Below are 57,671 nucleotides of genomic sequence, written 5' to 3' on the forward strand. Positions count from 1 at the left end.
ACTAGTCTAGCAGGCTCTTCCAACTCTATTGGTTTGCCATTCACATAGACAGTTCGTTGCTCAAGCGTCAGCTTAACGATTGTACTCCCTTTGGTTGCTGTAACAGATCTTGTTGCCGCATCATAATCAACCTTGGCGCCCATCGCTTCAAAAATAGCACGGAGCGGCGTGAATGTAGATCCATTCACAATGGCAGGAGCTTGCTCAAATGATTGGACTTTCCCATTGATATTGACAGAAACCTGCGATGAAATACCATACGTTCGAAACGCAACTTGCTTTCCGGATTTATTCCAGACACGAAGTTGTAATACCGAGCCCTCAGGTACTTCTCCCGCTTTTAGATCTAACCCGTAAGGCAAGCTCGTTTGAGCTGCGATTACCCGTCCATTCAAGAGGTACTCCACTTTTCCGATGTATACCTCAGGTATTTTAATAAAAGGAATAACTCTTGTTTGCTTCGTAAATGATTGGTGATCTGCATCAATTGGCACATAACCAACATGATCTGCGGGCTTAGCAGCTTCCTTTACCTCGGAGAGAAGATAAGGATTCTCTATTAATTGGCTGTAATAACTCTGAATCTCGGATGAAGTCGATAGTGAATAATCATTTTTTGCATTATCCATTTGTTGATCCACATTGAAATAGGTAATTGCTTTTAGTCTCGGATACTTGTATGGCATGATCTCGTACAAACGCTGCAAATTGAGCTTTGCCCATTCCGTATAATCTTCACCGGCAGAATGGGAATAGTGAGGAACGCCTGTCTCACTTAACATCAATGGTTTCCGATCCGCATAGGTGTTGTATAATCTTGTCAATCTCTCTACATTGCTAGTCGCTAGCATCGATGGCTGCGTGGGATCTCCATTGGAGTAAGGCTCGATATACAAGCTTACGCCGACCCAATCTACATAGGCATCACCTGGATAGTAAGGATCAATATCATTTGCAGGCACATCGCCTGGGCTCCACACCATCGCTACGTTCGGCGCTTCCGTTGCAAACACATCATGCAGCATTCTAAATTTCGCAATATACTGTGACGGATTCCCATTCCATTCTACCCAGGCACCATTCATTTCCCCAGCAAAACGCAAGAAAATTGGTATTCCTGAAGCTTTCGCTTCTTTAGCCCAACTGCGCAAATAAGCGCCGTCTGTGACTGGATCTAACCCTGAATGAGGCTCCCAAGCAATTTGCAAAGCGCCTCCTGCTTCTTTGGCACGTTTGGCATATGCGGACGGAAAGCTTTTTCCCCAAGGGGAATAGGCAAGGTAAATCGCATGCTTTTTGCCATACACAGTTTGCATTTTCGTGAAAATATTGCCGACCTTCGGGTCTAGTTCCGAATAAACACCTAGATACGCTCCATAGGCTGGTTCAAATTTAGCAAGCTTAATCCCCTGCGACTGTGTCCGTTGCTGGACAATTTGCTCGTTACTTTCCTCCCTGTACAACTCAACCGTCGTACGAATTTGGTCTGCACGTTGTAATTTTTCCGCTCCCCAATCTTTCCCAGCATTCACCCAGTATTGATTTTCTTGCTCATAGTAATGAATCGCTTGGTCATAATCACCGATAGCGTCATAATACGCATCTAATTTCCCACTAAATAACGCTGCATTCTCCCATTCCCCTGCTCCCGCATAGTAATCCGTTAGATATTTCCAATGAGGCACAGCGGCACCTGTATTTCCCGACGCGACAAGTGACTCCGCTTGCTTCCAATGATCCCAAACGACATCTGCACGCACGGGTGCAGGTGATTGCGCAATACCCGCAGTAAGAATGCCTACAGCGAGCGATAATATCCCAATTCGTTTATTCATCCTCAAGAGTAACAGACTCCCTTTCATGCTGTTCTAGTTAATCGCTTGTACTAGATACGTACGGGATATCAAAAAGTAGCACAATAATCAAAAAAATTACAAATCACCCTGTTTTATTGACAGTTTTAACCGAAATTAATTGCATTTCAACACGACCATTCGATGCCATCCGCAACCATTAATTGTTAAAATATAGAAAAAGTTGCACGAAAGGGTCTGTGACTCATGAAAATATACGGAGCAAGTCTTCTACTCGTGGCTTGTTTGAGCATGCTGATTGTTGGTTGTGAGACTGCGCTCCATTCTTTGTCATTGGAGAATGTGTCAGAGAATGTGACAACAATAAGTTCAGTAACTGAGTCACCGGTACCGACGCAAGCGCAAAGTTCAAGTTTGAGTTCAAGTTCAAGTTCAAGTTCAAGTTCAAATTCAAGTTCAACATCAACATCAAATTCATATTCAACACCAACACCAACACCAAAAATGGCAGATAACATTCGAGAATCTTTGTCGACCGATCTTATTGGGGTAAATAAGAATGACACTACCCTTGGTGTCGTATATGTACAACCAACTCCATCCAAACAAGAAGATCAAGAACCCCTGCATATTATTTTTGCTGGAGATGCCATGTTCGATTGGTCGGTAAAAGACGCGATCAGCCGAAACGGACCTGATTATCCATTTCGACATATTCAATCCGATATCGCGCAGGCCGATTTCTCTTTCGTCAATCTCGAAACAGCTGTTACGCTTGAAGATGCGAAGGATACCAATCAGATTTATAATTTCAAATCGAATCCAGAATCGCTTGCAGGACTTAAAGATGCCGGTTTCGATATGGTTTCCGTAGCAAATAATCATTCAATGGATTTCTTACAGAAAGGGTTTCTTGATACACTGACCCATCTAGATAATGCTGGTTTGCTCTATGTCGGGGGTGGTCTGAATGCCCGAGAAGCTTACCAAGCAAAGAGTGTTATCCTGAAAGGAAAAAAAGTGAAATTCCTTGCATTTTCTCGCTTTATCCCGACTGGTGATTGGTTCGCAGGACCGAACAAGCCTGGAATAGCTCAAGCTTATGATCGTAAACCTGTACTCGATGCCATTGCGCGCGAGCGTGCAGATTCGGACTATGTCCTGGTTTACCTTCATTGGGGCGTCGAGATGAATAATCGTCCCGAGCCTTGGCAGCGTGAGTTCGCTAAACAAATCATTGATGCTGGCGCAGATGCGATCATCGGCAGTCATGTACATGTCTTGCAAGGTTTTGAGTATTACAAAGGCAAACCCATTGCCTATTCGATTGGTAATTTTCTCTTTCCTGACTACGTAACTGGTCCCAAAGCAGATACTGGTTTACTTCATTTGAAACTAGCAGAGGATCAAATTCAAATGTCTTTTCAACCTTTTTATATCGAAAAAAATCAGATTATCTCCAAAGGCACACCCTATGTTGATAAGCAATTAGCTTATCTGCAATCTATTTCTTACGGCGTGGAACTCGAAGGTCAAAATATTCGACCAAATGTAGAGATTGCCAGTCGATAATGGACTACCATAGGAATAAACTTGGCGGATGTTACTATGTACAGGAATTACAATGTAATTCGCGCTCTTTTCAGAACGCAAAGCATGTAATTCCCTCAGATCATCGAGCTGTTGAACATTCCGCGTGGGATTATCGCATTCTTTTACTTACTTATGCGACCTTACCAAGACAGCTCTCGTACGCTTCCGTTGCTGCTCTGTTAAAGGCTGCACATAGGATGCATCGCCAAGCGGCGCTGCGCCTTTCACACGACCAGCTTTAAAAGTTCCACCTGCTGCAGGAATGGCCGTACGCACATTATAAGTGGACATCACGACACCAATCGGATTACAAATGGAACGTAAGCCATCTGCTGGACCAGCGAAGTTAAGTGCTACCGCATAGCGATCGCTAGCGCGAAGCCAGACGGAACCCGAATCACCAGGAAGTGAAACTGGTCCTGAAGTACCAACGATGACAGACTGATTTCTAAATAACAATGTACCTAAACTTCCCCCGTAGGATACACGCACATCTACATTATTAGACTCTACGGTACCGCGGACAGCCCCCGTGGTTCGTCCAGATTTAAATACCCGAAGTCCGACAGGATAACTTAATAGATGACCAGGTACTGTGATTAATTGACCTGATGAACTACGTAAATACCGTGGATTCAATAAACTGTTTGAAGTCGGAAGCGAGATGCATGAGTCCTGAAAGTTAACTTCGCTTGGGCGTAGCGGCACGAACTGGAAGGCTCTGCCTACGCGATCAGTTCCAGATACGCCTCCATCTGCTGGTCCTGGTTGTACGGTTTCTGAAAATGTGGAGGAATTATCTCTAATCAATACATGGTTATTACTGAGGATATAGAGCTGATTATTCTTAATAACAATTAATCCAGCAGTTCCTGTCGAGGAGGGACTTGTTTTCCCAATGCTCACACCGCCCGGTACCGGACGATTGCGATTTTGAAAGCTCACTGCTTTGTAGGCCTTCGGTTTTGCAGCCTTGTACACATGCGATTTAAACGAGTTGGAGGAGAGAAAGCGAACCGGCACGGATGAACCTAATTTGGAGGCAACGCTTTTGAGGTTATTCAGTCCAGATGGCACTATTTTTTGATGGGTATATACGATAACACCTGCACCTGCGGATGGCTTTTTGGGATCGGCATACCCAACCCCAACTCCGATAACCTCTGCCCTTTTCAATAGCATAGGCGATAGTCGATTCTTATGTTTCAGCGCTTCATGAAATGTTGCCATGCCCATTCCCCTTTTCGTCATGTTGGTGCAGTGTATGCCAACTTGTACGTTTCGGCTTGATACCTTTACCTAGTGCTTTCGTTAGAAATTAAAAAAGGCTAATGACACTTTACGTCATTAGCCTTTTGGTTATTAGGTAGATTATTTCTGTATATCCGTGCTTCAACTTCGGCACACAGAGACAAGTATTCTCAAAGCTCTTCGAGTGAAATACGACTTCCACGACCTGAAGGTTCTGCCGGATGAACGATTAGTTTGCGAACGAGTCTCGCTCGCAGTTCTGGCACGTGCGAGATAACACCTACGGCTAGTCGGTCTGTATGCAGCTTTTCTAGTGCACCAATCACCATATCTAGCAACTCTTGGTCAAGCGTACCAAAGCCTTCATCAAGGAAGAAAAACTCCAACGGATATTCGCCTTTTAGTTGAATCTGTGCGGACAAGGCTAAGGCCAATGCTAAAGAGGTAAGGAATGTTTCTCCGCCGGATAATGTACCCACCGGACGTTTCACCCCGCCATTCGCATCATCACGAATGACGAAGCCACCGCCAGAGTCGACTTCAATGCCATATCGTCTACGCGTCAATTCCCCAAGTCGCTCCGATGCGGCACGACTTACTTGCATCAACTGCTCTTCGGCGAGATACTCGACGAAGGCGTTGGCCTTGAGCACGGCTTGCAGCTTCCCAAGCCGCTCCAGCTGCGTCGCTTGCTCCATCCGCTGCGCCTCGAGCTCGCACCAGCGCAAGTGCCGCGCAGCGAGCTCGCTTGCGCCCTGCGCCGCCTTGGCCCGCGCCTCCAGCGCGGCCTCGGCGCCAGCCTTCGCGTCGCTCAGCTGCGCCTGCGACTGCGCCCACTCGGCCGCGCTCAGCACGCGGCCCTGCAGCTTCGCTGCCAGCTGCGCCAGCTGGGCGCGCAGCGCCTGCTCACGCTCGCGGTGCTCCGCCGCGAGCTGCGCCCAATCGCGGCGCTGCTCAGGCGCCAGCGCCGCGGCCTCTGCGGCTTCGCGCGACGCGAAGCCGCTCTTCTCGAGCGCGCCGGCAAGCGCGCGCTCGGTTTGCACCTGCTGCCGCGCGGCGGCGGCAGCGGCTTCGGCGGCGGCGCTGTAGCGCTGCGCCGCCAGGGACTGCTCGCGCTGCGCAGCAGCGTGCGCGAGCTTGGTCTGCTGCGCGAGCTGCCGCAGCTGGGCAAGCGCGGAGGTCGCCTCCGCGATGAGCTGCGGCACCGCCGCGCCAGGCGCGCGCAGAGCGAGCTGCCGCGACTTGTCGGCGGCGAGCTGCGCGAGCCCTTGCAGCCGCTCATGGAGCTGCAAGGCTGTACGGTCACGCTCCTGTGCAGCAAGGTGAAGTCGCTCGATGTTGGCGATGAGCTCCTCCAGAAAAGGAATGCTCTTCTCGAGGCGTCCACGCAATTCGTCGGCTAGTCGCTCGTTATCAAGGAGTTGATGAAGTTGATCATCAACTTTATCCCATAATAAACCTGCATAATGTGAATCCCATTGATCTCTTTGCTCACGAATACCTTCCTTTAACCCGTTGAGCCTACTTTCTGCTTCGACCAACAAACTAGACGCGGCATGCTCCTGCGTACTGAGAACGAGTTCCTGTTTGGCAAGATGGGAATGCTCCATCTGTAAAGCTTGATACATGTTCTCACATTCTTCTATCTGCGAAGCAGTTGCTCGGAAGAATGATTCCATACTATCCCATTCATTGAGCCAATCTGTCACACTCAGGTCTGCATATGAACTACGCACATCCAGAAGTTCATGCGCTTCTTTGCCTGCTGCAGCTTCTTGTAAAGCAAGGGGCTTGATCGCATCGTCTTCCTGCTTCTCTACTACTTCGCTTGGGAAAGACAGCGTTGTAGCCTGCTGTTTCACATTAGCCATTTTCCGAAATACTTGAGCACTTTCAAATTGTCTTTCTTTCGCCAGACGTAGCAGTTGCTCTACTTGATCCAACAAACCTTCAGAACGGGCGGTTTCACTTGTAGTTACGGAGGTTCCTATGCTCAAACGAAGAGCCGGATGATCCAATCCTCCACAGACCGGACAGGGTTCACCCGCTTCCAGTTCAGCAGCTAGCAAAGCGGCCAAATTGTGTCGTTCAAGATCTTTCTGCAGTTTACGTTGTGTTTCCAGCCAATCTTGTAATCTTTCAACAAACGTTGTATAAAAGCCGTCTTGTCTCTGTATTTGCTCCTCCCAATCAGCATAGGAAGAAAACCATCCGATTAGCTTCGCATAAAGATCCGTTTGCTTGTCCACAACCGCGCCTCTGGCATGTTTCACTGCCAAACTCGCAGACTTTTTATCTTCTGTATTTCGCTTCGCTTCCAACTCTTGTGTCTGAAGCTGTAATATTGCTTTTTTCTGAACAACAGCACTTTGCAGCAGTTGCCTCTTGGTAGCATCCGTCTCTACTAGCTTCAATTGTGCTTTCAGTTCGTTTTGTTTCGCCACTGCTTTTTGTTTCGTCTCATTGGATTTAGTAATCTCTACTTGTAAACTAGAAAGCGCCGACTTGACTTCAGCCTCTTGTGTTTGTGTAAGTTGAATGTGCTGTTGAACCTGTTCAAGCTCCTTTTGAATAACTAGCGCTTGTTCCAATTGATCCAAACGGAGTACGAGTGGTCCTTCCTGCACCTCTAAATCATGTTGTGCTTTGTCAAAAGCTATCGTCGCCTGTTTAAAAACCGTTTCGGCAATCACCTGTGAAGATGTTGCTGTTTCTAGCAGCCCTTCGTTTGACAGCACTTCTTTTACTGCCAACTTATGCTGATCTAAGTAAGGAACTACCCGCTCCGCTTGTTCTGCGAGCTTCAACAGATGTTCCTTTTCGGCAATAAACCCATCATGTTCTTGATGCTTCTGTTGCTCAACGGCTAGAAATTCCGATTCCTGAATCCACTGGTAGACTTGCTTATTTTCCTCATAAGCCTTCTCCTGCTGTTCCAAATGGAGTCGACTGCGAACCGCTTCTTGTTCTGTCTCAAGCAATTTGTTATTTGCTTCCTCCAACGCGGAAGTGGTCGCATCACCTAAACCTTGCTGTTCCGCAGCAAGTTGTTTAACTGCGCTGTCCGTTTCTTTTACTTTAGAGCTAACCTTAGCACTTAAATGGTCACCATAGGTTTCAAGATGGAAAAGTCGTTGCAGCATTTGTCTACGATCTTTCCCTGTCAAGGTCAGAAACTCAGCAAACTTCCCTTGTGGGAGTACAACAGCTCTTGTAAAGTCTTGCATCGACAGCCCTAGAATACTCTGGATCTGTTGATTGACCTCACCTGCCTTATCTGCGAGCACGATCGTTTCACTATCGCGTATATGTAAAAGACGTGAGATGGTTCCATTAATGGACATCTCTGCCCCACGCTTGAATTGCCGCTCAACTCGGTAACGCTCTGTACTCGTCGCATTCGTCAGTTCAAATGTAAAAGAAACGAACAGCGTTTGCTCCGCATGATTCATTATCGCTTGCGTGCCTCCGCTTGCTCTTTCTACTTTGCCATATAACGAAAGAGTGATCGCATCAAGAATCGAGGATTTCCCACTTCCCGTTGGCCCAAATATACCAAAAACACCCGCATCTACGAGTTGGCTAAAATCAATCGTCTGCAGCTCCCGATAGCTTTGCAAACCAGACATCTGTAGCTGTATTGGACGCATCGTGCTATCCTCCTTTCATCATTCCCCCAAGTTATCCACAAGCACTAATTGGGGAAAAGATCAATTTTCTTATCTCTCTTGCCTCGCAGTTTACTCAACCTGACGCATCCCCTAAATCTTTCTCTTCCAACAGCTCCAAAAACAATTGAATTAGCGCAGGCTCTGGCTGTGCGCCTCCCGTTTGGCGAGCATAAAAGCGTGTAAAATGCTCTTCCATCGAAAAAGCCGCCTTCGGCATAGTTGATCGCACTGCTTCCATTTCTGGATAGATGGGACGAATATGGACGAATCCATCATAAGCTTTGCGTAATGCTTGTATTTGTTCAATGGACATGGCAGATGTCATTGTGATCTCCAAGTCAATCCATGCTGTGCTATCTTTTTGTTCATCCAGCCATTGATGCACCTGTCCAATTCCTTCCTTGGCCTTCCAACTCACCAGTGGACGACCCGAGGTCAAGAAAATCTCCTGCGGCTCCGCCACCTGCCCTGGCGCAAGATCAAGAATCGTCACAGATTTGGCTTGACCTGCTTCTGAGAAGCTATAGGCGATTGGCGATCCACTATATCGAATAAGAGACTCAGCCTTTACATTTTGCGGGCGATGCAAATGACCTAGTGCGACATATTGTGCCCCTGCTGTCAAAGCGGTTGTATCAACCGTATAAGCACCGCCAACTTGAATAGGACGTTCCGATTCCGTTTCATGACCGCCTAGTACGTAGAGATGACTCATGATCAAATTCACAGTACCGCTCTCGAAAGATGCTGCTTGCTTACGAATTAGAACACCAACCCGCTCTGAATATTTGCTGCGCAGTACTTCTTCCTCCGCAATATCAGATAGCAATTCCTTTAAACGAGATTCCGAAGGATACGGTAAAGCGATTAGGCGAGCAAGCTCACCCGTTCGCGCTATGCCAATGGATTGAATATCTGGAATCGGTAAACCAATCAACGTGATCCCTTGTGCTGCAGCTAATGGACCCGAAGCCGCAAGTCGATCCGGATGATCGTGATTGCCAGAAATAATCGCGACTTGCCTTTTACCACCATTCGCAAGTCTCGCAATGCCTTCATAAAATAACTGTTCCGCTGCCGCAGGAGGGTTCACGCTGTCATAAATATCACCAGCAATTAATACCAAATCAATTGCTTGATCTTCTACAATAGAGACGAGCTCATCCATGAAAGCGACCTGCTCTTCCATGCGGCTGCGCCCTTCCAAGGCTCGTCCAAAATGCCAATCCGCCGTGTGTAAAATTCGCATGTCTCATCTCCTTTCTGAATGTTCCACGATATCTATTTCAATCTACTATTTCCCTACATTTCTACTAGTTTAGCTCCGTCAAAGAAATAGAGAAACTTCCCCTGAACAGGACGTTTCCAAATATGTTCCACTGCTCGTGCATATAACGTAATTTGCTTCTCATAGCGAGTTTGAAGTTCTGATTCGGTGCTGCCCCTTACGGCATCTGTCTTATAATCCACGAGAACTAAACCCAGCTCATCTTCAAATAGACAATCAATAACCCCTTGAATAAGCACAGTCTCGCCTAATGTGGATGGATCTGTCTCAGAATACACCTCATCTGCTGGCAATCCATAACTAAATGGAACCTCTCGCTGCACATTGCGCGACTGAATCATTCGTTTGCCCACCGATGTCTCAAAAAATTTCAATATAACAGGAATATCTACCACATCACGCTGATCCTGCGTCATCGTTTGTTTATTCAACATCTCTTGGAGCGTTGTTTGAATGCTTGCCTCGGTAGGCGTATCGACCAAAGACATGTTTTGCATAACGGCATGAACAACGGTCCCTTTCTCTGCTGCCGTTAACTTCTTCTCTTCCATAAATCTCGGTCTACGCCATATCGAAGCCGCTGGTTGACTGACCATTGGCACGGTACCTTGGTTGAATAAAGTATCAGCATGGACAGGCGACTCAAATTCATCTGCAATACGATTCAATTCAGATAACCGTTTCATTTCCGAAACCGTCGTTTTGGCAAAGTGCTTCGGCGCATCCGGAAAGTCATATTCCCATGATAGCCGCGCTTCTAATGCCTCTTTCCACTTCCCAGAGGTATCAACTGCTTCTCGTTGTTGAATCGCCATGAAACGATCATGATCTGGCACAACTACCTCATCATTAAGTACATCCAGCGTCTGTAGACTATCTGGTGTTATCACAGTCAACTTCCACTGAGATGGATCACGCAGCAATCGAACATCTGATGAATCTTCACTGATTCCAAGCCGCTCACGCCACAAAGTCGCATCGGGATGACGCAGCAGAGCAGGTCCAACCCAATCCAAATAACTCTTCGCTTTAGCCAACTCAAAATCAGGCAAATACCAAGTATCTCGTGATAAGTGGCGCCCCCAACCCTTTAAGAGCTTATCGAGAGATTTTACCGTGCCTAGCAAATACAATTTCTCCCGCGCTCTTGTGAGTGCGACATATAGGACGCGCATTTCTTCCGCTAGAAGTTCAAGCTTTAGCCTTTTCTTAATGGCAAGTGAAGGTAGAGTAGGGTAACTAACACGTAACGTGGTATCTACGAATCGCGGACCAAAACCCAACTCCTTATGCAATAAGAACGCCTCATTCAAATCTCGCTGATTAAACATCTTGGCCATACCAGCCACAAAAACAACAGGAAACTCCAAGCCCTTACTCTTATGAATGGACATAATGCGTACGACATCTTCCTGTTCACCGAGTGCACGCGCGGTCCCAAGATCGCCGCCACTTTCTTTCATCCGCTCGATAAAGCGTAAGAAACGGAACAATCCACGAAGCGATGTACTCTCGTATTGTCTCGCTCTATCATAAAGCGCTCGTAGATTAGCTTGTCTTTGCATGCCGCCAGGTAAACCACCAGCGAAATCGTAATAGCCTGTTTGTCTAAAAATATGCCATATCAAGTCAGCGAGAGAGCCTTGTCTAGCGTCATTACGCCATTGTTCCAATTGCACAAGAAACTGCTCCAATTTAATTGATAGTTCGTCTTTTTGTGTAATTAAACTATGTTGGACTGTACGTAATACAGACTCATAGAAAGCTACGGATTTATCCGCAACTCGAATCTGCGCCAAGTCTTCAGCTGTCAGTCCTACCATCGGAGAACGTAATACAGCAGCCAATGGAACGTCCTGATAAGGGTTGTCGATAACTTTTAATAATGAAAGCATGGTTTCGACTTCCGTTGCAGAGAAGTAACCTGTACTTAACTCTGCATAAGCAGGAATGCCTTGTTTCTTTAGCTCGTCAATTAAAATCGGGGACCAGGCTTGAGTTGCTCTTAGTAATATTACGATATCCCTGTAGGTTGCAGGGCGATCACCGCCTGATCTTTTATCAAAAACTTGAAATGATTCTTGACCCCCTGAGCCCAACAGCCCTCTGATTTGAAGAGCGATAGTACGAGCTTCAAGCTGTGCCGTTTCCAGCTCTTCCGCTTCTAGCGCAGGATCCACCCCATTTTCTGCACCATCAGCAGTCATGTCATCCCCAGTTTCATCGGATTCTTCATTGAATACTTCGCTCTTATCCGTGCCATCTTTGCCACGGTCAATCAACAACATCTCCACAGAACAATCCGACGCAGACGGCGGGTAACCCGCTCCATATACCAATTCAGCACGTTCATCGTAGGCAATTTCACCCACGGTTTCATTCATCATTTGTTTAAAAATAAAGTTAACAGCATCGACCACTTGAATACGACTTCGAAAATTTCTCGCTAAATCAATGCGTCCACCGTTCAATTCATGATCGGTATCAGCTTCCTTATTGGAACGATACGCTTTGTACTTTTCTAAAAATAGACCAGGTTCTGCCAATCGAAAACGATAAATACTTTGTTTCACATCACCAACCATAAAACGATTTCCTGGCTTTGAGGTTGAAATCAACTCGACAATCGCTTCTTGGACACGATTCGTATCTTGATATTCATCCAACAAGACTTCGGCAAATTGTTTCCGATAGGATTGGGCTGCTTCAGAAGGGTACAATTCACCAGGCATGGAACCTGGCGCACTTAAAATTTGCAAACAGTAATGCTCCAAATCAGCAAAGTCAATCAGACCTTTCGCTGCTTTTGCCGATTGATATCGATGTCCAAAATCAACAATGAGATCAACGAGAACATGAAGCAACGGCGCCATTTCTGTAATTTCTTGATGAAATTGTTCTGGTGTACGTCCGAAAAGCTCATCTTTTAATTTATTAATTTGTTCCTTTGCCTTATTGCGTAATTCTTTGACTTCTTCTTGCAGTCCTTTATCGTAATCATCACCTTTACAGGCTTTGAGTTTACCGAACTCTACGGTTTGAAAACCACGATACAAGACGGACCAGGGATACGTCGTTGTTTCCAATAAATTATGAACAAGCTCTAAATCATCACGCAGATTTTCAATATAAGGGGCAGGTCCTCCAGGGGATTCTGCGATGTTAATCGCTTGTCCTAGTAAATCCGCTGCCCCTTCTAATTCCAGAGAAAGATCTCGAACTAGACTCTGCTCCCATAACGAATAATCCACGGGCGCTGATGCCACGGCAACATAGGGCAGTGCTTCTTCAATTACATTTCTTTCTTCCTCCACCTCTACTCGGTCCGTATGTTGCTCTGGAGGCCCAAACATAGACGCCGTCCCTCTTAACCAATGCTCCGGCCAAGGATGACTACGAGATACGTCGTAAAGCTTCTGGATCAGCAGCATTATCGCGCTATCATTGCGCTCACCGCTAAAAGAGTCAACCAAGCTCCAGAAAGCGCTGTTCTCATCACTTGCTGCATAATATTCTTCCAGCATCTCACCTAGCAAATCCTGGCGAAGTAAATCAGCCTCTGTTTCATTCGCTATGCGAAAGCCAGGATCCAATTTGATAAGGCTGAAATAACGTTGAACAACTTCTAAACAAAAGGAATGCAAAGTTGTAATTGAAGCCTTGCCCATCAAAGCTAATTGCTTGCGCAAATGCTGCGAATGCGGCTGTTTCATTAATTCTTTTTCAAGTGCCTCACGAATCCGATGCTTCATTTCGGAAGCTGCTGCCTTCGTAAAGGTTGCGACGAGTAATCGATCTACGTCAATCGGTTCCCACTCATTGGAAATCCGTCGAATGATACGTTCCACGAGTACGGCCGTTTTACCAGAGCCCGCTGCAGCGGCAACGAGCATGTTTTGCCCTTTGAGGGTAATGGCATCCCATTGATCATCCGTCCATGTACTTCCAAGGGGTTTAGGTTCTTGCTGTTGTGTCACCTTGTACGCTCCTTTCTACCTTCACGATTGGCTGACGTGCGCAGCCAGTTCCGTCCATACCTGATCCTTTGCACGCGGTCGGAAAACTTGAATGTCATTCCCCTCAAATAAGGGATCTATTTGACAAATTGCGGTATACGAACAATGCTGGCAGGCAGACTTTTTCCCTAAACGATAAGGAGCAATATCTACATGACCATCTGTAATGTTCGTTCCAATTTGCTTCACTTGTTTTCGAACATACGTTCGCAATGTATGCCATTGTTCATCCGTTGCCACCGACGAAGTCGAGTAAAAGCTTCCATCCTTCTTCAAGGCAACAGGAATGAGTTGTGAATGCCCTGAGCTGTTTATTAGCTCATCATCCATTAAGCCAGCTACTTCAGCATCTGCTGTAACCAAGCCCTTCATTTTGAATCTTTTGCGCAGCTCTTTCTCGACGGAAGCAGGATCTAGGGCATTTTTCTGTTGAAGCATAGGGTTATGCACATGGAAATACAGTACGCCCGCAGGCTTCGCCTCAACACCTAGCCATGTTTCTGCATGTGTAAGAATAACATCCAGGTACGTAAGCATCTGTAGCGAAAGTCCGTAATACACCTCTGAAAGCCGCAAGTCAGTTTGACTAGATTTGTAGTCAATTACGCGCAAAAGAACACCTTGCTCACCATCAGCTCGATCTACTCGGTCGATTCGGCCGATAATCTCCATCGTACAACCGTTTTCTAATTCAAATGTCAGGGAAGGCAAATCCTTTCCTGGACCAAAATCTATTTCAAGACCTAGAGGTTGAAATTGCCCATGCTTGGCATGTTCACCGAGTATAATGGCAGCTCGTCCAACTACTTGCTTTAATTTCCTTGCAATATACGCATAACGACTTGAGCTTAATAGAATTTCACCTTGAAGTCTTGGTGCTAGCTCATCCACCACTTGTGCAGACCTTTCCATACACTGCTCAGCAGATAATGCTCCCCAATCTAGCTGGTCTTGCTGAAGCTTTTGCACAAATTGATTTAAGACTGCGTGGAACAATTGACCGATATCCGGTGCATCCAAACGATATACGCGACGCTCCTGCAATCGTAATCCATGCGAAATGAAATGAGAGAACGGACATGCTACAAACTTCTCCATCCGTGAAACACTGGCACGTAAATGCTGACCATATAACTGTTTACTGGTTGTGGAGCTAAGCCCCTTCTCTTTGTTGGTATATTGTAATGCCTGTACAAGAGATTGCAGTTTTAATTGCCAGTCGGGTTGATCCACATACCAATTGTACGCGTCCCACCATAGCTCTGACATGCGCCCTCCCAGCATCCAATGCTTCATACGAACAGCCAAATAGGAGATCGCCTGTTTCGGATGAGCTAAATAAGCTGCTTGCTCATTTTCTGGCAATTCCACAGACGGTTCAGCAAGAAGTAGTGACCCTTCTGTTCCCGGAAAAAGCTGTCGCATTTGTCTTATTAGCTCTGAAGGCAATAACGATTTCCCTTCTTCATCCGCTAGCGGGTAACTGATCCAAAGCCGTTTTCCTGGAACAGTCAACGATGTATAAACGATAAATTGCTCATCCAACAGCTTCCGGCGACTTCCATCAGCCATAGGCAAACCAGAGTCCATCAGAACGCTTCGTTCTGCTTCTGTGAGGACACCTTTTTCAGCCATTTGTGCAGGAATTACCCCATCATTTACACCTAAAATATAAGCATACCGAATCCCGCTTGATCGTGTCCGATCCATGCTTCCAATCAGCAATTGATCCATTGAAGGCGGAACTAACCCCAGCTTCATGCTTTCCATTCCTGTTTCAATAAGACCGTTAAACAGCTCTAAAGAAAGCTCATCATCGCCCATGGTTTCTACCAATTGATCCAGCATATCCATCACACTGTTCCACATTTGTCCATGTTCGCGGGCTTTTTCTGGCTTTCCATCCCGTGTTGCTTGCTGAGTCCATGCTTCCAACTTCTCTGGTGCTTGAACAGATAGTAAGAGCTCATAAACAGCTTCAACCTGAGCCTTAACTGTACGCGCTTGAGCAAGGCGATTAGATAAAGCTAGTAACGGGCGCACAACCCACGATTTGCTCGTATTTAATGCTTGAAGCTCGGCCGATTGTTCTTGCAGTTGATCCTCATCTTGTTCCAAGTTGGCACGGAATTGATAGGTCCAAGGTTTACCATCTGTCCATCGATAACCTTGAATCCCGAAGGCAAGCACGTAATTCTCTAATTTATCCAGCTCAGTCCTCTGTGACGTCGCACCTGGAGGCAGCAGTAAATCTGTTTTGATACAACGAAATACGGCATCGTAATGCCAGTTATGTTGAACAACTTCGAGTGCAGAACGTATAAATTCCACGAGTGGATGATGAAGCACCGAACGCTTCTGATCAAAAAAGTGAGGAATCTCATAATCCGTAAGCACCATATTTAACAAATCCTGATAACCTTCCATATTCCGCACCATGATGGCCATTTCACGCCACCGTACGCCTTGCTCGCGAACTAATTGCAGCATGTCACGCACGGCACCTTCAACCTCAGCACGGCGATGAACCGCTTCTCTAATAACAAGCTGATCAGCTATCTTTTCCCCAGGAGAAGTCTGATACTTGGGAGCTCCCCCACCAATTCGTCGATCAAAATTTTGCTCTAAATACGCAAGCGCAGGACTATCTTCGTAGCGCGGCGAACGGTGTGGCGTAAGTTGAAGAACCTCTGCCGAATTAAGGCCTAATTGCCAAATCATCTCCTGCAAACGTACCATCGTCGTAGCCGTAGGATGAAATAAATCCAACTCATCCGGCGTATCACCTGCCTGCACCTCTCGATCCAGACATAACGTAATTGTCACTTGTTTGCACGCAGCAAATAAAGCACCAAGCACCTTGAATTCTTGAGGAGTAAACCCGTGAAACCCATCTATCCACACCGAAGATGAACGCAAATAACTAGAGTTAGTCACTTGTTCAGCAAGCAGTGTCAAGTAATCTTCACCGTCCAAATACTGCTTGGCAAGCTCTGACTCAAAGTGTCGATAGACGAGTTGGATATCGTGCATTTTATCTCGCAGCAAGCCATGCTCACCAAGGTTAGTCACTCGTTTATTCTCATGTGTCTCCAGCTGTTCTGCCGTCACACAATACCGCTTCATTTCTGTGAAAAGCTGGTTCAAACGGTCAACGAAGCCCATTTGCTCAGCAGAATGACCGAAGAGGCGAAGCTTATCTTTGTATTTATGTAAAATGCTCGTTAACAGCAGTTTCTTTCCTGTATCATCAATAGGCAGTCTCGCTGTGCCGCCTTCCTCTTGCATCACACGCCACGCTAAACGGTGAAAACTCAGCACTTGCGCACGGATCATCCCGCGGATACTTGGATCTGATACTAGTGCATGCTCAGCTTGAAATGTGGCTTGTTCTGGGACAAGCAGAATTAACGGGTCACCTTCAGGTGCCGATGCTAGCTGCTGCTTCATTTCTGTCAAACAGCGCTCACTCTTGCCGCTACCGGCTCTACCGAGCACGAATCGAATGGACATTCAAGGCCTCCTAACACTTTCCGTCGGAAAGCTTGCTTCGTAAGCAATTCTCGTTTTCTATCTTTCTATTCTAGCATATTTCAATGGATGAGTCGGCGTGGTAGATCATGGAGGGGGTTCTTGGGGATACATTTCGAACAGGAAATACGAACGTACATTCTATTAGTATAGCATGAAAAGCAAAAAACAAAAAGGAATATGCTATGAAAACTAATGTGATACAAGGGTTTTATAGAGCAAACACTATTTCGCTGGAAATTGCGTATTTGCCAATTCTCTTCCGTAACTCGTTTTTCGACTTACACGACTTGAATCACACCGTTTCTCTCCCGTAACTCGATTTTTTCGACTTACACAACTAGAATCGCACTAATTCTCTCCCGTAACTCGATTTTTTCGACTTACATAACTAGAATCGCACTAATTCTCTCCCGTAACTCGATTTTTTCGACTTACACGACTAGAATCACACCGATTCTCTCCCGTAACTCGATTTTTTCGACTTGCACGACTAGAATCTCACCGATTCTCTCCCGTAACTCGATTTTATCGACTTAATCGAACGATTCCCGCTAGCCTATCACTTCACCTCCGTCGCCCCCCTCCCACTATCCCTGTAAACAAGACAAAAAAACAAAGCCAGATTAACCAGCTTTGCTTAATTCACTGAAAATATCAGCTTATTTACTGCGCACTTCAAAAATAGCAAATTTCAAATAATGCCCCTCATCTACGCCAAGAATGCGCGGGTGATCCATGCCTGCTCCACGGAACTCAATCAAGCGCAGCAGCTTCCCAGCATCTGTTGCCGCGGCATGAATGGTTTCTAGGAACAATTCTGGATGCATGTGATATGAGCAGCTAGCTGTGACCAGATAACCACCTTCATTCACAAGCTTCATCCCGTGTAAGTTAATATCTTTATAGCCTCGGCATGCTCCTTCAACAGCACTTTTGGTCTTGGCGAAGGCTGGCGGATCAAGGATTACAACATCCCATGTTCTGCCGCCAGTACCCACTGGCTTAGAAGTGTCGACTTTGGCTTGTCCTGTCGCAGCAGCAGAGCGAAGCTTACGCTCATCCAAGCCTTTAACTTGTGTACGCAAGTATTCAAAAGCATCTGCAACAACGAATTCAACGCGATCTTCGAAGCCATTCAATGCAACGTTTGTACGTGCACTTTCGATGGCATGCTCAGAAATATCGAGGCAGGTCACTTTTTTGGCACCAAATTGACAAGCATTTAGCGTAAAGCTCCCCGTATGCGAGAAGCATTCCAACACAGAAGCTCCGTCCCAAAGCGGGAACGTCACTACTTTGCCATTTGCATTCACAGGCAGCATTTGCTTAACGCCATTCTCTTCGACTTCTGACAATTGAATGCCACTGCGGTGACCCCAGCCAGTCATCAACGGCGCGATAGCCGCACGATTCTCACGTTGATCGAAGAAGTAACCCGTCTTCTGACCTTCCTCAATATCCACCCGGATCCGAAGGCCATTCTCAAGAATATCAACATGCTTCGCACAATCTCCGAATAGAAGCCCTTTCGTCTGTTTAAGACCTTCTAACTCACGAATGGAAACGTCACTTCGCTCATAAATCCCTGCAGGCTTCATGACTTGTACCAACGCTTCCACGATGTTCTCCCGGCAGAGGTCCATTCCCAAGGTCAAAAGCTGAATAACTAGCGTGTTCTCGAATTTATCTACAATGAGTCCTGGCAGGAAATCGGCTTCTCCATAAACCAAGCGATAGGACTGCGCTCCTTTCACAAAGCGCTGACGATGAAGGAAACAACGAGTAAATCGTTCGACGAAAAACTCCGTCGTCATCGCCTCAATCGGGCTATACGATACAATACGTACCGTTAGCTGTGAATTTTCGTTGTAATAGCCAGTTGCTAGATACTTGCCTAGGTGGTTCTGAACAGATACAAGCTGTCCAGGTACGATATCTCCATCCGTCCGCTCGATTTCACTCTTATAAACCCATGGATGTCCTTGCTCCAAGCGAGGTTTGCGTTTTTTATTTAAAAATACTGCTGCCATATTGTATAGCCGTCCTTTGCGTGAAACCGTTCACCTACATCATCTGGCTTGTCATGCTTGTCTGTACGGTCACATATATTGGTTGAAAACGAAAACGTGGTACACTCACGAAAAGGAGATCCTCTCATGATTCATGCGATTATTTTGCCTGTACTCACAGGCTTTATTTTATTCCTGCTCGGAATGAAGCTGATGGAATCCTCGCTTCAGACCTGGGCAGGCCCTCGCCTCCAGCTGTGGCTGGAGCGGTTCACCCGCACACCGGTGCGCGGCCTCATCACCGGCACCGTACTAACCGCGGCGCTGCAGAGCAGCACCGCCATCACAGTCATCGCCATCGGCCTCGTCGGCGCTGGCGTCCTGTCCTTCCCGAGAACACTTGGCGTGATTCTCGGAACGAACATCGGCACGTGCCTCACCACTGAGCTGATCGGGCTCAGCATAGGTGGCATCGGCGTGCCGATCCTGATCGCCAGCGCCTGCGTCTGGCTGGCGAGCTGGCTTGCCGGTCCGCTGCCTCAGACAAGCGGACGCGCGACCAGCGCCCCGCAGACCGCCGCTATGCACGACGGTGGGCGCCCCTGGCTGCGCAGCGTCCGCTACGGCTCGCTCGCGGTAGCTGGCTTCTCGCTCGTGCTGCTCGGCATCGAGATCATGCAAACCATCGGGCCTGCGCTGCAGTCCCGCGGTCTCTTCACTTGGTTCGTGCAGCAGGCGCAGACAAGTCTGCTCTGGGGCATCCTCGCTGGCGCAGCAGTGACCGCGCTCGTGCATAGCAGCGCAGCCGTCATCGCTATGGCGATGAGCCTTGCCGCTTCTCAGGCACTGCCTGTCGAGCTTGGCGTTGCAATAACCATAGGAGCCAATGTCGGCACCTGTGTCACTGCGCTGATCGCCGGCATGAGCAGTTCACGCGCCGGTCGATACGTCGCATGGTCGCATGTTCTGCTGAATGTCGGAGGTGCGATCCTCTTTTACCCTATTATTCATGTGCTCGTTAGTCTTTCAGCCTTGCTTGCTGATGACGCCGCTTCACAAATTGCCCGTTCCCAAACCATTTTCAACATCGTAGGTTCCTTAGTTGCATTGCCTTTATGCTATCTTAGTATGTGGAAGCGCCTTGAGTTCCGTTCACAATAGCTACACCTGAACTAGTACCTAATCTTGTCGCACCCGCTTCGATCATCGCAATCGCTGTCTCAACATCACGTACTCCACCTGATGCTTTCACACCAATCGTGCTGGACACATTTTGACGCATCAAGCGAACATCTTCAACCGTAGCTCCACCTGGGCCAAAGCCAGTCGAAGTTTTGACAAAATGAGCACCCACTTCTTCAGAAAGACGGCATGCCGCTATTTTTTGCTCATCATTCAAGAAACCTGTTTCCATGATTACTTTGACGATGGCTTTCCCTTTGACAGCATCTACAACTTGTTTAATATCAGAACGAACGGCATCAAGTTGCCCTTCCAATAGTAATCCGATTGGCAATACCGTATCGATTTCAGCTGCGCCGTTTTCAACAGCTTTTGCCGCTTCAAATGCTTTCACTTCACTCAAACTCGCGCCAAGAGGGAAGCCAACTACAGCAGCAACCTTAACTCCGGTTCCTTCCAATGCTTTAGCAGCTGTAGCAACAAATTGTGAATTTACACACACGCTGAAAAATTGATGTTGTGCCGCTTCCTCGCACAATTTGTGAATCGCAGCTGTACTTGCATCTGCTTTCAAAAGTGTATGGTCAATATAGCTAGCAATTTCTTTCGCGTTTAACGTCATCGAAAAGCACCTCATCTAATATTGTTATTTCATCCTTACCTGCTATGCTCTCGTGCAATCGAGAAAACCTCTATCGCAGTCCTTCAATAGGAACGACCACGAGTAGAGGTAGGTACTTGCCTAAAGCTTCACTTACAGATTCACTACGCCTTCAAGAATGCGCACAAGTTGTCCTTTGCTTTCATTCACGCCAGCTTCCGTAACCTTAACACGGCACACTTGACCGATCATCTCTTCTGAACCTTCAAAAACTAATTGCACATAGTTATCCGAATAACCGCTGTACAGCCCACTATCCGGTGCACCTTTGTAGGTACGCTCTGGAATGACCTCCAGAACTTCTCCAACAAACTTCTGAGCATAAGCTAACTGCATTTTCTCCGAGAGATCAATGAGTTCATGCACACGCACATTTTTGATTTCTTCATCCACTTGATCTTCCATCCTTGCAGCAGGAGTACCTGTCCGTTTGGAATAAGGGAAGACGTGCATTTCTGAAAATTTCATTTGCTCCATGAACTTGTAACCATCGCGGAACATCTCTTCTGTCTCGCCAGGGAAACCAACGATGACATCCGTCGTGATTGCAACATCCGGCATAATCTCGTGCAGACGCTCAATCTTACGAGCGAATTCTGCCGTCGTATATTTGCGGCGCATCCGCGCTAATACTTGATCATCGCCCGCTTGCAGCGGGATATGAAGGTGACGGCACATTTTGTCCGAAGATTTCAGAACGTCAATCACTTCATCTGTAATTTGGCTGGCTTCAATAGAGGAGATCCGGATTCGCTTCAAACCTTCGACTTTATCTAAATCCTTCAACAGCTTGGCCAAGCTGTAATCTTCAATATCTTCGCCATAGCCTCCCGTATGAATACCTGTCAGGACGATTTCCTGATAGCCAGCAGCAACGAGTTGCTCAGCTTGTGCGATAACGCTTTGCGGTTCACGACTACGCATTAACCCGCGTGACCACGGAATAATGCAGAATGTACAGAAGTTGTTGCAACCTTCTTGAATTTTCAGAAACGCCCGTGTACGATCAGCAAAATCAGGCACGTCCAATTCTTCGAAAGTGCGGGTTTTCATAATGTTGCGAACTGCATTAATCGGTTGACGATCCAATTCAAATTGCTTCACGATTGGAATAATCTTCTCACGATCCTGCGTCCCGATCACCATGTCTACACCTGGAATCGCCATAATTTCAGCTGGAGACGTTTGTGCATAACAGCCTGTTACAGCAACAATCGCTTCTGGATTACGACGAATTGCGCGTCGAATCATTTGACGGCTTTTCTTATCCCCTGTATTCGTAACTGTACATGTGTTAATCACATAGACATCTGCCGTATTTTCAAAATCAACTTGTTCATAGCCCTCATTTTTGAAAAGCTGCCAAATTGCTTCTGTATCATAAAAGTTTACTTTACATCCTAGTGTATGAAACGCTACCGTTGCCATTTCGCTTATCCTCCCATTTCTCCGGTTTCATAGAACAGACACGTTAGACCCACCATGGCAGCCGTCTCTGTCCGCAAAATGCGATTCCCCAGCGAAACCGAGCGAAAGCCAGCATCTTCAGCTTGCTTAATTTCTTGCTCTGTGAATCCACCCTCGGGGCCAACCGCAATCAAAACTTGTTTTCCTGATCCTAGCTGGCCTGCTGCTAGAGCTGCCTGAATAGCTGGCTTTAACTGCTGACCGTCTTCCTTCTCATAACAAATCCAAGCGACATCCGCTTCCTTAGCTCGCTGCAACAGTTGCTTCCACGAGTAGACCGACTCAATCTGCGGCACGCGGTTACGATGCGCTTGTTCGGCTGCTTCTTTTGCGATTTTCTGCCAGCGCTCTGTACGCTTAGCTTCTTTCTTCGCATCATACTGTACAATGGTTCGTTCCGATAAAAAAGGAAGAAACCGGGCTGCCCCGATCTCGGTCCCTTTTTGAATAATAAGCTCCATCTTATCGCCTTTAGGCAAGCTCTGTGCAATCCACACATCAACTGCTGCTTCTGCATCCATCGCAAGCTCTTCCACGATTTCCGCGGTCACAGCTCCCTTATCCAAGTGAGTGATACGAACGAGCACTTCACGATCCACGCCATTGCTGCAGATCACTTTGTCTCCTACTTCTGCCCGCATGACACGACCTAGATGATGTGCATCATCACCCTCAATGGTGACGGTTTGTGTAGAAGCATGGAACTGCTGAGGCGGGAGAAAATAACGCTGCATAGTCAAAGCCTCTCTATCTTCGTTCTTTTGAACTTTATTGGACATCAAGATCCAGTGAAACTACCACACACCATCATACCTCGTTTGAGCCTGAAAATCCATATGGAACTGTTTGGTCAGAGGTTACATGCCCAGTATGCTAGTAATCACAATGGCAAACTGGTTGATAATGCTGTCACCTAAGCGTAGATAAGGATCTAACGTTACCTGACGTAATGGTCTGATAAAGACGACTAAAAGGAAAATCACAGACGCCCATTGTTCAAACTTTTGAAGAGTTTCCGTGTATCTAAGGTTAACCAAATCTTGAATAATGCGATACCCGTCCAGCGGCGGAATTGGTATTAAGTTAAACAGGAATAGTGTAATGTTGATGTTCAACATCAGCTTCAAGAACAAGACAATCGCATCTCCGCTACCTTTGGACATCCCATCTAACCAACCATACTTCTGGAACAGAGCGAAAATAAATAACGTAATAAAGGCCATAATCAAGTTACTAATCGGTCCAGCCGCGGTTACAATAATGCCAAACAAGCGAGGTCGCTTGAAATTACCACGGTTTACGGGCACCGGCTTCGCCCAACCAAAGCCGGCAATCAGCAGCATGATCGTCCCGAAAAGATCCAAATGGACCATCGGGTTCAAGGAGACGCGGCCAAACTGATACGCCGTAGAATCTCCTAATTTATAGGCGCTATACGCATGCGCCCATTCATGAATCGTAAACGAAAGTACGAGCACCAAGATGACAAACGGCAACGTATTCCAATCGTAAAATAATAAGCCTCCCATGAACCAACACCTACAGCTTTCTAGCTACGATCACAACCCAATTCGAATCATAGTTTTTCTCTACGATCGTGAATTTAGCTGCAATCAGTGCTTTTTCTACATCCGCTTCTTTATTCGTTATGATGCCTGAAGTAATGTAATATCCGCCTTGTTGCAGCACCTCGTACACATCATCAACGAACATCACAATGACCTCTGCCAAAATGTTCGCAACGACGAGTTGAACAGGAATTGACACACCTAACCCTGCATCCCCTTCGGACTCGCTTTCTTTAAGTACGCCAAGAAGATCGCTAAGTTTCACAGTAATTTTATCTTCGAGTTGATTCTGCTTCGTATTATCCAACGCACTAGTAACAGCTACGGGATCTAGATCCACAGCAAGGACATGTTTAGCTCCAAGTTTAGCTGCTGCAATTGAAAGAATACCTGAGCCCGTTCCCACATCAATCACGTCGTCACCAGGCTGCAGCACTTTCTCTAGCGTTTTCAAGCAAAGTGATGTCGTTGCATGTGTACCTGTACCGAACGCCATTCCTGGGTCAAGCTCCAAGATCAATTCCTCTGGTGAAGCCGTATATTCTTCCCACGTTGGTTTAATGGTTAAGCGATCAGATACACGAATCGGTTTGAAATATGTTTTCCATGCGTGTGCCCAGTCTTCATCATCAACTTCGACAACTTCAAACGTCGCATTTCCCGTATCGATATCAAAATCCGCCAATTGTTCAACAGATGCCTTCAGATTCGCGAGAACAGGCTCCATGTCTGTGCCATGGTAGAAATAGCCTTTGATCACAGCTCTTCCTTCCGGGATATCGTTAAACGGTGTTTCGTATAATTGACCGAATGACGTATCTCGCTCTTTATTTAAAGTTCCGGATTCTTCGATGGAAACACCTCCGGCACCCAATTCATGAACAAAGTTGGTTATCATTTCAATCGCTTCTTCAGTCGTATGTACAGTTAATTCTTGCCAAAGCATCGGTATTGCTCCTCCTGTCGGTTACTCCTATATGAAAATGTCACCCGATTAGGCTATTTTCACAAAGAACATTGTACTACACTTCGCTTCTGGGGTAAAATGGAGTCATCAATGTAAGCGCTTTTTTATTTTTCTTAACACTGTTCTAACAATCTGGTGTTACATTGAATAAGTCATCATTATTATCTATTGTAAGAACGGAGACAGCTTATGCGAAAAACACTCATGGTACTTCCTGTTTTCCTTGTAATGGCGCTTATCGCCCCCCTGACAACCAAAACCTTGAGTGCCGATAATTACAGTCAAGTTACTGCTCATCGTGGAAGCTCAGGGCATACGCCAGAGAATACGCTAGCTGCGTTTCAACAAGCCATTGCCGATCACGCTGGATATGCAGAGTTAGATGTCCAAGAAACGGCAGATGGCATCGTCATGCTTATGCATGATAATAGTGCGGATAGAACGACTGGTATCAACAAAAATATGTGGGAAGTCACCTCGTCTGAGCTCCAACAAGCCAGTGCTGGAAGTTGGTATCATAAGGATTTCAAAGATGAGCATGTCCCTACTTTGGATGAAGTTATTACACTCGCCAAAGGTCATTTGAAGTTGAATATCGAGCTAAAAAATAACGGTCATGTGGTGGATCTTGCCAAAAAAACGGTAGATATTATCCAGTCCCATGATTTTGTAAAAGAATGTACTGTGACCTCTTTCGATGCGGAGCTTTTGCATAAAGTGAAATCTCTGAACTCCGCCATTAAGACTGGCCTCATTGTAGGTCAAAACACCGAAAATCTCGATGAGCTAATGAAAAGCTCTGATTATGAAGTTATTTCTGCGGCATATCCGCTTGTGAATGAATCTTTCATGAGACTGGCCGAGAATCACCATAAAGAAGTTTATGTTTGGACAGTCAATGACACTAGAATGATGAGACGAATGCTCGCTCTAGGTGTGTCCAGCATTATTACGAATTATCCCGATAAGCTTGTCAATTTGATGAGCGTTGAATAAATGTTGTACATGTAAAAAAAGCACCTGCTCCTTCAGCCTCAACAAATGAGGTTCAATGGAATAGGTGCTTCTTGTTTAAACCGTCCCGCCCGCTGTTTCAATCACACGGATCGCTTGCTCATAACATTTCTCATCAATCACAGCAGCTAAAACAATATCTAATCTAGCAGCATCAACTTCATGATCACTACTAATCATACTATCCGCCATGGATGACTCCAACCCGCTGCCAATATCATTCGAAAAACGGTCAACCTGCACATCCACAGCTCGTAATGCCTTTAATTTTGAAGCGACACCTTCTGCTTGCTCTGGTGAGTAAAAATAGGCAAGAATTCCTCGCTCAGCCATTACTGATCTTCCTGACGGTCATCCGCTGCTTGCGCACGTGCGGCCGCCTCGAAATCATCCTTATCCGCTACTTCTGCTGAAAATTCAACATCCTCTTGCTTAGCAACTGGCAGGTTGCTTTGTGATTGGCTATTTTGCTTCTGGTTCATATACGTATGCCTCCTATATTCCTGATACCTTTATTGAAAGCCCCATATATCGTTTGCGAACCAGAACCTTTTTATGCAAATCCTTACATCACGATTACTCCTTTATTTTCTCAAAAGAAGCATTATACAACCGAAACATCGTTTTGTAGCCCGATTCATCAAGCTTAATGCCGACATCGAGCTTCCCTGTGATTAAAAGAGGTCCCGAGGTATATCTCAGTTTCACTGCATCGGGGACATACACAATCATGATTTGATTCCAGTATGTCTCGTCACCATTATCGAATGGACATTCTGCTCCAGGTTGAGGAATCAGAAGGAACCAGTGCTTTTCAAAGGACAAAACCTCCCCCATAAATCCTTTGATCTGGACGGTCTTCCCGTTCATATCCCAAAACTTATTAGAGGGCGTATCTTGCTTAGCCGTATCGAAAAACTCCCCCCATTTGATCTCGTTGGTCAATTGGTTTTTTGTCGATTTTGGCGTACTGACAGGCTCTGTCGGTTTGGCTTCTGGTTTGGTCTCCACTGGTTTGGTTTCTGTCTTCGGAGCCGCACTTCCTCCAGGCTCGGCAGACTTCGGCGACGTTACAACGGGCTGTGTTTCACTAACCTGTGCCTGTGGGGAAGGTGATGGTGGCACTGAAGGCTTCGTAGTTGGAGCTGGGGACGATTCCGGACCCATGGTTGCTAGACTTACAGGTGTCGCAACAGGTGCAAGTGTCTCCTTGGAGGACACATGACTAGCTGGCGCTGAAGAAGCGACGGTTGGTGAAACAATACTACCGAAAGATTGTCCTGGCGATTCCGTCTTCTTTTGACCACAACCTGAAACCACAACGCATAAGACTAACATCAGTCCAATACCGCAATATCTATTTCTCATCCTATCGTCACCTCAAGACCGGAATAATTGCAAAGGATCAACGCGATATGCTTGAATTGCTGGGCCAATTGAAGCAGCTATCGCAATCAATAAAGTAACTACAACCAGCAAAAACTCCCCTGGTAAGTAAGAACCCGCTTGTATTTGTAAACCTGTCTGCGCGAAAACAACATCACTGCTTAGATATGCGCCTAGATGCCCAAGCGTCATCCCGACAATTAACCCCATGATGGTTAAAAGAACACCTTCTCCGATCAGTGAAAACCAGATGAACTGCTTCGATTTCCCTATTAATCGCAGTAAAGCAACATCTCGTTTGCGTTCATGAACGGCAGCAACCAACGATAATAAAATCGATCCTGCTGCGAGTAAAATACAAATGACCGTTACGAATTTTACTGCTTGTGTTCCTTGATCAACAACGTTAACTACATCGGCTACCGCCTTGCTCGTAAAGACAGACTGCACATTATTGTATTGTGCGAACTCTGTTTTGATGGTCTGGGCACCAAGTAGTGATTTCGGTTTGACAAGAATTGCTGTAATATCTTGCTTGCCACTTTTCTGACTTTCGTGAACAGCCCACGCATAATCCAACGTTGTAAATACAGCACGATCATCTGATGTATGAAGTGGCGGCAATATACCTACTACCGTATATGTAAAGGCATGATGTCCCTCTTCTTCGTCTTCTTCCTCCTCTTCATGCACGCCTACTTCCTGTATAAGTCCATGGGCACCAACAAACGTGTCTCCCACCGATAGACCAAGCGAACTTGCCACATAGGAACCAACAATGGTCTCGCCTTGTTTTCCGTAAAGATTACCTTGTGCCATTTGTTTGCCAGCGCCATAGCGTGTCAGGAAATAACCTGGCTCCATGCCGATAATTGGGAACCCTTGATAATTGTCACCCGTCGTCATGGCATATGCCGAATCCACGAAGTCATTTTTGCGCACATCATCTAAAACCGTGATTGGAATATTCCCCGTAGGCGCACCAATGTGGTAGTAGGTATTAAGGGCAAGCTGTGTACTGCTGCCTTTGGCTCCAATGGTGACATCAAAAGGTCCATAACCATTCTCAGCGCCTCGCTCAACGCCTTGACTGCATATTAGAAGGAATACAACCAAGGCACCTGTAATAGCTACAGAACAAATCGTCAATAGTGACAAGGTTTTACGATGCCAGAGTTGGCTCCAAAGCAAAGAGATGACACTCATACCGATACACTCCTAAGCAGCTCATTCAGTTCTCGCATATCTACTCTTGTCGGAAACATTTCAGCGATATGTCGATCATGCGTGACTGAGACCAAAGTCAATTGCTCCGCTTTACAAATCTCAAGCAACAAGGCCATCAACTCACTCCCTGTCTCCCAATCCAAGCTGCCAGTCGGCTCATCCGCTAACAGTAGTGGGGGCTTTGTAATTAAAGCCCTAACAATTGCGGCTCTTTGTTGTTGCCCCCGCGAGAGTTGCGACGGTAGATGGTCCCTACGATCTTTCAGGCCTACACGTTCAAACCAATCGTCAAGCTTATCCGTTCGCTCCTTTTTCGACCAAGTACGCGGCAGAATTAACTCAACGTTTTTTCTTAAGGAAAGTGAAGAAATGAGATGAAAATCCTGAAAAATATAGCCGATCTTCTCCGCTCTAAAGCGATCTCTTTTACTTTCGGAGAGAAGATGAACCGGTTGATCAGCTACCCAGATCTCCCCCTGTTCTGGCGTGATGACGCCGCTTAACAGATGTAAAAGCGTGCTTTTCCCACAGCCACTCGGTCCCATTAGCGCGATTCTTTCACCTTTTTGAATATGCCACTTCGCTATTTGCAAGATTGGCAAGTTTTGACCATGGAGTCGGAACGATTTCGTTATTCCCTGCATGCTAATCATGCAAACCCTCCTTACTTCTATTCGACTACAAAAAGAAAAGAGGACACAGGGAAGGAGCCCCCCATGTCCGTCTGCTCCTATAATTAATTTTTTACAATGCGCTCATTGAAGGAATCCCATGTGAATGTTTTTCCAGTCAGTTGATTAAAAGCTTCAAGCGGCAAATACAACTTACCGTTATCCACATTGCCAACCCATGCACTTGCAGTACCATTCACAGTAATCTCTCCCGTTGAGACAAGAACAGAGATCTTTTGACTATCTTTTGTAAAAGTTACGGTATGTGTGGCTTCATCCCAGCCTACTTGAATGCCGAGAGATTCTGCTAGTGATCTTGCAGTAAACAACGTTTTGGAATCACGCGTTACTTTGAACATTGGGTACAGATATTTGTCCTGAAGCTCTTTCGTGGCAGCTGCCAAATCAGCACCAATCACTTTTGCACCATTTTTCGCGATGTCCGTATTATCGATGTCGCCTTTAACTAGAGAAGCTATTGGACCATATGCCCACACACCAACATCAACCCCAGTATGACCATGTCCTGTCCAGCCAACTGCAAGGCGTTTCGACACGACTGCATTATAACCGCCGCCACGTCCGTAGGAGGAGCCATCGCCATTCAAAATCAATTGAACCTCTTCATCCGACAGATCCGTGAAGCCAATATTGTCTGCAACGATTTTGCGGATATCTTCTGCTGTTTGCGCTTTTTTCAAAATAGCATCGATATACTCGTAGGTATGTTTCTGTTTGTTAAACAGATCTACATTTATTTCATAAACATTGTCTCTCGCAAGGGAAAGACCACCTGTCTCATGATCCGCTGAAACAACAACAGAGGTATTGCCATCTTTTTTAGCAAAATCAACTAATGTCTTGAATGTAGCATCCAGCTCTAGCATTTCTTGAATGTTTGCAGGCAGATCGTTGGCATGACCAGCGTGATCGATACGGCCTTGCTCTACCAATAAGACGAAACCATTTTTATTTTGGGATAAAATATCCAATGCCTTTTGCGATAATTGCGGCAAGCTAGGCACAGTCTCTGTACGGTCAAGTACGTAAGGAATTTCCGCATCTGCGAAAAGTCCAAGCGCTTTACCTGCAGTTACAGGGATGGCATCCAAGCCTTTTTTATCAAAAGCCGTTTGGTACCCTTTAGCTTGAAAGTCAGGAATGATGTTTTTGTCCGTACGTTTTCCTTTATCTTCTTTCGTCGTGAAGTTGACCTTACCTCCACCGAAAATAACGTCGACACCACTGTTCAAATATTGCGAAGCAATTGCATTTTGATTGCTGCGTTGACGTACATGGGATGCCCATACAGCAGGCGTAGCTCCAGTAATATTATCTGTTGATACTAGACCCGTTGCTTTGCCTTGCTTCATAGCCGCTTCAATCACAGAAGCATAAGGTGAAGCTACTTCACCGTTAGAGACACTGATTGCATTGTTGTATGTCTTATTCCCTGTTGAAAATGCTGTCGCCGCTGCTGCAGAATCCGTAATTGCACCAGACTCCGTTGTGTAAGGACTTGCTTGTGAGTATGTAGTCGCTTTTCCAACATAATAACCGCCATCTAACTCCAGACGATCTTTACCTAGGAACTTTTTCGCGTAATAACGAGCAGCTGTTACTTCAGCAGGTCCCATTCCATCGCCGATAAGAACAATCAAATTTTTAGAAGGTGGAGCAACTGAAGTTGACGGTGCCGCTGAATCTGCAGCAGAAACTGTCCCTGCTAGACTTAGAGTTAATAAGGAAACTGCCATTCCAGAACTCATGATTTGTTTTAACGCTTTTTTCAAATGTTTTCCCTCCAAAAATAGTATTTCACCTTACTAGCATAAGGCTCATAGATTTGGAGAACGTCAAGTTCATATGTAGGTTTTGTAAATTTGATGGGATATGTTAAGGGATCATTAATAGGGGGCGCTAGCGTTTCGTCTGTCCTGATTTTAAACAGGTGGTGGGTTCTATGTCCGTTAGACGGGGATGCTGATCAATTGACTGATTGGTGGGTTGGTGGCTGGGTGCTGAATGAAGGGTTGGGCTGGAGTTTGGGTGTTGGGAGCAACCACGAACTAGTGTCCAATGGATAAATCCACTGAATTGTTTAAAATCCACCCTGAAAATTGTATTTAATTGGATTACTCCAATGTAATGTCACATCCCCCGTCTTTTTCAGCCCATTTTGCGTAGCTGGATTGGAAAAATCCAATAGAATACGTTTTCTCACCTTCAATTCTACGATTACAATGGATTTATCCAACGGATGATCTCTTTTCACCCCTCGCCTATTTTCCAAAACAAAAAGCACCCCAAACGTGTGAATGCACAGAATACATCTGTCATCCACAAGCGAGGTGCCATAGTTAACTAGTCGCCTAAGAAGGCTCTTTTCATACGTTCAAAAATAGACTGACTTTGCTCATGCGTATGCTCGCCGCTTTGCTTTCCAAACTGACGAAGCAAATCCTTTTGATCTTCTGACAAATTCGTCGGTGTCATCACGATAACCTTCACGTGTTGATCCCCTTGACCAAAGCCACGAAGATGGGGAACGCCTTTGCCTTTGAGTCGGAAATACGTATCCGTTTGGGTACCAGCTGGAATCTTGAGTTTTACTTTCTCCGTCAGCGTTGGGATTTCAATTTCATCACCAAGGGCTGCCTGCATGAAAGTCAATGGCACTTCACAATATACGTCATTGCCTTCACGTTGGAAGAACTCGTGATTTTTGACACGAATAACGACATAAAGGTCACCAGATGGGCCTCCGCGAGTCCCACTTTCACCTTCACCAGATACGCGAAGTTGAGCACCATCATCCACACCTGCTGGAATCTTAATGTGAATTGTGCGTGTTTTCTTCACTTTACCAGCGCCATGACACGTTCCGCATTTTTCTTTGATGATTTTACCGGAACCATTACAGGACGTACACACGCGGCGATTTACAATACGGCCAAATGCTGTATTCTGAACCACTTCTTGTTGTCCGCTGCCGTGACAGCCGCCACAAGTTTCTGGTTTCGTTCCAGCTTTGGCACCTGAACCATGACAGGTATCGCAATTCTCTGTACGAGGAATGTTGATATCCATTTCTTTACCAAAAATGGCTTCTTTGAATTCCACTGTCATCGTATATTGCAAATCGTTACCGCGTTGCGGTGCATTCGGATTACGACGATTACCACCACCGCCGCCACCGAAGAACATATCAAAGATATCCCCGAAGCCGCCGCTGAAGTCTTGGCCGCCGCCAAATCCTTGATTCGGATCAACGTGACCGAACTGATCGTACTGCGATTTCTTCTGATCATCACTCAGAACATCATACGCATCTTTAGCTTCTTTGAACTTATCTTCAGCATCCGCCGCTTTATTGACGTCAGGGTGATATTGACGTGCCATTTTGCGGTAAGCCTTCTTGATCTCATCCTGCGAAGCATCCTTGCCGAGACCTAATACCTCGTAATAATCACGTTTACTCACTTGTTCCACTCCCATGTTCAAGACTACAAACGGAAAGTCAAAGCCACGGAGAACCTCCCCTTGGCTTTGACTCTTACGTTAATTGATAACAAACAGTGTTTAAAGAACTTCTTTAAACTTCTATTTAGTTAGAATATGTTTATTTTTTAGGTTCGTCAACTACTTCGTAGTCAGCGTCAACAACATTTTCTCTGCCTTTAGGAGCTTCACCTGCGCCAGCATCAGGACCTTGGCCTTGATCTTGGGAAGCTTGCTCATATAATTTAACAGACAATTGTTGAATCACTTCTGTTAATTCTTCTGTTGCTTTTTTGATCGTTTCAAGATCGTTGCCAGTAAGAGCAGCTGTTACTTTCTCTTTTGCTGCATTCGCTTTGTCGATCTCGCCTTGGTCAACTTTGTCGCCAAGATCTTTGATCGTTTTGTCAACGGAATATACCAATTGATCAGCTTCGTTACGAGCTTCTACAAGCTCTTTACGTGCGCGATCTTCTTCAGCATGCGCTTCCGCGTCTTTCACCATTTGTTCAACTTCGCTATCACTCAAGCCGCTGGAAGAAGTGATCGTGATTTTTTGGCTTTTGCCTGTTCCTTTATCCAAAGCAGACACGTTAACGATACCGTTCGCATCGATATCGAAGCTAACTTCGATTTGTGGAACGCCACGTGGAGCTGGAGGAATGTCACCTAGCATGAAGCGGCCAAGTGTTTTGTTACCGCTAGCCATGGAGCGCTCACCTTGAAGTACGTGAATCTCAACGCTAGTTTGGTTATCTGCGTAAGTGGAGTACACTTGTGATTTCGTAGTAGGAATCGTTGTGTTGCGGTCGATCATTTTCGTGAATACGCCGCCTGCTGTTTCGATACCAAGGGAAAGTGGTGTTACGTCTAGAAGAACAACGTCTTTTACTTCACCAGTCAAAACACCAGCTTGAACAGCTGCACCAAGGGCAACAACTTCATCCGGGTTAACACCTTTGTGTGGCTCTTTACCAATCAATTTCTTGATTGCTTCTACAACCGCTGGAATACGTGTGGATCCACCAACAAGAACAACTTTATCGATTTGGCTTGTGGACAAACCGGAATCTTGAAGTGCTTGACGAGTTGGTCCTAGTGTTCTTTCAACAAGTCCAGAAGTAAGCTCATCGAACTTCGCACGTGAAATATTCAACTCCAAATGCTGAGGAACGCCGTCTGCTACCGTGATGAACGGAAGGGAAACTGTCGTTGTCAAAACACCGGAAAGTTCTTTTTTGGCTTTTTCAGCAGCATCTTTCAAACGTTGAACAGCAGCTTTGTCTTTGGAAAGGTCAATGCCTTGCTCTTTTTTGAATTCAGCAACGAGGTAATCCATAACAACTTGGTCAAAGTCATCGCCGCCCAATTTGTTGTCGCCGCTTGTTGCTTTAACTTCGAAGAAACCATCGCCTAGCTCAAGGATGGATACGTCAAATGTACCGCCACCAAGGTCATAAACGAGAATCGTTTGATCTTCTGTTTTTTCCAAACCGTAAGCAAGTGCTGCTGCAGTTGGCTCATTGACGATACGAAGAACTTCAAGACCAGCAATTTTACCAGCATCCTTCGTCGCTTGACGTTGGCTGTCGTTAAAGTAAGCAGGAACCGTGATTACCGCTTGTGTAACCGTTTGGCCAAGGTAAGCCTCCGCGTCTGCTTTTAGCTTTTGCAGGATGATTGCAGAGATCTCTTGTGGCGTGTAGTCTTTGCCATCAATATGCTCCTTGTGATTCGTACCAATGTGACGCTTGATGGAGCTGATTGTTTTGTCTGGGTTTGTGATTGCTTGACGCTTTGCTGTTTCACCAACAACACGCTCGCCATCTTTTTTGAAACCTACAACGGAAGGCGTTGTACGGTTACCTTCTGGATTTGGAATTACGACGGCTTCTCCGCCTTCCATAACGGCAACGCAAGAATTTGTAGTACCTAAGTCAATACCAATTACTTTACTCATGTAAAGATGCCTCCTTATGTTCCCCTAGGAACGTCATTAGTTTATTTAATGTTAAAAAGATAAGATCCCTTATACGCTAACTTTAACCATGGCTGGTCGGATGACCTTGTCTTTGAGGATATAGCCTTTTTGCAATTCTTCAACGACGATACCTTCTTCATGCTCCTCAGACTCCACTTGCATCACGGCTTGATGGAATTCAGGATTGAAAGGTTGACCAACAGCTTCGATAGGCTTAAGCCCTTCAGCAGTTAATAGTTGATCGATCCCGCGGTACGTCATATCCAAGCCTTTGGCCAATGCGTCGAAATCCTTCGTCTCTTTACTTGAAGACAGCGCGCGATCAAAGTTATCCACAATCGGTAATAGCTGTTCAATCAATTTAAGCGAAGCGTATTTCGCGAAATCTTCCTTCTCCGCTCTTGCACGGCGACGGAAGTTGTCGAAGTCCGCTTGAACGCGTAATAAACGCTGATAGTTTTCTTCGGCTTGCACACGCGCCTGTTCCAATTCGCTATTCGCTTCCTCGGTAACGATTTCCTCAACGACTTCTTGCTCTGTCGTTGATTCATTCTCGGCTGCGTATGTAGTGTTAATGTCTTGTTCCACTGTTTTGTTATCTCCAGTACTCAATTGTCCTTCACCTCCTAAACATAATACACGACATATTTGGGTTTAGTTTGCCCATAATTAATTCTCTTCAAAAGGTTGCTTCATCTTGATCACTGTATGGATACGCAGTACCGCGGCAGCAACTTCACCAGCCGCTTGCAGCGCGTGAATTTTCACATCTGTCGGATCCATGATCCCTGCTTCCACAAAATCCGTGATCAGCCCCGTATCGCAATCGATACCTAGGCTGTCCGTATCCTGTTCTAGCTGGGCCGCTTTCAGCTCTTCAACCTTCTCGAGCGGATTGTAGCCTGCGTTCACTACGATTTGTGACAATGGCTTGCGCAGTGCTCCCGCGACAGCGGCCACACCAAAGCCCTCCATGCCCTTCATCGTCTCGCGCACACGCTCCAGATCATGCGCGACGGCCATCTCCGCTGCACCGCCGCCGGGTAAGTACCCGCCGCGCACGGCGGCTTGAACGGCTGACGCAGCGTCCTTCGCGATGCGCGAGCGCTCATGCGCCGCTTCGCGCGTCGCAGCGCCAACGATCACGGTCACGTGCTGCTCGCCGTGACCCTGCGCGACGCGCACGCGCTCCAGCCGCTCGTCATACGCGGCATAGCCCGCGTGTCCGAGCGCAGCGCTCAGCTCCGGCGCGCTCTTACGCAGCGCCGTGCGCCGCACCGGCCTAGCGCCGGTGTGCTCGCTCAGCAGCTGCAAGTCCCTGCGGGACAACCGCTGCAGCACGAGAATGCCATGGTCGGAGCAAAACTGCTCCGCCTCTGGGTCAACCCCGCGGTCTGATGCAATCAGACCGACGCCAAGCTCCAGCAGCAAGCCTAGGGAGCTGCGGAAGTGCTCTCGGAGCTGCATGTAACGCTGGAAGCCTGCCTCGGTGACCAGCGATTCCTCGCTGACCGCCTCAGGCTCCAGAGCATCATGCAGCACGAGGATGCGGGCATCTCGGCGCTCCTGCTCGAGATGCAGGTTCATCGGCTTCTGGTTCAGCAGAATGCCGGTCCAGACCTCACTGCTCGCTACTTCGTGAGCGAGCACGCTGTCCGCGAAGCGATAGCCCTCTTCGCGCAGCTTCGCCTCACCAACGGCTTCGGCTGCTTGGATAACAAGCTTAGCGATATCCGTCTGCTCTCGCCCTGCCGTGTAAGCAATACGCTGAAGCGCTCGATCTGCGAGACCAGTGATTTTACGACTGCGCCCCTCTAGACTAGCTACGGCCAATTCAATCCCTTGCAGCATACCAGTGACAACCTTAGCTACTGGAACACCTCGCGTAACTTGGGCAACACCTTCTTGCACCATCGCGCCAGCTAGCACAGTAGCTGTTGTCGTTCCATCGCCAATCTGCCGTTGTTGACTGCGAGCAACTTGAATCATCAATCTCGCTGCTGGATGCGTAACATCCATTTTTTCCAATATCGTCACACCATCGTTGGTAATAATGACATCGCCTTGGCCACCGACCAACATTGTGTCTAGCCCCTTAGGACCAAGGGTTCCTTCGACTGCCGAACAAATCGCCCGAACTGCCGCGGCATTATTGACTAACGTAGAGTACCGTTCTTCACTTTCACCATGCATGGGTTTGACTCCTGTCATTTGCCATACCAACGTCCTAGGACCAGTTCCATATGTTTCGATAGATGTTCCATTAAACCAATGACTCTACCGTATTCCATTCGAGTAGGTCCCAAAATACCAATCGTTCCAAGCGGCGTACCGGCAATGGAGTATGAAGCTGTGATTAAGCTGCAATTCGATATGGCTTCAATACTATTCTCAGCACCAATTTTTATCTCAATGCCTTCATTTGACGGAGTAAATAACTTAATGAGGGTTGGCGCTTCTTCCAGCAGATCAAAAATGCTCTTCACTTTCTCCACATCCTTGAACTCAGGCTGTGTGAGCATATTCGTCATGCCACTGAGGAAAACACGGTCCTTCTCATCGCTTTGCAGAACACTCTCAACCATACCAAGAAGCTCTTGATAGCCAGTCACATATTTGCTTAACTCATTTGATATCTCATTGTAGAGCTTTGATTTAAACTGAACTAGCGGCACATTCTTAAGCCTCGTGTTCAAAATATTAACGACTTTCTCGATCTCTGACATCGGAATGCCTTCCGGGATCGTGACCGTCTTATTCTCAACATGACCTGTGTTCATCACCAGGATGGCAACAGCCGTTGAATCCGAGATCGGAATGATCTGGATATGTTTCAATGTCGTGCTAAACACTTCAGGACCGAGCACAATAGAGGTGTAATTCGTAAGACTGGAGAGCATGCCAGCAACGTGCTGAATAACACCTTCCATCTCTTGAATACGCTCTGCGAAAGCACCCTTCATAGAGTCCAAATCATGACTATGCAAGGAGCCGTGCTTCAACAAATGATCGACATAATAGCGATAACCCTTGTGTGAAGGAATACGACCTGCGGACGTATGAGGCTGCTCAAGATAGCCCATTTCTTCGAGATCAGACATTTCATTACGTATGGTTGCTGGACTAAAACCAACATTCCCACGCTTCGAAATACTTCGCGAACCAATTGGCTCCGCTGAACGAACGTAATCATCAATGATTGCACTTAAAATCATGCGTTGGCGCTCTGTCAACATGAGTACCCCTCCTCCTCACTTCTCACTATTTGCCACCTTCGTTAGCACTCGTATTTAGTGAGTGCTAAATCCTAATACAAAAATAACAGACCCTAAGGTCTGTTGTCAAGTCAATCCAAACGTTTAAGTACGGCGATTTCATCGCAGCAATACTGTTTTTTGCAATGCATGCAGTCTCTCCAAACCTTCTCAGGAAAAATCTCCTTCGGAACGAGTGTAAAGCCGTTTTTTTGGAAGAACGCCACTTCATAAGTAAGTGCCATAACTTTAATAATTCCTTGGCTTCTTGCCTCTTCAACTAAGAAGTCAACAAGCTTGCCGCCGATTCCTTGACCCTTGTAGCCAGGCGTCATCCCAAGTGAGCGAATCTCAACCAGATCTGGCCCCAACCTCGTCAGTGAACCGCAGCCTATTAATAGGCCATCGAATTCAGCGACAACAAACGTATCAATTTGATCTTGGAGCATTTCCCTGCTCCGCGGCAGCATGATGCCTTGCTTGGCATACCCCTGTATAATTTCAAAAAGCTTATCGATATCATCCACCGAAGCTTTTCTTACGGACACCGTAGTTGATGTATTCACGCTTCCCCACCCACCATTCGCACAAAAATGCATAAAAGCCACGCTAGCGCCCTGCGGCTTTCCGCTGTTTCGCTTGTGGATTCATGTATAAATATACAACGAAACGTATAAATGCACAAGCGTTTTTTGCTTGATATTGGTTTAGCTTAAGAACGAGGCGAAGACTTCATTTCCTAACAAAATACCGTGCTTGGACAAACGATAACCTTCTGGCGTTTGCTCAATCAGCTTCTTGTTGATCCAGCTTTGCAGTGTAGTTCCGAAGTGGGCTTCGATCGTCTCTCCGAATTGATCCATGAAGTCCGTGCTACGCACACCTTCTAGCAATCGCAGTCCAACCATCATAAAGTCTTCCATGGCTTCTTGCGGCGTAACGTCGAATTGCTCCATGATCGGTAATCCCAGCTTCGTAGCATCAATGTAAGGTTGGATGCCCTTCACATTCACATGACGCTTACCATTCATATACCCGTGTGCACCTGCGCCTAATCCGTAATAGGAGCGATTACGCCAATACATCGTATTATGTCTGCTCTCGCGGCCAGGCTTGGCAAAGTTACTGATTTCATATTGCTTGTAACCCGCACTCTCCAATCGGCGCATAATGAGTTCGTACATATCGACTTCCTCATCTTCACTTGGGAGAGGCAGTTGATTTTTGTTGAATAAGGTGTGGAATAAGGTGTTTTCTTCTACTTTCAAGCTGTAGATTGAATAATGCTGTAAATCAAGAGACAGCGCCTCATCCAATGTTGCCTGCATAATTTCCACGGTTTGCTTTGGAAGTCCGAACATCAGGTCAATCGATAAATTATCAAAACCTAATTTCTTCGCATTGGCAATGCTTCTGTGCACATCATCTGTATTATGAATACGGCCGATCGCCGCAAGGATGTCATTGTTAAAAGATTGCACACCGAAGCTAATACGATTCACACCGCCAGCTTTCATCACTGCCAGCTTATCTTCGTCCGTTGTTCCTGGGTTAGCTTCCATGGAGAATTCTACTTCCGCGCTATCCGCCGGGAAATAAGTTCGAACAATCTTGAGGAATCGCTCCATTTGATCTGGCAAAAGTACGGTTGGCGTTCCGCCACCAACAAAGATCGTCTCCACCTTTTGTGGCGGATTGTTTCTTACGGTAAGCTCCATTTCACGCTCAAGCGCATCTAAATATTCCATCACAGGCTGCCCTTTGAGGACGTAGGAATTGAAATCACAATAATGACATTTGTTTGTGCAAAAGGGGATATGAATGTACACCGCTGTTGGCGTTGTATAGTTAACTAACATAAGGGGTATTCCTTTCTATCTTTCAAACTAGCCATCTCTCCATTGAGAAAAAGCCAAGGGACAGCGTATGCTGCCACCCCAGCTTTTCATTCCATGCATCTATTCGTCGATTTTCAAAACAGCCATGAACGCTTCTTGTGGCACTTCTACACTACCGACTTGCTTCATGCGTTTTTTACCTTCTTTTTGCTTGTCTAACAATTTACGTTTACGCGAAATGTCTCCGCCGTAACACTTGGCAAGTACGTTTTTACGCATCGCTTTAACAGTCTCACGTGCCACAATTTTTTGTCCGATTGCCGCTTGAATCGGCACTTCAAACATTTGCCGCGGGATAAGTTCCTTCAGTTTATCACAAATGATTTTGCCACGGTGATAAGCCGTATCGCGGTGAACGATAAAGGACAATGCATCCACCTGCTCCGAATTGAGCAAGATGTCCATTTTAACCAGATTGGATTTCTTGTAGCCGCTAACTTCATAGTCAAAGGAAGCATATCCCTTCGTCCGTGACTTCAGCATATCGAAGAAATCGTAGACAATCTCTGATAATGGAATCTCATACGTCAATGTTACACGATTCGTATCCAAATATTCCATGTTCAAGTATTCGCCGCGCTTACCTTGGCAAAGCTCCATGATTGTACCTACATAATCGTTCGGCACGATCACGGAAGCTTTTACATAAGGCTCTTCTACGAAGTCAATACGTTGCGGATCTGGGTAATTAGATGGGTTATCAATCTCCATGACATCACCATTCGTTAATGTGATGCGGTAGATAACGCTTGGCGCTGTCGTAATCAACGGAATGTTGAATTCACGCTCGATACGCTCCTGGATGATTTCCATGTGCAGGAGTCCTAAGAATCCACAACGGAAGCCGAAACCAAGTGCCGTAGATGTTTCAGGTTCAAAACGCAAGGATGCGTCATTCAATTCAAGCTTTTGCAACGCTTCGCGCAAATCGTTGTAATCTGTCGTTTCAATTGGATACAATCCACAGAATACCATTGGATTGATACGACGGTAACCTGGCAGCGCATCCGGTGAAGGGCGATCTGCTTCCGTTACCGTGTCACCGACACGGGTGTCTCCAACATTTTTAATACCAGCAACGATGAAACCAACATCTCCAACCTCAAGGGAAGGAACGGATGACATTCTCGGTTTGAACGCACCAACCTCAATAACTTCAAACACTTTGCCTGTCGCCATCATTTTGATTTTGGAGCCTGCTTTGATCGCACCATCTACAACACGTACGTAGACGATTACCCCTTTGTAGCTATCATAATGGGAGTCGAAAATCAAAGCTTTCAAAGGTGCATCAGGATTACCTTGAGGTGCCGGTACCTTTAAGCAAATTTGCTCAATGATTTCTTTAATACCAATACCCGCTTTAGCTGAAGCATGTACCGCATCACTAGCGTCAAGTCCGATCACGTCTTCGATCTCTTGCTTTACTTTATCCGGGTCTGCGCTTGGTAAATCGATTTTATTAATAACAGGTAAAATTTCTAAATTATTTTCCAATGCGAGATATACGTTCGCTAGTGTTTGAGCCTCAATCCCTTGAGCCGCGTCAACAACCAACAAAGCGCCTTCACAAGCAGCAAGGCTTCGTGATACCTCATAGGTAAAGTCTACATGTCCTGGTGTATCAATCAAGTTAAGGATGTAATCGACACCATCATCAGCGCGGTAAGCCAATCTCACCGCTTGAAGTTTAATCGTAATTCCGCGTTCACGCTCCAGATCCATCTGGTCGAGAACCTGCTCTTGCATCTCACGAGAAGACAATGCACCTGTATATTCCAGAATGCGATCAGCTAGTGTTGATTTTCCGTGATCGATATGAGCGATAATTGAAAAGTTGCGAATTCTTTGTTGTCTTTCTCGAATGTCCGTCATGCTAAAGACTAACCCCCACTACATGCAAATAATTTTCATTATAGCAGTTGTGGGAAGTCGGAGCAATGCACAGCTAGCCTTTGCCTAAAACAGCATCAAACAAGGAGATGAACAATTTAATAGCATGATGGGCAGTTATTTGTAAAAACTCACCTAATTTATTGCCCACACGGTTCAGTGAATTATCTTGAATGACAACAGGGTCCGTCTTTGGTTCATCAACTTGTTTGCCTTTTACCGTTGTGTTTTGAACAGCTGATGTTGGTGTTGGTGTAGGTTTGACTGCCGTTGTTACTACCTTACTTGGTGATTTGGTTGGAGCAGCCTGTGATGATGCTTTAGAGGAAGGCTGAGGACCTTCAATACGTTCCATTCCGCTGGATGCTAGACTGACGCCGAACAAGATACAAAATAGCAGCAAGAGTCCAAACAATCCAACCTTGATATAAAAGTGCCTCAGCCTCATCACATTTCCTCCTCTTATTGTATGCCGGTTTACGATTTTTTCGCTGTATCCGCCGGTGCATCTACTTTCTTCGCGTTCAAAATAACTTCCGATATCGCTTCGGCCAACCAATCCGTTGCCCGGTAGCATTCCTCGAGGGTATTGTAGGGACCGCCCACTTCGATCAAAATGCTGTTAGGTGAAATGTTTTGATTATACAAACCATTCCCCTCACTAGCCTCTTTCGCATGAATCCCTTTGGAGACACCTGGATGCTTCGCTTCCAGCACTTGATGAATTTTGCTTGCAAATTCCTCGTTCTTTTTCCAGTTTGGATTTTTCCCGCCGATGATAAAGTATACCTGCGCAACTTCCTTGCCATCGATCGTAGCCGTTGTTTTATTACGTGCGCCTGAGTCGCGATGAATATCGAAGAAATAATCCAAATCCTTGTGCGAAGTTACTGCTTCTTGGAGCGTTTTGGCGGAATATTTGTAGGAGTACGGATATTCAAAGCCTTTAACTGTGCTCGGATAAACGGTTGAGGAATGCACAGCACCAATGCCATCTCTCTCAAGGTTCTGAGCTAACCGTTGCCCTACGGAGATGATATTCACTTTATCGCTATAAGCTTTGTCTGGATCTGTCACACCTTTAAGCTCGGGAAGAAATGACTCATTACTATGTGTTTGATAGATAAAAGCAATATTATCGCCAGCGGTTTTCGGTGGTTGACCAACTGCACTCGGAGATGGGGACGCACTGCTAATCGGCGTTGGTTCTATAGATGGAGTCGGAAGTGGTGGATTTTTGGCTTCTGCCTCCAAATTATTCGAGCCTGGATTGAAATCATATGGCGCACTGGGATTATTTTCGCTCCCTTTCACCAAGACCGTGGATTTCGTCAAATCCATACCAGGCACTTCACTTGCGACAAGGCTTTTGGGATCACTTGGATTAATATTGGTCATCATTTGAAAAGCGAAGTGAAATACATTATGTTGGGAAAAGGTAAACTTTTTCTGATCCTTATTTAAATGAGGGACTTCCATACCCAACATATCGATGAAAAACTGATTCGTGACAGATGCAGCAAGACCTTTCATGGAAGAAACCGGCGACGTTGTTGACATTAATCTACTTTGCAGGACGCCACCAAGACCAATGAGTACAAATAAAGCTAAGGTCGAGGTGCTGAGTACCATAAACGTTTTTCCGACGGAACTGGCGCTCTGAAAGGTTTTGCGAACTTGGCTGAAATTCCATGTGGCTGATGTCCATTTCATAGTTTCCATGCCTCCTAAACTATCTTAATTCAATCTATGAAACGAGCCCGAACGATAGAACTAGTTTCGCTAGATTTTTTTGATAGAGAAGGATGAAAAGGGAATGATAGAGCTCTAATGAGGGCCACAGTAGAACGGCAAAAAAGAACTGCCACCACGCCAGTGGGTTCAGTTCTTTGCTTGAATTAATGGGTGTAGGCTGCCACATTATCGACATCTACAGCGTCATGTAAAGCCGCATTCAGGCCGCTAGCGATAATATTGGCGATATCCTCAATAAACTGGTCAATCTCCTTCGGCGTAACGAGTAGATCGTGTCCTACGGGGTTTAGCACCTCTTTGACAAGCTGCAATCGCTCATCTTCATTGATATTATCTAGAAGTCCAAAAATTTGACCCGTATTACTCGTTTGGCCGCTAAAATGCTTCTGCATGAGATCAAAAGCATTGTTTACAATCGTCGAGGCATACACAACCGTCGGTACTCCAATCGCAATAACAGGAATTCCTAGATTCTCCTTAGTCAAGCCTTTGCGTTTATTTCCGATGCCTGAGCCAGGATGAATGCCCGTATCCGCAATCTGTATGGTCGTGTTGACACGATCCAAGGATCTAGAGGCGAGCGCATCTATGGCGATGATGAAATCAGGTTTAGATTTATCTACAATTCCTTGTACGATATCGCTGCTTTCAATCCCTGTTGTACCGAGCACCCCTGGTGCAACAGCACTTACGGCTCGATAACCTGGGCTCACATCTTCGGGAACCAGTTCAAAGTAATGCCGCGTCACCATAATATTCTCAACGACTAAAGGACCTAAGGCATCCGGGGTTACATTGCCATTTCCCAGTCCAATAATAAGTGCCTTCGCATTCTTAGGAATGCCGACATGCCGCAAAAACTGCTCAAACTCTTGAGCTAGTTTGGTCGCTACGCGATCCTGCAGCTGGCTGTCTTTTTCCCGGAGCGCAGGTACTTCAATCGTTATATAATGGCCCAGAAGCTTACCAAGCGCTTTGGACCCTTCTTCGTTCAGGACGTTGATTTTGGTGACGCGTATCCCGTTTTCCCGTGTGAACTCTTGTTCAATACCAGGAATTGGCTGCCCCTGATTGGCTGCATGGGCCATATCCCTTGCATCAAGTGCAAGGTCGGTCTGTGTGTTAAATAAGCCTAAGTCCATTGGAGGTCCCCTTTCATACTTGCGCTGTATTGTTTATTGTGTGACAAGTAGGAGTCGCTTATTCAGGTGGGGGCTACTGGGATATAAGATGGGGAATAATGAAGATGTCAGATTCATGATAAAAGTCTACTGAAAGACTGTTGTCAGAAACGACCGGTGATGTTATTCTCAATGTAACCTAATCGAATAGATTTGCATTTTCAAACGCAAAGCATGCGCCGTTTCCATAACTCTTAGGAGTTGTGGGACGGCGCTATTTTATTTTCGGATGGAGCGTGATGTAATGACATTGAATCCGTTTGACAGTGCTCACCAAGAATGGCTGAATGGACATTTGAGTAAAAGGAGTGGTGAAGCACTACGAAAATTACAGACTGGTCATGCGTTTGCTGAGAAAGAATTTCTCCGTTCACTGTGGTGGAAGGCTTTCGGACACTTTACTTACTTGCATCCCGAGTATGAGATTGTTGATTACGCAGACGGCAAAAGATATCTCGACTTTGCTTATATCCGTTCTGGTATCCGAATCACCTTTGAGATCGACCCGTTCGGAACTCACTATGACAAGCTTGATCGCAGACAATACTCAAATCAATTGGTGCGACACATGCACTTGGTGAATGATGGTTGGATCATCGTGCGCATTAGCTTGGATGATATTCGAGAACGTCCACGACTGTGGCAGGCGCTACTCCAGCAGCTTATCGGAAGCTTATTCGGGGAACACGACTATTTTGAAAGTCAATTAAGCAGTCGGGAAAGAGATATTTTACGATTGGCCTTAAGACTGGATCGCCCCATTAAACTCGCGGACGTCAAAGAAGTGCTACAATGCGGATATGATACGGCAAGAAATCAAATACGACTCCTAGAAGATAAAAAATGGCTTCGCCCTGAAGTCAAAGGCGTTGCTAGAGTGCACTCTTGGCTTGTAGATACGACTCGGAAACCGCCATTGTTGTAACCCTGTTTTGTTTCCCACTATACCCCCGTCCTGCAAACCATTGTGCATCGAACATGCACCCTTCCCACCCCACGTAGTCCGAAATTGACCAACTAAACTAGTTATCCGCGGCAATAATCCTTGATTAGTCCTAAAAAACCAAACTAAATCGTCTAAATCTGCTCTCAGGCAAGGAAAGTGGTTAATTAAGCAGACAGAATCTGACTAATGGTTTTTTTTAGAGTGGAAGCTACAATTTAGTTCGGAGATATCGGACTACTGCTGTTTTCGGTGGGAATAACGGTTCGCGGCGATGATGGAGCTATTCTAACACTGCAGTAAACATCAATACCTAATAAAGACCACTGAAAACCTATTGACAGCTCTTGCATTTTGAAATATTGCGTGGTAGAATACTTTAAGTTGTCAGCACACATATAAATGTAAGTTGAACGTGTTCTGTAAGTAGGAGGTGAATTTCATGCCAAACATTAAATCCGCTATTAAACGAGTAAAAGTTAGCGAAAAGCGTCGTCTTCGCAACGCTTCCCACAAGTCCGCTTTGCGTACTGCTGTGAAAGCTTTCGAAACAGCTTTAACCCCTGAAGCTCTAGTTTCTGCTTCCAAGAAATTAGATAAAGCTGCTTCTAAAGGTTTAATCCATAAAAATGCCGCTAACCGCAAGAAGTCCCGTCTAGCTAAAAAGCTAAACGCTCTTTCGGCTCAAGCGTAATACACGGACATAAAGCAAAAGACTAATTCTCCTAGGAGTATTAGTCTTTTTTCCATTAACATCACTTCTTAGGCTGCCAGCCTAAGAAGAAATAATTCAAGACCCAAGACTTTGTCGATTTTTCCTGTTTTCATCTGCAAATCAAGATCAGCTAACTCGCCCATAATGCGGCTCAGCTTGTCCCCATCGTACTTCCGCGCCTGCCCCTCAGCTACTTTTACGGCAAAAGGATGCAAACCAATCTGTGAAGCCATCTGTTGCTGCGAATAGCCTTGCTTCCCCAATTCTTTGACCTGCAGCATGATGCGGAACTGTCTGGCGATCAGTGAAGCGATCTTGATAGGCTCCTCACGCTGCTTCAGAAGCTCCTCCAAGATGACGAAAGCCCGTTCCAATCGTACATTCACAATATCTTCGATGAGAATAAATACGTTCTGCTCCGTGCTCCTCGCAACCAACTGATCAACGACGTCCGGTGTTGCTTCACCTTGTGCACCTACATACAGTGAAATTTTCTCTAGCTCAGCCGATAACGATTGCAAATTACCACCTGTATACAGAATCAACTGATCCGCAGCCCCGCCAGTGAAAGTAAACCCTAGCAGACTAGCTTGCTTAGCTACCCAATGCGTAAGTTCCTCTGGGCTCAAGGATAGGAACGGTACGGCGGCTTCCATGTCTTTAAGTGCTTTTACAATCTTTTTACGCTCGTCCAATTTATCAGCATCCAATGTGAACACCACAACCGTATGCTCCGCGGGAGATTTCAAATAAGCCGTCAAACGATCCATATTGTGCTCAAGCTTCGTATTTTCCTTTGCACCTGTGAAAAATAGCGCATTTTTCGCGATAACCAATTTCTTCGGCACCATGAAAGGTAACGTTTCAGCGTCATCTAAGGCAGAGGAAAGCGGCATTTCACTCAAATCGAACTTACTCACGGCGAATTCTCGATCTTCTGGACCCATTAAGGAATCCGTTAAAACCTGAATAAATTCGCGCATTTTATATTTCTCAGGTCCGTAGCATAAATAAACGGGAGCTGGCCGGCCTGCTTGTATATCTTTCAATGCTCTCTTCGCGTCCATCGCTGGCATTCACCCCTCCCGTTCATTTTACCAACAACAAAGGGATTACGTCAAAGTCCGAAGACCTTGCAGCAATCCCTTCGCCAGTCTATTTAAACACCGATTTAAGGCTCTAGAAACCTTAGCTCGTGTGGATGAATGAACTGTTCTCTATTCTTCTAAGATAGTTTACGCATGCGCTAACCTTTTGGTGCATCATTTCTTATTTTTATTTATTGACTTCTGTTTTGTCATTCAGGTTAATAAGAAAAGTTTGGAGCGTTCCTTTGCTTGTCACTTCATAAAACATCTTATCATCCTTAGACCATTCCAACAGCGTGATCTGATCCTGTGCCTCCCACACATGCTTGGAAACAAATACGATTTCTAGCGTGCGGCTATTTCGAATGACAACATGCGCATCTTCGATCTTTGCCTCATACATACCCGATGTAGACTTCAGCACGCCTTCTTGAGGAATGGCTAAAAAGGACATGCCTTGACCGCTATTTGTACGCTCTGTACCGGAAGGGTCCACAGAAGGCTCTTGGGTTGTTTTCTTGGTTGGCGACTCCGTTGACTTAGGTTCCAACGTTGATTTCGGTACAGATAAGCCTGCCGGAGGCGTATTTACATCTGCATTGGGGTCCGTTTTATCAAGCTTATTGGATGCGTCCACTTCCTTCAAACGCTCTGGCGGCGTAGTGGAAGGTGAAACCTGTGCACCTTGCAACTCGCTTCCGCTTGCTGGTGAGGTAAATACGCCTGGTTTCTCTAGTTGCGCGTTGGTGGTAGCCTGAGGCGTATTCCCACTGCCTGTTGATGACTCCGCATTGTCTGTTCCTTTTACTAATGAATCCGTCGTTGGAGTGTTAGGTGCACCTCCATTAGCTGTGGCATCCACCTGATTCTTAGCGATGGGATCCTGCGCTTGCATGCGATTCATCTCTGCCGCGGCTCTAGGACTATCATCTTTAGCGCCTTTAGAATCAGAGCTAACACGAGACATCAGTTCGTCCGCATTCTGTGTAGCAGGATTCTGCATATTAAATGCAAAGAACCCAATAATCAATCCCGCGGCAACAACGCCACTTGCGAATTTCCACGAGAACTGTTCTTTAAAACGATTCAAACCTGAGCGTTTTGGCTCACCTTCTACTTCTGCCCTTGCAACCAGTGTTGGGAACGTAACGACATTATCCAACTGTGGCGTCTCTTTTTGTTTATCCAATTCAAGCAGTTGCGGCAATATTGAATCAACCAAACTGAAAGGTGGCATAACTTTAGGAAGCTGGGACAATTCGCTCGAAAGGGCCTTCAGACGTTCAAACATCTGGGCACAGTCCAAACAATGCATTAGGTGAGCATGCAGCTCATCTTCCTCTTCTGGAGCTAAATCTCCATCTAGCTGTCTTTGCATGTACATCATCACCTCTTGACATTTCATCCCCGAACACCTCCTTTCTGATAATCTTGGAGTAACGCCTGTAAGGTGTGTCTAGCTCGGAATAAGTAAGACTTCACCGTATTTAGTGGTAAGCCTAGCGATTCTGCGATTTCATGATACGAAAAGTCCTGCAAATAACGAAGAACAACCACAGTGCGATGGTGTTCGGGAAGCTTTTCAATAGCCTCTCTAATATCCTGAGCTAGATAGCCCGTCAATATTTCCTGCTCTACATCATTATCAGCTGTAAACGTCATCTCATGCTCATCCATTGAGACCGTTGGCTTCGCTCTGCGAAATTTATCGATGCAGATGTTCGTAACAATCCGCTGTACCCACGTTTTGAACAAGGCTTTTTCTTCATATGAATTAATTTTGGTATAAATGCGGATCAGTGCTTCTTGAGAAGCATCCAGCGCATCCTGTTCATTATTCAGAATATAAAAAGCCGTCCGATAAACGTGAGACTCAATCTCTCGCAATAGGGTAATGAGCGCATCACGGTCACCGGCTTGTGCTGATCTTACCAGTTCGGGTGCTATCACTGGGATCCCTCCCCCTTGCAATCTTATAAACGCAATCGCTTCTCATAAGGTTGCAATCTTTTTAGAATAAATATATTGGTAGTTGCATCTATCAGAATAACAAAAAATGAGCGATATAACACCTTTTAGACGTAAAAAACAATAATTTGTTTCAATATAGCTTAAGATTCCGAAAATTACAAAGAATAAGCCTTAACCACGCCTTCCCTCAGGGGAAAATCGATGCTAAGGCCTCTATGGGATCAAGCAAATACTACAAAGTCTATTACTCTATCTTCATTCGGGTAAAAATCCCCTCTTTCCGAACTTCCATCTGAACTTCGCCCATTCGGTCTGTACGAAAAATACCCGCTTTAGCGCTAACTAAATGATCAATGATCTCTGGCGATGGATGTCCATAAGTATTCATTGCACCAACAGAAATGACAGCAACAGCTGGATTCCAATAGGCTAACCATTCTGGGGTTGTCGATGTTTTGCTGCCATGATGAGCAACTTTAAGAACATCAATATGCTGATTAGCTTTAGCTGCTACTGATCCTCGAGATAAATCGTTGGCAATCAGCCCTGGGTGATTTTGTAAATATTCAAGGACAGCGGCTTCAGATTCTTTTTCCATATCCCCCGTAAATAACCACCGAGTTCCTTGCATGTCAAGCAAGAAAACCACCGATCTCGCATTCTGTTCTTTGACAATTTCAATCTCTGTCTGATTCGTTTCAAGTGGATAAATCACCTGTAATCTCGTTAGCGGATCGATCGTGATCCAATCCGCCACTTGTGCGGGAAATAAAGGAACTTCCTTTTGCACAAGTGTCGAGAATAAGGTTGTCACGCTAGTACTTTCTTTAAACGTTCCATTAAATACAAATTGTTTCACTGGAATTTGCTCAATTACCGCCTGCAGCCCACCGCTGTGGTCGGCATCCTCGTGAGTAAGCACGACCATCTCCAGACGATGTATACCTCGCTTCTTCAACAGTGGCACCAGCGTCTTTTGCCCCACTTCAAATGGATCTTTACGATTTTTCCACTCATCCCCTGCTTTGCGGAACAAAAGTGTGCCACCACCATCAATTAATAGATGCTTGCCATACGGTGTTCGAATAAGTATCGCATCTCCTTGTCCTACGTCAATAAATTGCACAACGCCTGTGCGTTGAAAGCGATTTGGTGTATAACCGATCCATAAAAGTATAAGAAAACTGCCTATGGCCAGGAGTAAACTTAGCTGTACATGTCGCTTTTTTGTATTCTTGCCGCTGCCACGGTCGAGCATGATAGGAAGCTCGTCTGTAGCACTTACGTGGATGCGATGCCATAGAACATAAATAAGTATCAAAAAACCGTAATAAAAGTAGATCCACGGAATACTTGGAGATGGCCAAATCATTTTGAGATAAGGTATTTGTTGGAGTTGATCCGTAATCCAAAATATGGCTCGATTCAGCCATGAAATCAGTAGGCCTAATCTCTGACCTAAGGGGATATAGAGCAAACCGAGTGCGAGCGCAACCAAACCTGCCGGAAACACGATCATACTGATGACTGGCACTAACACAGCATTTGCTAACCAAGACAACAAAGAAAATTGATTGAAATAATAAATCGAGACTGGGAAGGAAACCGCTTGGGAGACAAGTGTAATTGCAAACGTATTTCTGAGTGTCGGAGAGGTTAGGAAAGGTGAGAGTAATATGGTCACTCTTTGCACACCTAGGATCAGTCCAAGTGTTACTAAGAATGACAGCTGAAAGCTTACATCGAGTAAAAAATAGGGCTCCCACACAAGCATCGCCCATGCAGCAACAGCCAGAATGTGCAGCACTTCTTTCATTCCTCCACGCCGAGCTGCGTACAGTGCAATCATTGACATGAGTCCCGCTCTGACAATAGAAGGTGATGCGCCTGTAACGAGGACGTAGAACGGGAGTAGACACATACAGATGAGCAGATAAGTCTCTTTAGCCATTCGGAAACGGCGTAAGACCCAGATGCACACGCCCAGAAATACGGCAATATTTAACCCTGAGATGGCTAAAATATGTGTTAATCCCAGCTCCGAAAATTGCTGGAAGCGGTCAGGATCCAGATCGTCCGTGAGTCCGATCAGCATGCTTTTCATAAACCCCGCTTGCGACGCGGGGAAGATCACGTCCATGCGCCTGCTGAGAGCAGCGCGCAGCTCGTCGTTCCAGCGCAGAAGCTGGACGACGCTGAAGTGCGCAGCCGCAGGCTGCACTTGCGCCTGATCCACCCCTTTGGCTGACAGCAGCCAATGCGTGTGGTGAAGGCGCAAATATCGGCGGTAGTCGAAGCCGCCGAAGTTGCGTGCCGGGGACGGGCTGCGCAGCGTCCCCGTTAGCGTCAGGGCGTCGCCGCGGCGCCAGCCCGACGCCACTGCCTGCTGCGCCTGCTCCATCAGGCGCAGCGAGACCTGCACGCTTTCCCCGCCGAGCGGGAAAGCGGCGGTTTCGTTGAAGCGGACGGACTCCGCTTCAAGGGTAAAGCTAGCCCTGTCACCGTCGATGGTGACAGGGCTAGCGAACCGGCCGAGCAGCGTGACCTCGCTGCCGGCCTCGCCTACCTGCTGCTGCTGCGCCAGCGGCAGGGCGGTGATGTTGCGCTGGTCGGTCCCTTGATAATAGCCGTAGGCTATTACGACCAGCAGCAGTGCACCCAGCGGCTGCCGGCCAGGCAGGCGCAGCACGTAGATGGCGACGAGCGCGGCTACCAGCAGCGCGCTCGTCGTCCAGGACAGCCATGGAAGCTCGGTATAAATAGCAAGCACATAGCCACTTATCCACAGACAGCACCCTTGAACAACTGGTCTTTTCACGGTAGAGTCCTCTCCTTCTTTTTACATTTTCGATTTCAATATCCCTCATACAATTACGAGACATCTCGATTTTTCCATGTACCTGTATGTTTTCTTCGAAAAGGAACACACGTTCTCTATCGTAACCTAGAATGTTGCCGTGTATCCGTCCTATTTCCCCGCACAATCCCAACAAAAAAACCTCCCCCTAGCGCACCACAACGGCTGCTTCTAGAGAGAGGTTCTTCCCCTCATAACGCGCTATTCAGTTCACAACCTCGGATAAGGTTCCTGCAGGCGGTTCATACGTAGTCATCTGTCGGAATGACATTCCTCTAGCTTCCATCAATTGACTAACCTTCTCATGATCCTTTGGATATCCGCGATGAAACACAATCTCGGTTACACCGCTGTTAGCCAACATGTTTGCACAGGTCCAGCAAGGTTGATCCGTCACATAAACGGTAGAGCCCTCACGATCCTCACGATCGGTAAACAACAATAAGTTCTGCTCAGCATGGATGGTGCGTATGCAACGGTGCTTACGTACGACCTCCTCGACATCGGCTACAACCTTCAATTCGATCTCTTCCACAAGCATGCAACCCGCTTCCGTGCAATCTGCCACGCCCATTGGGGCTCCGTTATAAGCTGTACCAAGTAACTTTTTGCCCTGTACAAGAACTGCTCCAACATGACGACGATTACACCTAGAGCGTGTGGAAGCCATATATGCAATATCTAGGAAATACGTATCCCAATCTTTTCGGATGCTCATGATGCTGGACTCCCTCCTGGTGACTCGGTTTGTCTAGTTACTCTATTCGAATGCAAAACTATTTCTAGTATTTTCTCACATTTCACTAGAAATGAAAAGATGAGCTAACTTGGCGCCACAAATAACAAGCCCCTGAGCTTCTCGAACATTTTCTCACCAATACCTTTCACATCCATTAGTTCTTCGACTCGCTTAAAGCTTCCAATCTTCGAACGATGCGCAATAATCGCTTTGGCCTTACTTTCACCGATCCCCGGCAACTTATCTAATTGTTCTAATGTAGCCGTGTTCAAATTTAGTAGCCCATCTCTCGTATCTGTAGTTGTGTTTCCACTCTCTGTAGAAGTTATCGGTTTTTCAGAAATTGCCGTCGATGCTGGACTTTCTTTCGGGGGTGCCAGACTCGCCTTTGGTGTTGTCGTGGCATTAATAGTAGCAACTGAAGTCGCTTTCGCTGCCTTTTCTTGTTGCTCACTAGCGGCTTGCCCGAGTAATGCTTCCATCTGTGTATTGATCGGCATAAACGCTGTTTGAATGGATGATTGCCCTCCACGGAGAAATGGCCAAACAACCCAAACAAAAAGCGAGATAATGCCAAGCAGCAGCAGGATTCTCTTCATTTTATTTCCAATAAAATCCACAAACGACCTTCTTTCTTAGCATATTTGCGCATGGGCAACCATATACATGAAAAAGCGTCCCAATGACTACACGACGAATTGTTGCGCTAATTTGATAAAGCTAACCTCAAGCCATGCATTTAAAGCTGTGTGACCATGCTTATCGGTTGTATTTTCGTATAAAGACTGATTTTATCGGGAGGGATTACTTGATGAAAGCTGGATTCATCGGTACTGGGAGTATGGGAAGTATACTGATTGAAGCATTCATTCATTCCGGGGCATTCAATCCCGAGCAAATTATCGCTAGCAATCGAACATTACGTAAAGTTGAACTTCTTGCGGAGAACTATCCTGGCTTGCAAGTGGCAGAAACCAATCGTGAAGTCGTGCGCGGAAGTGATTTGATTTTCCTATGTGTGAAACCTTCTGAATTTAAAAAGGTTATTGATGAAATCAAAGAGGACGTGCTTTCCTCTCAATTTATAATATCCATCACGAGTCCTATTCTGATTAAGCATTTGGAAGGTCTTCTCCCGGCTAAAATAAGTAAAATCATACCGAGTATCACGAACTACGTTTTAAGTGGTGCTACGTTATGTATTCATGGAAATCGTATGCAGCCTGAAGATAAAGAATGGCTTGAAAATATTTTCACACATATCTCGACACCTATTCGTGTATCTGAGAATTACACGAGAATTTCATCTGATTTATCGAGTTGCGGCCCTGCTTTTCTAGCTAGCTATATTCAAGCTTTTATTGATGCTGCGGTGGAAGAAACGGGTATTTCAGCTGAAGAGGCTACACTGCTTGCAAGTGAAATGACTTTAGGTACTGGGAAATTGCTGACAACGGGAGGCTTCAACCCCATCAGTTTACAAAAACGGGTATCGGTTCCTGGAGGTATAACGGCGGAAGGTTTACGTATTTTGGAAAAGGAACTTTGCGGAGTTTTCTCTCAAGTGATTAGTGCTACACATGCCAAATATGAAGAAGACATTGAGAAGGCTGAGCAGCTTTTTACCATAAAGCAAAAGCAGTAGCCTTCCCAATGCTTGCATCTTTCCGTTCTTAACCTACAACGATATTGACTAATTTACCTTTAACAACAATCAATTTGCGAACGGCCTTTCCGGCGGTCGCTTCTTTGACTTTGTCGAGTTCAAAAGCCATTTTTTCCATTGCTGCTTCATCTGTATCTTTGGAAATCATAACACGTTCAACGATTTTCCCATTGATTTGCACGACGATTTCAACTTCATTATCAACAGTCCATGCTTCATCATAAGCTGGCCATGCTTCGTAAGTAATCGATTCTACGCCGCCTAATTTCTCCCATAGCTCTTCAGCCAAGTGAGGTGCTAGTGGCGAAAGCATCTGTACGAAGTTTTTCACTGCTTCTAATGGCAAGCGTTCTGTTTTGTACGCTTCATTGACAAAAATCATCATTTGGCTAATCGCTGTGTTAAAGCGAAGCGCATCGAAGTCTTCCGTAATCTTCTTGATGGAACGGTGCCACGTACGTTTGAATGTATCGCTGCCTAGCGTCTCATCCGCGCTAATTTTGGCGTGCACTTGACCATTATCATCAACGAAGAGTCTCCATACGCGATTCAAGAAACGGTAGATCCCATCTACACCTGTTGTATTCCACGGTTTTGTCGCTTCCAACGGCCCCATGAACATTTCATAAATACGAAGTGTATCCGCACCTTGATCACTCACGATATCGTCTGGATTCACAACATTGCCGCGAGATTTACTCATTTTCTCCATGTTCTCGCCAAGAATCATCCCTTGGTTTACAAGCTTATGGAACGGCTCTTTCGTGTGTACAAAGCCAAGATCGTAAAGTACTTTATGCCAGAAACGCGCATACAGCAAGTGAAGAACCGCGTGCTCCGCTCCGCCAATATACAGGTCAACTGGCAGCCATTGCTTTTGCAGTTCATCCGAGCAGAACGCTTGATCATTCTTTGGATCGATGAAACGCAGGTAATACCAGCAGCTTCCCGCCCATTGCGGCATCGTGTTCGTTTCACGGCGAGCTTTCATACCTGTTTCTGGATCAATTGTATTGACCCACTCAGATACGTTAGCAAGCGGTGACTCACCTGTACCGGATGGTTTAATTTCATCTACTTGCGGAAGCAATAGTGGCAATTGATCCACTGGAACTGGCTTCATCGTGCCATCTTCAAGGTGAAGAATTGGAATCGGCTCACCCCAATAACGTTGACGGCTGAACAGCCAGTCTCTCAAACGATACGTTACTTTGCCGCGGCCTTTGCCATTTTGCTCTAACCAAGCGATCATGTGGCTGATGCCTTGCTCAATGTTCAATCCATCGATTGGACCTGAGTTCACATGTTTGCCATCGCCAGCGTAAGCTTCTTTCTCCACATCTCCGCCTTGCACAACTTCGATAATTGGCAAATCAAATTGCTTCGCAAATTCCCAGTCACGTTGATCGTGCCCTGGTACCGCCATGATTGCCCCTGTACCGTAACCGCCAAGCACGTAATCTGCGATCCAGATTGGCACTTTCGTGTCATTCACTGGATTGATGGCATAAGCACCTGTGAACACGCCTGATTTGTCTTTCGCCAAATCGGTACGCTCCAAGTCACTTTTGCGTGAAGCTTTCTCTTGATATTCTTTAATCGCAGCCGTTTGCGCTTCTGTGGTAATCTGCGCAACAAGTTCATGCTCAGGCGCCAATACACAATAAGTTGCACCGAAAAGTGTATCTGGACGCGTTGTGAAAACCGTTAGGCTTTTCTCCGCATGGCCTTCAATCGCGAACTGAACCTCTGCCCCCGTTGATTTCCCAATCCAGTTGCGCTGCATATCCTTAATACTTTCGGACCAATCCAGTTCCTCAAGATCCTCAAGCAAACGCTCTGCATACTCTGTAATTCTCAAAATCCACTGACGCATCGGCTTCCGAATAACCGGATGGTTACCACGTTCGCTTAATCCGTCAATAACTTCCTCATTCGCAAGAACCGTACCTAGAGCTGGACACCAGTTAACAGGCACTTCGTCGACATAAGCAAGCCCTTTATTGTACAACTGGATGAAAATCCATTGTGTCCATTTGTAGTACTCCGGATCTGTCGTACTAATCTCACGATCCCAATCGTAGGAGAAACCAAGTGACTTAATTTGACGACGGAACGTATCAATATTTTTCTTCGTGAACTCACGCGGGTCATTCCCTGTATCTAGGGCATATTGCTCCGCAGGAAGTCCGAACGCATCCCAGCCCATTGGGTGAAGCACGTTAAAGCCTTTCATCCGCTTGAAACGGGAAACGATATCTGTCGCTGTATAACCTTCTGGATGCCCTACGTGTAGCCCCGCACCTGATGGGTATGGGAACATATCCAAGGCATAAAATTTCGGTTTATCCGAATTTTCTAGTACTTTAAATGTTTTCTTCGCATCCCAGTATGCCTGCCATTTGGGTTCAATCGATTGCGGATTGTAGCCTTGCTGCTCTTTCGTTTCTTTCAATTCCTGTGTCATACCTTCCATGCCTCCTTAAAATGCTCTATTGCTCATGTATGCAAATACGCACAAAAAAACCTCACATCGCTAGCGGATATCGCTAGGGACGAGAGGTATAATTCCCGTGGTACCACCCTAGTTAACACAAGGCGTTCTTCACCTGTGTTCACTCTGCCCCTTAACGCGGGTGAGACGATCCAGCTAGCGCACTGATCCAGGATCAGGCGGTTCACCTTCTAGCTCCGAGGCGAGTTCTCAAGACTAACATCTGCCGGCTCACACCCTAACTCCGACTCTCTGTAAGATGCTGTACAAGGTACTATTCCTCATCTAAGCTTTCCATACAACTGATTAGCTTTGATTATATGTAAAATAATGCCGAACTGTCAAGCCGAGGGCGAATCCCGTCATCCACATTATTTTTTCGCAATAAAGAAAGCTCGCTCCGTTGTCTCCGTTGG

At 46.1% G+C, this 57,671-nt stretch carries 42 protein-coding genes, 1 pseudogene and 1 other annotated feature (2 of these 44 cut by a window edge); of the genes and pseudogenes, 6 read left to right on the plus strand and 37 right to left on the minus strand.

Going from position 1 to position 57,671, the window contains the following annotated elements; translation table 11 throughout:
• Window positions 1-1,835, minus strand: the 5' portion of a protein-coding gene (locus AC58QM_RS26430) for a stalk domain-containing protein (RefSeq protein WP_497287963.1). Its footprint begins 103 nt before the window's first position; only the first 1,835 of its 1,938 coding nucleotides appear in the window; the start codon lies at window positions 1,833-1,835; its stop codon lies beyond the left edge, outside the window.
• Window positions 1,836-2,060: 225 nt separating this feature from the next.
• Between AC58QM_RS26430 and AC58QM_RS26435 the strand changes: the two genes are divergently transcribed.
• Window positions 2,061-3,386, plus strand: coding sequence for a CapA family protein (locus tag AC58QM_RS26435; protein ID WP_497287789.1), 1,326 nt, complete (start codon window positions 2,061-2,063; stop codon window positions 3,384-3,386).
• Between the two features lie 147 nt (window positions 3,387-3,533).
• Here the strand turns inward: AC58QM_RS26435 and AC58QM_RS26440 are convergent, their stop codons facing one another.
• The 6 genes from AC58QM_RS26440 to AC58QM_RS26465 form a co-directional block, all read right to left on the minus strand.
• A complete protein-coding gene (locus AC58QM_RS26440; RefSeq protein ID WP_497287790.1) occupies window positions 3,534-4,637 on the minus strand; it encodes a chymotrypsin family serine protease in 1,104 nt (367 codons plus the stop codon).
• 191 nt (window positions 4,638-4,828) lie between these two features.
• Window positions 4,829-8,308, minus strand: coding sequence for an AAA family ATPase (locus AC58QM_RS26445; RefSeq protein ID WP_497287791.1), 3,480 nt, complete (start codon window positions 8,306-8,308; stop codon window positions 4,829-4,831).
• Window positions 8,309-8,402: 94 nt separating this feature from the next.
• On the minus strand, window positions 8,403-9,578 hold the full coding sequence (locus AC58QM_RS26450) for an exonuclease SbcCD subunit D (RefSeq protein WP_497287792.1): 1,176 nt from the start codon (window positions 9,576-9,578) through the stop codon (window positions 8,403-8,405).
• A 53-nt stretch (window positions 9,579-9,631) separates the two neighbouring features.
• Entirely contained in the window at window positions 9,632-13,594 is a 3,963-nt protein-coding gene (gene addA / locus AC58QM_RS26455) for a helicase-exonuclease AddAB subunit AddA (RefSeq protein ID WP_497287793.1), read from the minus strand.
• Between the two features lie 21 nt (window positions 13,595-13,615).
• A complete protein-coding gene (gene addB / locus AC58QM_RS26460; RefSeq protein ID WP_497287794.1) occupies window positions 13,616-17,146 on the minus strand; it encodes a helicase-exonuclease AddAB subunit AddB in 3,531 nt (1,176 codons plus the stop codon).
• Between the two features lie 680 nt (window positions 17,147-17,826).
• Entirely contained in the window at window positions 17,827-19,197 is a 1,371-nt protein-coding gene (locus AC58QM_RS26465; RefSeq protein WP_497287795.1) for a class I SAM-dependent rRNA methyltransferase, read from the minus strand.
• A 126-nt stretch (window positions 19,198-19,323) separates the two neighbouring features.
• On the opposite strand from AC58QM_RS26465, the gene AC58QM_RS26470 reads away from it, so the two are divergent.
• A complete protein-coding gene (locus AC58QM_RS26470) occupies window positions 19,324-20,337 on the plus strand; it encodes a Na/Pi cotransporter family protein (RefSeq protein WP_497287796.1) in 1,014 nt (337 codons plus the stop codon).
• Here the strand turns inward: AC58QM_RS26470 and deoC are convergent.
• The 5 genes from deoC to prmA all read right to left on the minus strand — a co-directional run bounded on the left by deoC (window position 20,300) and on the right by prmA (window position 25,000).
• On the minus strand, window positions 20,300-20,980 hold the full coding sequence (gene deoC, locus AC58QM_RS26475) for a deoxyribose-phosphate aldolase (RefSeq protein ID WP_497287797.1): 681 nt from the start codon (window positions 20,978-20,980) through the stop codon (window positions 20,300-20,302). The genes AC58QM_RS26470 and deoC overlap by 38 nt on opposite strands.
• A gap of 132 nt (window positions 20,981-21,112) precedes the next feature.
• Entirely contained in the window at window positions 21,113-22,447 is a 1,335-nt protein-coding gene (gene mtaB / locus AC58QM_RS26480; RefSeq protein ID WP_497287798.1) for a tRNA (N(6)-L-threonylcarbamoyladenosine(37)-C(2))-methylthiotransferase MtaB, read from the minus strand.
• A 5-nt stretch (window positions 22,448-22,452) separates the two neighbouring features.
• Window positions 22,453-23,220 (minus strand): 16S rRNA (uracil(1498)-N(3))-methyltransferase, encoded by a 768-nt coding sequence (locus AC58QM_RS26485; RefSeq protein WP_497287799.1) that lies wholly within the window; start codon window positions 23,218-23,220, stop codon window positions 22,453-22,455.
• A gap of 123 nt (window positions 23,221-23,343) precedes the next feature.
• The gene (locus AC58QM_RS26490; protein ID WP_497287800.1) at window positions 23,344-24,015 is read right to left on the minus strand and encodes a site-2 protease family protein; all 672 of its coding nucleotides are present in this window, start codon (window positions 24,013-24,015) and stop codon (window positions 23,344-23,346) included.
• Window positions 24,016-24,025: 10 nt separating this feature from the next.
• Window positions 24,026-25,000 (minus strand): 50S ribosomal protein L11 methyltransferase, encoded by a 975-nt coding sequence (gene prmA / locus AC58QM_RS26495; protein WP_497287801.1) that lies wholly within the window; start codon window positions 24,998-25,000, stop codon window positions 24,026-24,028.
• A gap of 210 nt (window positions 25,001-25,210) precedes the next feature.
• Here prmA and AC58QM_RS26500 point away from each other — a divergent pair, with 210 nt between their 5' ends.
• Window positions 25,211-26,017 carry a glycerophosphodiester phosphodiesterase gene (locus tag AC58QM_RS26500; protein ID WP_497287802.1) on the plus strand — a complete coding sequence of 269 codons (807 nt, stop codon included), beginning with the start codon at window positions 25,211-25,213 and terminating at the stop codon, window positions 26,015-26,017.
• A 75-nt stretch (window positions 26,018-26,092) separates the two neighbouring features.
• Here the strand turns inward: AC58QM_RS26500 and AC58QM_RS26505 are convergent, their stop codons facing one another.
• From AC58QM_RS26505 to gpr, 17 genes and pseudogenes are all read right to left on the minus strand, one after another.
• Window positions 26,093-26,368, minus strand: a complete 276-nt coding sequence (locus AC58QM_RS26505; protein WP_497287803.1) for a hypothetical protein — start codon at window positions 26,366-26,368, stop codon at window positions 26,093-26,095.
• A pseudogene (locus tag AC58QM_RS26510) lies at window positions 26,368-26,520 on the minus strand (YfhD family protein); the annotation flags it as partial. The gene AC58QM_RS26505 and the pseudogene AC58QM_RS26510, both read right to left, overlap by 1 nt.
• A 91-nt stretch (window positions 26,521-26,611) precedes the next feature.
• The gene (locus AC58QM_RS26515; protein WP_497287804.1) at window positions 26,612-27,403 is read right to left on the minus strand and encodes a hypothetical protein; all 792 of its coding nucleotides are present in this window, start codon (window positions 27,401-27,403) and stop codon (window positions 26,612-26,614) included.
• A 12-nt stretch (window positions 27,404-27,415) separates the two neighbouring features.
• Entirely contained in the window at window positions 27,416-28,627 is a 1,212-nt protein-coding gene (locus AC58QM_RS26520; RefSeq protein WP_497287805.1) for an ABC transporter permease, read from the minus strand.
• Window positions 28,624-29,301 (minus strand): ABC transporter ATP-binding protein, encoded by a 678-nt coding sequence (locus tag AC58QM_RS26525; protein ID WP_497287806.1) that lies wholly within the window; start codon window positions 29,299-29,301, stop codon window positions 28,624-28,626. The genes AC58QM_RS26520 and AC58QM_RS26525 overlap by 4 nt, the downstream gene beginning before the upstream one ends.
• A gap of 83 nt (window positions 29,302-29,384) precedes the next feature.
• Complete coding sequence (locus AC58QM_RS26530) at window positions 29,385-31,112, minus strand: alkaline phosphatase (protein ID WP_497287807.1); 1,728 nt, start codon at window positions 31,110-31,112, stop codon at window positions 29,385-29,387.
• 571 nt (window positions 31,113-31,683) lie between these two features.
• A complete protein-coding gene (dnaJ, locus tag AC58QM_RS26535) occupies window positions 31,684-32,817 on the minus strand; it encodes a molecular chaperone DnaJ (protein ID WP_497287808.1) in 1,134 nt (377 codons plus the stop codon).
• A 124-nt stretch (window positions 32,818-32,941) separates the two neighbouring features.
• On the minus strand, window positions 32,942-34,780 hold the full coding sequence (gene dnaK, locus AC58QM_RS26540) for a molecular chaperone DnaK (protein ID WP_497287809.1): 1,839 nt from the start codon (window positions 34,778-34,780) through the stop codon (window positions 32,942-32,944).
• A gap of 69 nt (window positions 34,781-34,849) precedes the next feature.
• Window positions 34,850-35,413 (minus strand): nucleotide exchange factor GrpE, encoded by a 564-nt coding sequence (gene grpE / locus AC58QM_RS26545; RefSeq protein WP_497287810.1) that lies wholly within the window; start codon window positions 35,411-35,413, stop codon window positions 34,850-34,852.
• 57 nt (window positions 35,414-35,470) lie between these two features.
• Window positions 35,471-37,012 carry a TCP-1/cpn60 chaperonin family protein gene (locus AC58QM_RS26550; RefSeq protein WP_497287811.1) on the minus strand — a complete coding sequence of 514 codons (1,542 nt, stop codon included), beginning with the start codon at window positions 37,010-37,012 and terminating at the stop codon, window positions 35,471-35,473.
• Window positions 37,009-38,037: a heat-inducible transcriptional repressor HrcA gene (gene hrcA / locus AC58QM_RS26555; RefSeq protein WP_497287812.1), complete on the minus strand. Its 1,029-nt coding sequence runs from the start codon at window positions 38,035-38,037 to the stop codon at window positions 37,009-37,011. Before hrcA ends, AC58QM_RS26550 begins: the two co-directional genes overlap by 4 nt.
• A 110-nt stretch (window positions 38,038-38,147) precedes the next feature.
• Entirely contained in the window at window positions 38,148-38,621 is a 474-nt protein-coding gene (locus AC58QM_RS26560) for an N-acetyltransferase (protein ID WP_312886367.1), read from the minus strand.
• Between the two features lie 141 nt (window positions 38,622-38,762).
• Window positions 38,763-39,914: a radical SAM family heme chaperone HemW gene (hemW, locus tag AC58QM_RS26565; RefSeq protein ID WP_497287813.1), complete on the minus strand. Its 1,152-nt coding sequence runs from the start codon at window positions 39,912-39,914 to the stop codon at window positions 38,763-38,765.
• 99 nt (window positions 39,915-40,013) lie between these two features.
• Complete coding sequence (gene lepA / locus AC58QM_RS26570) at window positions 40,014-41,828, minus strand: translation elongation factor 4 (RefSeq protein ID WP_497287814.1); 1,815 nt, start codon at window positions 41,826-41,828, stop codon at window positions 40,014-40,016.
• A gap of 73 nt (window positions 41,829-41,901) precedes the next feature.
• Window positions 41,902-42,294 (minus strand): DUF3679 domain-containing protein, encoded by a 393-nt coding sequence (locus tag AC58QM_RS26575; protein WP_497287815.1) that lies wholly within the window; start codon window positions 42,292-42,294, stop codon window positions 41,902-41,904.
• Window positions 42,295-42,323: 29 nt separating this feature from the next.
• A complete protein-coding gene (gene spoIIP / locus AC58QM_RS26580) occupies window positions 42,324-43,559 on the minus strand; it encodes a stage II sporulation protein P (protein ID WP_497287816.1) in 1,236 nt (411 codons plus the stop codon).
• 185 nt (window positions 43,560-43,744) lie between these two features.
• Entirely contained in the window at window positions 43,745-44,743 is a 999-nt protein-coding gene (gene gpr, locus AC58QM_RS26585) for a GPR endopeptidase (RefSeq protein ID WP_497287817.1), read from the minus strand.
• A 283-nt stretch (window positions 44,744-45,026) separates the two neighbouring features.
• Between gpr and AC58QM_RS26590 the strand changes: the two genes are divergently transcribed.
• Window positions 45,027-45,707, plus strand: coding sequence for a DNA-binding response regulator (locus tag AC58QM_RS26590; RefSeq protein WP_497287818.1), 681 nt, complete (start codon window positions 45,027-45,029; stop codon window positions 45,705-45,707).
• Between the two features lie 460 nt (window positions 45,708-46,167).
• A complete protein-coding gene (gene rpsT / locus AC58QM_RS26595) occupies window positions 46,168-46,419 on the plus strand; it encodes a 30S ribosomal protein S20 (protein WP_056609803.1) in 252 nt (83 codons plus the stop codon).
• Between the two features lie 68 nt (window positions 46,420-46,487).
• On the opposite strand, the gene holA is transcribed toward rpsT, so the two are convergent.
• The 6 genes from holA to AC58QM_RS26625 all read right to left on the minus strand — a co-directional run bounded on the left by holA (window position 46,488) and on the right by AC58QM_RS26625 (window position 53,715).
• Window positions 46,488-47,507 (minus strand): DNA polymerase III subunit delta, encoded by a 1,020-nt coding sequence (gene holA, locus AC58QM_RS26600; protein ID WP_497287964.1) that lies wholly within the window; start codon window positions 47,505-47,507, stop codon window positions 46,488-46,490.
• 208 nt (window positions 47,508-47,715) lie between these two features.
• The gene (locus AC58QM_RS26605; protein ID WP_497287819.1) at window positions 47,716-48,933 is read right to left on the minus strand and encodes a zf-HC2 domain-containing protein; all 1,218 of its coding nucleotides are present in this window, start codon (window positions 48,931-48,933) and stop codon (window positions 47,716-47,718) included.
• Complete coding sequence (locus AC58QM_RS26610; RefSeq protein WP_310226843.1) at window positions 48,930-49,478, minus strand: RNA polymerase sigma factor; 549 nt, start codon at window positions 49,476-49,478, stop codon at window positions 48,930-48,932. Before AC58QM_RS26610 ends, AC58QM_RS26605 begins: the two co-directional genes overlap by 4 nt.
• A 265-nt stretch (window positions 49,479-49,743) precedes the next feature.
• Window positions 49,744-52,317 carry a DNA internalization-related competence protein ComEC/Rec2 gene (locus tag AC58QM_RS26615; protein WP_497287820.1) on the minus strand — a complete coding sequence of 858 codons (2,574 nt, stop codon included), beginning with the start codon at window positions 52,315-52,317 and terminating at the stop codon, window positions 49,744-49,746.
• 244 nt (window positions 52,318-52,561) lie between these two features.
• Window positions 52,562-53,074 (minus strand): deoxycytidylate deaminase, encoded by a 513-nt coding sequence (locus tag AC58QM_RS26620; RefSeq protein WP_497287821.1) that lies wholly within the window; start codon window positions 53,072-53,074, stop codon window positions 52,562-52,564.
• A gap of 104 nt (window positions 53,075-53,178) precedes the next feature.
• Window positions 53,179-53,715 carry a ComEA family DNA-binding protein gene (locus AC58QM_RS26625; RefSeq protein WP_497287822.1) on the minus strand — a complete coding sequence of 179 codons (537 nt, stop codon included), beginning with the start codon at window positions 53,713-53,715 and terminating at the stop codon, window positions 53,179-53,181.
• Between the two features lie 191 nt (window positions 53,716-53,906).
• Here AC58QM_RS26625 and comER point away from each other — a divergent pair, with 191 nt between their 5' ends.
• Window positions 53,907-54,740, plus strand: coding sequence for a late competence protein ComER (comER, locus tag AC58QM_RS26630; RefSeq protein WP_497287823.1), 834 nt, complete (start codon window positions 53,907-53,909; stop codon window positions 54,738-54,740).
• Window positions 54,741-54,768: 28 nt separating this feature from the next.
• Here the strand turns inward: comER and leuS are convergent, their stop codons facing one another.
• Together leuS and AC58QM_RS26640 are read right to left on the minus strand one after the other, a co-directional pair.
• Window positions 54,769-57,228 (minus strand): leucine--tRNA ligase, encoded by a 2,460-nt coding sequence (gene leuS, locus AC58QM_RS26635; protein WP_497287824.1) that lies wholly within the window; start codon window positions 57,226-57,228, stop codon window positions 54,769-54,771.
• An 81-nt stretch (window positions 57,229-57,309) separates the two neighbouring features.
• Window positions 57,310-57,552 (minus strand) — a binding site (T-box leader).
• 74 nt (window positions 57,553-57,626) lie between these two features.
• On the minus strand, window positions 57,627-57,671 hold the end of the coding sequence (locus AC58QM_RS26640; RefSeq protein ID WP_497287825.1) for a class I SAM-dependent DNA methyltransferase. 717 nt of this gene lie beyond the right edge of the window; the window shows 45 of its 762 coding nt (coding positions 718-762); its start codon lies beyond the right edge, outside the window; the stop codon is at window positions 57,627-57,629.

This window comes from Paenibacillus sp. J22P165, from assembly GCF_059692015.1.

Coding starts and splice junctions, on each gene's coding strand:
- dnaK (WP_497287809.1), bottom strand. CDS start 34,780: ATGAGTAAAGTAATTGGTATTGACTTAGGTACTACAAATTCTTGCGTT.
- comER (WP_497287823.1), top strand. CDS start 53,907: ATGAAAGCTGGATTCATCGGTACTGGGAGTATGGGAAGTATACTGATT.
- AC58QM_RS26490 (WP_497287800.1), bottom strand. CDS start 24,015: ATGGGAGGCTTATTATTTTACGATTGGAATACGTTGCCGTTTGTCATC.
- AC58QM_RS26445 (WP_497287791.1), bottom strand. CDS start 8,308: ATGCGTCCAATACAGCTACAGATGTCTGGTTTGCAAAGCTATCGGGAG.
- deoC (WP_497287797.1), bottom strand. CDS start 20,980: ATGACGTTAAACGCGAAAGAAATTGCTAGCTATATTGACCATACACTT.
- AC58QM_RS26435 (WP_497287789.1), top strand. CDS start 2,061: ATGAAAATATACGGAGCAAGTCTTCTACTCGTGGCTTGTTTGAGCATG.
- AC58QM_RS26605 (WP_497287819.1), bottom strand. CDS start 48,933: ATGAAATGTCAAGAGGTGATGATGTACATGCAAAGACAGCTAGATGGA.
- AC58QM_RS26550 (WP_497287811.1), bottom strand. CDS start 37,012: ATGACAGGAGTCAAACCCATGCATGGTGAAAGTGAAGAACGGTACTCT.
- AC58QM_RS26465 (WP_497287795.1), bottom strand. CDS start 19,197: ATGGCAGCAGTATTTTTAAATAAAAAACGCAAACCTCGCTTGGAGCAA.
- hrcA (WP_497287812.1), bottom strand. CDS start 38,037: ATGTTGACAGAGCGCCAACGCATGATTTTAAGTGCAATCATTGATGAT.
- AC58QM_RS26470 (WP_497287796.1), top strand. CDS start 19,324: ATGATTCATGCGATTATTTTGCCTGTACTCACAGGCTTTATTTTATTC.
- spoIIP (WP_497287816.1), bottom strand. CDS start 43,559: ATGAAATGGACATCAGCCACATGGAATTTCAGCCAAGTTCGCAAAACC.
- leuS (WP_497287824.1), bottom strand. CDS start 57,228: ATGACACAGGAATTGAAAGAAACGAAAGAGCAGCAAGGCTACAATCCG.
- AC58QM_RS26500 (WP_497287802.1), top strand. CDS start 25,211: ATGCGAAAAACACTCATGGTACTTCCTGTTTTCCTTGTAATGGCGCTT.
- AC58QM_RS26450 (WP_497287792.1), bottom strand. CDS start 9,578: ATGCGAATTTTACACACGGCGGATTGGCATTTTGGACGAGCCTTGGAA.
- hemW (WP_497287813.1), bottom strand. CDS start 39,914: ATGTTAGTTAACTATACAACGCCAACAGCGGTGTACATTCATATCCCC.
- holA (WP_497287964.1), bottom strand. CDS start 47,507: ATGGACGCGAAGAGAGCATTGAAAGATATACAAGCAGGCCGGCCAGCT.
- rpsT (WP_056609803.1), top strand. CDS start 46,168: ATGCCAAACATTAAATCCGCTATTAAACGAGTAAAAGTTAGCGAAAAG.
- lepA (WP_497287814.1), bottom strand. CDS start 41,828: ATGACGGACATTCGAGAAAGACAACAAAGAATTCGCAACTTTTCAATT.
- AC58QM_RS26590 (WP_497287818.1), top strand. CDS start 45,027: ATGACATTGAATCCGTTTGACAGTGCTCACCAAGAATGGCTGAATGGA.
- AC58QM_RS26620 (WP_497287821.1), bottom strand. CDS start 53,074: ATGAGCATCCGAAAAGATTGGGATACGTATTTCCTAGATATTGCATAT.
- AC58QM_RS26485 (WP_497287799.1), bottom strand. CDS start 23,220: ATGCAGCGTTATTTTCTCCCGCCTCAGCAGTTCCATGCTTCTACACAA.
- AC58QM_RS26575 (WP_497287815.1), bottom strand. CDS start 42,294: ATGAGGCTGAGGCACTTTTATATCAAGGTTGGATTGTTTGGACTCTTG.
- AC58QM_RS26440 (WP_497287790.1), bottom strand. CDS start 4,637: ATGGCAACATTTCATGAAGCGCTGAAACATAAGAATCGACTATCGCCT.
- AC58QM_RS26520 (WP_497287805.1), bottom strand. CDS start 28,627: ATGAGTGTCATCTCTTTGCTTTGGAGCCAACTCTGGCATCGTAAAACC.
- AC58QM_RS26525 (WP_497287806.1), bottom strand. CDS start 29,301: ATGATTAGCATGCAGGGAATAACGAAATCGTTCCGACTCCATGGTCAA.
- AC58QM_RS26505 (WP_497287803.1), bottom strand. CDS start 26,368: ATGGCTGAGCGAGGAATTCTTGCCTATTTTTACTCACCAGAGCAAGCA.
- AC58QM_RS26515 (WP_497287804.1), bottom strand. CDS start 27,403: ATGAGAAATAGATATTGCGGTATTGGACTGATGTTAGTCTTATGCGTT.
- prmA (WP_497287801.1), bottom strand. CDS start 25,000: ATGCTTTGGCAAGAATTAACTGTACATACGACTGAAGAAGCGATTGAA.
- gpr (WP_497287817.1), bottom strand. CDS start 44,743: ATGGACTTAGGCTTATTTAACACACAGACCGACCTTGCACTTGATGCA.
- addB (WP_497287794.1), bottom strand. CDS start 17,146: ATGTCCATTCGATTCGTGCTCGGTAGAGCCGGTAGCGGCAAGAGTGAG.
- dnaJ (WP_497287808.1), bottom strand. CDS start 32,817: ATGGGAGTGGAACAAGTGAGTAAACGTGATTATTACGAGGTATTAGGT.
- mtaB (WP_497287798.1), bottom strand. CDS start 22,447: ATGGCAACGGTAGCGTTTCATACACTAGGATGTAAAGTAAACTTTTAT.